Origin of the sequence: Agrobacterium rosae (assembly GCF_002915175.1) — a bacterium.
Taxonomy (GTDB): domain Bacteria; phylum Pseudomonadota; class Alphaproteobacteria; order Rhizobiales; family Rhizobiaceae; genus Agrobacterium; species Agrobacterium rosae.
The window spans coordinates 1-57,671 of the sequence record NZ_NXEJ01000010.1 but is presented as its reverse complement, the minus strand read 5'-3'; the positions used below and the strand labels follow the sequence as shown (position 1 = coordinate 57,671).

The following is a 57,671-nucleotide window of genomic DNA, read 5'->3' as shown; positions in this document are numbered from 1 at the left end:
ACTGTCGAAGCAAGCAGCGTCAAAAGATCGTTGTTCTGGCTGGAGGCCTCGGGCAAGGCAACATCCACATCATCCACATCGTCGCCACTCTCGACAGTACCGTCCGTTTCAGAAAGTGCAGAGGAAGCAGATGTCTTACTCAATGCAGTGACGAGCTTCGCCAAATCGCTCATCACCGGCAGCGGCACAGTTTCATCCGTGGCCTCAAGGAGCGGCGCGATAGCGACCGGGCCAGCCTGCACGGTTTTGGCATTCTGAAGCCCATCGAACGGAACAGGTATCGCCGGCTGTGTGGTTGGCGGAACGACTGTAGCGTTCGTTGCCTCGAGAAAGATTCCCGGCGTGGTGATGGTCTTGTTGACGGCCGCAGTCGGTGCAGCGACGACAGGCGTCTCTGCGGTATCGGGCTGGGTAGCCGTTGCCGGTTGTGCAGCGTCGACATTGCTATTTGCAGATTTGCTGGCCGGAGCCTGCTTGGAAGGAGCGGCCTTGTCGAGCGTATCGGAAAAGCCCGATCCTCCCCGCTTCGACGAGCTATCTCTGTCCTGACGGCTCGCCTGACTGACAATCTCAGCATTACCGGGAATAGTCTTTAAGACATTCATTCTATCTCTCCTCCTGCTCCAGCAAGGAATCGATCTCGTTCAAGCGAGCGCGGCTCTTGTCGAAGAATTCTCTCAAAGGTGCTCCAGCAACGGCCTGCCCTGACTGTTTCTGTGGGTCGGCATCATCATTGCTGGCCTGCAAGACAGGCTTGCCATCATCTGCCAGGCCTGCCCCAATGCCTTCCGGCGGGCTTGCAGAGGCCGGCGCTCTTACGATTTGTTCGGCAATCGATCTGGCTGCATCACGGAGCGCAAGATCGCGCGAAGACAGTTCGTCGTTGGGTATGCTCGCCAGCGTCTCGCTGGCACTATGGACGGCGCCGCTTGGAACGTCTGCCAGGCCGGAATACAGCGCCGACAGAGGTGCCCGCGAGGTATCGCCAGTCTGTGATGTCAGCGCCTTCGCCTCGTCCGTCGCAAAACGCGCCAGCTCGACCTGGCCTCGTAAAGAGGCCTGACGCGCGATGCGCAGATAGATTTCCTCGGCCCGTTCGGGATCCATCAAATCCGCGATTTCCGTGATGTTATCCTTGGAAACCGACCCGAAGCTTTCGACAACGAAACTTACGAAGAGATCGGCGAACTGTGATGCGTAGGGCGAATGCAGAAATCTCACTGCATATTTTCGAACGTATTCGAGGGTCTTTTCGTGCTGCTTGGTCTGTATCATCGCGATGATCGATCGCCGCAACGCAGCCTCTTCGATTATCGTACCGGGTGCCGTAAGACGCGCATCATCGAAGAAAACAAGCGACGCCGCGGGATCTCTGGTGACGGCAATGTTGCCAGCAATCAGCATCAGATACGGGCCGAGAACACCCTTGCGATATTCGGGAAGAATATCGGTGATGATCTTTTCGACTTGCACGCCGCGCCCGTTGAAATATTTCTGCAGAACGTTGATGACGCGGGAATCGAAATGTCCCTGAACGTCGCGCGCAACGAGATAATCAAGCGTTTGCGGGTTGCCGCCACTCATGATGTAGGCGAGCGCCGCATCCGCATTTCGTGAATCCTCGAAGATCGACGCGTCGGCCGTTCTTAAGGTCGAGTCGATGGTTTCCAGAAGATATTTCTGCATCTCCCGCGCGGAGTGATCGCCCATGACGACCGAGTCCTGAACGAACTGGAGGGATCGCAGGATTTTGGCCGGCGGCAGATCGCTCTGAGCGTATCCGTGACTGGCGCTGGCCAGCCACGGAATACCCAGAAACAAGACAGCAATGCGGGTCGATTTCATCATCCGCTGCCTCAACTATCCTCTAGCAATATTTCGATGCGACGGTTTGCACCATTCAGCGGATCGTCTGAGGTTTGCAGACGCCGGTCGGCAAAGCCGGACAATTGCTTGATGCGCGTCTCGTCTAAGCCTCCGCGAGACAACATGAAGTAAGCCGCGTGAGCGCGATCCATCGACAGCGTCCAGTTGTCTTTACCGTCACTGCTGTAGGGCCGCGCATCCGTGTGTCCGCGAATGACGATAGCACCTTTCTGCTTGCTCAGAACTTGGCCGATTTTTTCCATGGCCAGCACGAGATCTTTTTGCGGCACGGCAGAGCCGATACCGAACATGGCAGTATTGGCCTTTTCAGAAATCGTGATCAGAGTTCCGCCTTCTGCCGGTGTGACGACGATGCCTTCGGCCAGTTTGCCAGCAACACCGGAGACCTGCTGGGCAATCTCGTCGCGCAATTCCTCCGTCGTCTTTTCCTGCGCGGCATCTGCTGTCGATTTTGCAGAAGCGTCTGTTTTCCCAACCTTCGTCTTGCTTTGTTTCGAAGACGGTTCGCCTATCTCATCGACCGAGCCCGGATCGACCTTCTGCGCCTTGACATCCGTGGCCTTCAAAGGCGGAGACGGTTCGCTGTCATTGATCACACTGGCCATGTCCTGTGACGCGACCACCGCTTTTGGATCCGTTTTCTTTTGTGCCTTTTCAGGCAGAGCCGTATCCTGGATCGCTATGCCGCCCTGATCGGGGCGCACGTCAACCTGTTTGCTCCAGAAGTCCGGATCGAACGGGTCGCGATAGGCCTCACCGCCGGACGCGCCGGTCGATGGACCGGAATTGCTGGCACCGCCCTCGCCCTTGGCGCTGACATTGGCCTGCTGTCCGACTTCCTGCGCGATTTCAGCCAGAACCGCGTAAGGGTTTTCGAAAAACGCGGCTTCGGAATAGGCCGTTTTGTCGCCAGAAGACGATGTCATGTCATCGCCGCTGGCCGCTGCGGCAGCATCGTGAGACTTTTCGGCTTTGGTATCGGATTTTTGCTGCGAATCCTCGCCCTTTGCCGTCTTTGCCGGCTGCTTCATTCCCTTGTCGGCGGGCTTCTCGTCCGTCAGCTTGATCGGATTGAAATAGCTGGCGACTGAGGCCTTGGTTTCCTCGTTGGCGGCATTGACCAGCCACATCACAAGGAAAAAGGCCATCATAGCGGTCATGAAGTCCGCATAGGCGATTTTCCAGGCACCACCATGCGCACCGTCGTGGTCACCCTTGTGACGCTTGACGATGATGATTTCATTTTTGCCGTGATGGTGATTTTCGCCTTCACTCATCAGCCAAACCCCGTGCGTTCTGGAAGAACTCCGCCAGTCTCGTCATTAAGACTGAGCTATCCAGTTGAACTTTAATATCAATATCGTCTGACTCGTCGTAATCGACCTGATTGTCGACCGGGCCTAAATCGTCGCGGATTTTGGACAAGAGATGCTCTGGACCGGTGATCTTGATCGTCCCAGCATACCCGCCTTCAATCTCACGAGTGATCTCGGCTGAAATATCTGCGGCAGTCGTTTTCGCGAGCTCCCGCTCCATCACCAAGGCGAACAGGCGAAAACAGGCTGCCTCGACATTTCCGGCAATCGCCTGCTTCATGGATATGACAGACGTAGCCAGATGCGTTGCAATCTCATCCTCGTAGCGAGTCTGCATCGCCTCCAGCTCTTTGCTGTGAAGGGCGCGCAGTGCCTCCAGTTCAGCCTCTTGGCTGAGAAGCTGTTCCCGTTTGCCCGTTTCTTCGCCTTCGGCAAAAGCTTTGCGCTTTTCCTCATCGAGATCGATGGCGATTTCGGGTTCCGGCAGCCAGGCACTTTCAAAGGAAGATACGGATGTCTCGGGCTCGAATACGCTTGGTGCTTCAGGCGGCGGGACGAACTGGCTGAAGTCCTTGAGATATTTCGCTAGCGCTCCGCTCATAGCCGCACCTCGCCCAATATCGCGCTTGTCTTTTCTATGGAGAAGAGAGTCATGAAATAATCCAAGGCATTTAGATACAGCCAGCGGAGCGACGTCGCACTTTCCGTGAGAGCGCGAAAACCCGGCAGCAATTCAGTGTCCGAAAGTAGAGGTTCAAACTTGTGCGAGGATGAACCCCACCGCACATCATCCGAAGAGAGTCGCTATGCTCTTGCGATGGTTGTTCGCCATGGACACCACCTCCACTGCCAAATCACGCTGCGTCTTGTATGCCGTCAGCTTTGTCGACTCTTCTTCCATGTCGGCGTCGACCAAGCGGCTCACGCTTTTATCCATAGAATCTTTCAGCGAACTGACAAACGTGGTTTGCTGGTCCATCCGGTTCGACATCGTACCGAGAGAGCCTCCCAGCTCATTCAGCTTTTTCTGCAATTGGCCAACGACATAAACCATGTCATCCAGTTCATCATTCGTCGTCGTGTCCGAAACGGCGATTTCCGTACCGGTCACTCCGCTCGCTGATCCCGCATCCAGGAGATAGTATTCTCGCGCGGGAGAGGTGACGTCGGGATTACGCGCACTGGCGTCAATGCCTGCGGTGAGCAAACCCCTGCTTGCGTCGCTGGTATCCACCATTGTGGTCTGGGTGGTGTCAACGCTCAGATATTGCAGGGAAATCGCGCCGGACACATCCTTGTGAAACGAAAACGGCACGGACTTGGTGTCGGGAAGCTGTTCAGCGGTGTTGTACAGCCAATTGTCGCCCGAGAAACTGGCGGCCTGCGACACGGACTGAAGGTTGTTTTTCAGCGCACTGATCGCGCCGTCGATTTGTCCTCTGTCCGCACCCGGCTCATATGCCGTCGTCAATTGCGTCATGATCTGATCGACCACACCAATCAAAGACGTTACCGCTTCATAGGCCGTATCGGCCTTGGATGCGCCAAGATTGAGGGCATCGCCAACGCTTGTCAAAACACTTGAATCCGACTTGATGTTTGTGGCCGTCGACCAGTACCCGGAATTATCCGCCGCAGACGCTATCTTGTAACCGGACGTGACGCGTTCCTGCGTTTTCTGCAGGGTGTCATCGCTAAACAAAAGCGTCTGAAGTGCACTCTGCACGGTGCCGGAGGAGATGATCTTGGTCATGGTACCTACATTGGGCAGGGAGTAATAGGACATGCCAGATTATCTGGCGAAAGCCGCGCTCTCATCATGAAGAGGCATAGGTGCGAAGCGATATGATCGCTGCATGGCTTAGGGTTAACGAAATGTGAATCCCGTTACAAGCCATATACAAGCCCAAGCTATAGCGAAACTTGCGTGATGGGGCCGGTGACACGCTATTGCGTCTTGACGGACCACCGACATGAAAAAACCGCGCCTCCTTTTCAGAGGGCGCGGTTCTGATGTTGAAAAAATATATTTTACTGCTGGAAGAGCGACATGATGTTGGAGGCGCTGGAGTTTGCAATCGAGAGCGACTGGATCGCCAACTGCTGCTGCGTCTGGAGTGCCGACAGCTTGGCCGATTCCTCTTCCATATCGGCGTCGACCAGACGGCTCACACCGGCTTCGATCGCATCCGACAACTTGGCGGAATAAGAATCCTGCAAATCGATACGGGTCTGAAGCGCGCCGATGGCTGCAGCAGAGTCCGTCAGTCCGCTCATCGCGGTTTCGACGATGTCCATAAAGGCGTCAATGTCGCCCTGCGTCGAAGCACTGGTCAGCTGCACGCTCATGATGCTGCCGAGGATACCTGCTTCCCCCACACCGTCGGCATTGATGGTGCCAAACATGGCGTAGGAACCGATGTTAAATTTCGCCGTGGTGACGCTTACGCCGCCATCGGAGGTGCGGATAAAGCCATCGACAACGCTTGCCTGGGTCGTATCACCGGCCACCATCCAGTTTTCACCGGAGAACGAAGCACCCTGGGCGATAGCGGAAAGCTGTTCCTGAAGCTTGCCGATTTCCAGCTGAATCTGGTCTTTGTCTGTCGATTCTTCGGAGGCGGTGACCAGCTTTGCCTTGATATTGTCGACGGCGCTGATCGCGCTTTCCATGGCCGCATAGGCGGTATCGACCTTTGCAGCGCCAACACCCAGAGCGTCCGAAGCGGCATTCAGCGCTTTATTGTCGGAGTTCATCGTGGTCGAAATGGACCAATAAGCTACGTTGTCTTTCGCCTGGGCAACGCGGTAACCGGACGAAACGCGGTCCTGTGTGCCGGAAAGGTCTGAATTAATCGAGCGCAGCGTCTGAAGAGCAGACATTGCAGAGGTGTTTGTCAAAATACTGGTCATCTTCAGGGCGCCCCTTTGGCAATTCTTTAAGAAGAGACATTCCGGTCAGGCCGGGAAACGCGGCAGTCAGCTTCATGCTTACCGACCCAATTGTTCGGTGCGCTGTTTCGATGACCACAGAAAACAGGTTTATGGTTAACAAAGGTTTAATCGTAGGGCTTTTTTTACTTACATGAATGGAAGATTAAGGCGGAAAATCACTGTTAATATCTGATAACATACTGTTAATATTGGAAAATTCTCAATTCTCTCCTCGTTAATTTTCCAAAAAAAAAGCCGCGCAAAAGCGCGGCTTTTTCGTTCAATTTGAAAATCATTAACCTCTGAAGAGGGTCATGATGTTCTGCGAAGAAGAGTTGGCAATCGACAGCGACTGGACGGCCAGCTGCTGCTGGGTCTGAAGAGCCGAAAGACGTGCAGATTCTTCTTCCATGTCAGCGTCGACAAGACGGCTTACGCCAGCTTCAATCGCATCGCTCAGCTTGCTGGAATAGTCATCCTGCATGTCGATACGCGAAGAGAGAGCGCCGAGAGCAGCTGCACCGTCCGTCAGGCCATCCAGAGCGGTCTGAACAGTCGTGAGGAAGGCATCGATTTCGCCCTGTGTCGATACGCTTGTGAGAGCGATGGTCATGACGGCAGACAGAATGCCACCGCTGCCAACGCCACCGGCAATGGTCGAGAACATTGCGTAGGAGCCAGCGTTGAAGGTCGCAGTCGTAACCTTAACGGAGCCAACGGAGTCACGGATAAAGCCATCAACAACAGTCGTCTGGGAGGATGTGTCACCCTGAACAGCCCAGTTTTCACCGTTGAACGAAGCGGCCTGGCCGATAGCTGTCAGCTGTTCCTGCAACTTGGTGATTTCAAGCTGAACCTGCTCTTTGTCGACAGATGTTTCGCTGGCGGTTGTCAGCTTCGCTTTGATTTCGTTGACGACGTCGATCGAGCTGTCCATGGCGGCATAGGCAGTATCAACCTTGGCAGCACCAACGCCCAGAGCATCCGTCGCAGCGTTGAGCGCTTTGTTGTCGGAGTTCATCGTCGTGGAAATCGACCAGTAGGCGACGTTATCAGCAGCTTTGCCAACCTTTTGACCGGACGAAACGCGGTCCTGTGTCGTGGAAAGGTCAGAATTGATTGTGCGGAGAGTCTGCAAAGCAGACATGGCAGATGTGTTAGTCAAGATACTGGTCATAGTATTAATTGCCCCTTTGGCAAGTATAGTTGAAGGGACATCCCGGGTTCACCGGTGAACAACGATCAGCGTCATGCCTGCCGAATACTATAGTTAACTTCCGGCCGTCGTTTCGATAACCCGATCTAACATCATTAAGGTTAAGGACTTCCAAACATTGTATAAAAATTTAGTTAATTTCTAAATAAAATGAGTAATACTTTGTTAACGAACCAAAACGCAAAAGGCCGGACCTCGCGGTCCGGCCAGTTTTTTCAGTTGCCGTAATCGTCTTAACGGAACAGAGAAATAATGTTCGAAGACGAAGAGTTGGCGATGGACAGCGACTGGATAGCCAGCTGCTGCTGTGTCTGGAGAGCCGACAGCTTTGCCGATTCTTCTTCCATGTCAGCGTCAACCAGACGGCTGATACCGGCTTCCATGGCATCGCTCAGCTTGCTGGAATACTCGTCCTGAAGATCGATACGTGTCGAAAGAGCACCGAGGGCAGCTGCACCCTTCGTCAGCGAGCCAAGTGCAGTTTCAACCGTGGTCAGGAAAGCGTCAATCTGGCCCTGCGTCGATACGCTTGTGAGAGCGATGGTCATGACGGCAGACAGAATGCCACCGCTGCCAACGCCACCGGCAATGGTCGAGAACATTGCGTAGGAACCAGAGTCGAAGGTCGCTGTTGTGACCTTGACCGCGCCAGATGTGTTGCGAATGAAGCCGTCAACAACGGTTGTCGTCGAGCTGTCGGAAGACTGAACAGCCCAGTTCTCACCGTTGAACGAAGCTGCCTGACCGATAGCTGTCAGCTGCTCCTGAAGCTTAGTGATTTCGAGCTGAACCTGCTCTTTATCGACAGATGTTTCGCTGGCGGTTGTCAGCTTTGCCTTGATTTCGTTGACGACGTCAATCGAGCTGTCCATGGCCGCGTAGGCTGTGTCTACCTTGGCTGCGCCAACGCCGAGTGCGTCAGTTGCTGCGCCGAGTGCCTTGTTGTCGGACTTCATCGTGGTCGAGATGGACCAGTATGCAGCACCGTCGGAAGCGTCGCCGATTTTCAGGCCGGTGGAAACGCGATCCTGGGTCTTGCCGAGGTCGTTATTGATGCTACGCAAAGTCTGGAGAGCAGAGCTGGCGCTGGAATTGAAGTTGATGCTAGACATAAGTTGCCCCTTAAAACGCGGTACAAGAGAGGGACATGCCGGATTACGAGTACCGGCGCGAACGGTTCGGCATCATGCCACTCGGTTCCGTTTTCTACTGGACACCAAACCCGCCACGCAGGTTCAAAATGCGCGGCAAGCATTTCCAAGTTCTTAATTTCAGGGATATCCCCAGACCCGTCGATTTTGTTGGTTAATGTTGCGCAAATGGCCTGAGACAGGGGTTAACCACAATGAAGCAGGCAAGGCGCAAGCAGACCTGTTTCAAGCAAGGTTCGTGCAGTATCTATCAAAACTCTAAATCGCCAAGATCTGCGTCCGTCACGGGCTAGCGTCCCAAAACAAAGACGGCAAGAGGATAGAACGAGACAAATGTTAAACGAAATCAGCTATTCCGCCGCATCGAAACATTTCAAGACGGGCCAATACACGGAGGCTCTTTCGACGCTGAACCAGCTGATCGACACAAAACGCGATGCGCGCACCTATGCGCTGCTGGCGAAAACCTGTTTACGGATCGGAATGCCTGAGCAGGCCGCGACATCTTACGAACTCGCATATCAACAGGACGGTATGGACGCCGAGAGCTATCTCGTCGAAAGCATCAAACTCTACTTCGACTGCGGACAAAAAGACAAAGCGCTCGCGCTGTCCAACAAGCTGATCCACAAATTCCACAAATACCCCGATATCACCTATATCGTCGGAACAGTCCTGCTGGAGCGTGGCGAGCCGCGCATTGCCCGGGCTCTCAAAAATATCTTGATGAAAAGCGACACCATCGAGCACATCAAGCTTGGTGCGCGGATCGCTATCACGACCTGGGATTTGTTCGATCCGAAGGACATCGAGACCGCGCGCCTGCTTTTGGCGAAGTTGCCGCGCCAGCAGGCCGTTCGCCTGATGTATCTCGTGTTCTGCCGCGAACACAGCAAGTTCGATGCGATCGAAAAGCACCAACCCATAATCGATGCCGCCGTTGCCGCTGGAGATACGTCCTTCATCTCACTCGATGGCACGTTCTTCAATATCCATTGGAGCGATAACGAACACATCAACCAGCTGGCGCGCAGCAATACCCCTGCTTTCACGCCAGAGATGACCGCCAAACGGCATCAGATGCCGCATGAGTGGGGACAGAAGATCCGGATCGGCTATCTCTCTTCCGACTTGTTCGACAAACACGCCACCATGAAGCTTATTCGTCGGGTTCTTGAACTGCACGACCGCGACCGCTTTGAGGTCACCCTGTTTTGCCATTCAGATCCGGATCTGCTGAAGACAAACCAGGCCGATCGCGCCTTGTGGGGCAATGTCGTCACCATCAGAGACATGACCAACGAAGAGGCCCTCGCCGAAATCAAGGCGCGTAACATCGATATCCTCGTTGACCTGAAAGGTCACACGGCTGGCAACCGCACGGCCATCCTGAACATGGGTGCAGCTCCCGTGCAGGTGGCGTGGATTGGCTTTCCAGGCTCGACAGTCAATGTCGATCTGGACTACGTCATCGGCGACCATCATGTGCTGCCAGACAGCTCAAAGCCCCATTACTACGAAAAATTCGTCCGCCTGCCGGACAGCTACCAGCCCAACGATCCCATCAATCGACCCCTTGCGAAACAGATCAGTCGTGGCGATGTCGGTCTGCCGGAAGACGCCTTCGTTTTCGCGTCGTTCAACGCAAACCGTAAGATCACGCCACGCACGGTGGAGCTCTGGTGTGACATTCTGAAGCGCGCACCCAACAGCGTGATCTGGATTTTGCACAACAGCCAGGATAGCAAGACGAATATCCTCGCCAAGTTCATCGCCATGGGAATTTCCGCAAAGCGCGTCTTCTTCATGGGCAAGCTGGAGTTTGAACTTCACCTCAATCGTATCACCGTCGCTGATCTCGGGCTCGATACATTCCCGGTCAACGGACATACGACGACCTCGGAACAGCTTTGGTCCGGCCTGCCCGTTCTGACGATAAAGGGCACCAATTTCGCATCGCGCGTCAGTGAAAGCCTGCTACACGCGATCGGAACACCGGAATTGATTGCCGAAAACGAAGCGGCTTATGTGGATCAGGCCGTTGCCCATGCTCTGGACCCATCACAGCTGAAGGAAATCCGCGCCCGCATCAATGCGAACCGCTTCACAAGCCCGCTCTTCGACGCCGAACGCTACTGCCGTCATCTCGAGGCTGCCTATGAGACGATGAGCAAGCAGGCAAAAGCAGGCAAGGCACCCGATCACTTCGACGTGCCAGCCCTGCCCGCACGCACCGAGCCTTTCCTCGTCAGATAAACCGACGCAGTGACCTGAAAATCAAACACGGTTTTCAGGTCACGACCTGACTACGAAATGATCAGATAGTGCGCGCCAAACCGTGCAGTGACCTTCGCTTTAATGAATGTAGCCCATACGGATCGCCTTCGCGATCGCCTGGATTCGGTTGACCGAATCGAGCTTTATGGTAGCCGAGCCGAGATAGGCGTTGACGGTGTGAACCGATAAGCCGAGCTTGACAGCGATTTCCTCACTGATGCGCCCATCGCCCGCAAGTTGAAGGCAGGCGACCTCTCGTTCGCTCAGAGATTCCGCAGGCGTTACACGACGCTCATCAAGTGCAAGCAGATCGACCATGATTTCAGTGCATTTGATGTGCTGCTCAAGAACCATCTCATTATCCAGCAGCAGGTTCCCACCACAAAACACTACATACCCGTTGCCAATCGTCCCTAGACGCGCAGGAAGAGCCAGTCCCGCATAGGAAAGATCATCGTTGACGAGCCTGACCATCAGCGCGGGAACGTCAGGTATCTCTGCGAAGCCCGAACCGTTTTCGCTCTTCCAAGTTACTGGCAGCAGCGAGTGCTCCATGTGGTCGAGCAGTCGCTCCCCCATGGACTGGACGAGACGGGCGCTTTGCTCATTGGCGTTGATGCCCCAATTCTCTATCTCGCAGAACAGTTTCCGTTTGTTTGGAAAACCCGAGGCGACTGCACGCAGGACCACAAAGTTCTTCGCGCCGAGAATCCGCTGTATCGCGACCAGTTTGGGAAAAAGATCAGATCGGCTGGTGGAGACATTTGCACGGGTGGAACCGGCATATTCGCCGTTTGATGCCTCGGATTCCTTATAATAGCCCATCCCACGCGCCCTCATACAAGATTATTTCGAACCGCATAGGCAATGGCCTCGGAGCGGGTCTTTGTTGCTGTCTTACGCATGACGCTGGTAATGTAGTTATTGATGGTATTGCGGGAAATTCCAAGGATCGTTGCCATTTCGTCGCTGGTCTTGCCTTCCGCGATCCAGAAGAGGCATTCGAGTTCACGCTCGGTCAAATCGATGTCACGCTCGACCCGAGATTCGGCGATAATGCCAGAGCTTGCAAAATAACCCGCCAGCATGGCGGCCTCGCGCAGGCGGTCATCCACCGGTACGCCATCTTCCACAAACAGCAAAAGCAGCGAAAAACGAACGCGACCGACACAAAAGGTCAAGGCGCAGTATTTTCGGTCAACGCCATGGGGAATGACAGCATCGTCAGGCAGAAACAGCATGCGCGGCTTGAGAAGCGCCAGGCATTTTTCCATCTCGCTGACGCGGTTCTGGTTGTTGGTCAGCTCCGCACCCAGCCTTCGCACGAGATCGAATGGCCAATCGGATGTGATGATGAAATTGAGGCCAGCCTCCTGAAGAAGATCTTCACGCGCCAGAAGATAGTGCGACGCGCCAGCAAAGGTCGCAAGCATTTCCACCGCAGCTGTAACGTTACCGTCAGTAGCCGCAATCGAAATATTTCGAATGAGTTGATCGCGCGGCAATAGCTTCACCGACCTATCAAACGGCGCGGCTGACAGCCTGCGAACATCAACATCCACCTTCAATAGCCTACGCCCTCTTGCTCTCCTGATCGGAGATTATTTAACCGGGATGGAAATCATTTCCATTCAGAACACAATCACAGTCCGTGGCTTGCATATCTGGCGACCGAATCATTTCATTTTAGGAAAAGCTACAGGGAAAACCATTCACAGTCGAAGGCATCCCCGCATTTATCTCCTGATCATACCACGAAAGCATATTGATGTTATCGACCTCGCACAGAGTTGATTTCAACTATTCCAACGTAAATTGTCGATTTGATGAACAAATTGTAAATTTCGTTCCAAATCAGACCATGTGCGCCAATGTGATGCAAGAGATAAAACGGAAGAAGGCCGGTGCTGGACCGGCCGTCTTGTTCAAGCTGCTTTTTCGATTGCCCACTTGCGCAGGATTTTGGCGGCGCGCTCTTCGCTGATTTCCACCATGCGGGAAAGGCGACGTTCCGGCCCTTCGCGAACCCGGCGGTTGAAATCGCCGCTGTCGCCATCGCCCGAGAGAAGGTCGTCGGTGCTGTCGAAGCCGAAGTCCGCACCGAAGCCATCCATGAGGCCGCCACCCGCGCTTGTTCCGCCCATGCCGGGAGAGAAGTCCGGCAGTTCGAGACCAGCTGCATCCTGACCGAGTTCCGCTGTCGAAGAGGCGCTTCCGCCGGACATGGAGCGAACGATGGGGCGGACACCGAGCCAAACGACCAGGAATGCGACGACGACGAAGGCGAGAGAGTTGATGATGCCGGCAGAGTTGCGGCTCATAACTTCCATGAAGCCCGGGCCAGCCACTGCCTGATCAAGAAGCTGCGTTTCCAGGAAGTCCATGGCGGTGATGGTCACGACGTCACCACGATCGGTCGAGATACCGGCAGCGGACGCCACGATCTTCTGCATTTCGGCAAGATAGGCATCGACCTTGGCCTGATCGGACGGTTCACCGATCATTTTCGCAAGACGGCCCTTATTGACGACGACGGCAATCGAAATCTTGTCGACGGTGTAGCCATTGCGCACAGTGGCTGTTGTCTTCGAGTTGATTTCGTAGTTGGTCTGTTCTTCCTTCTTTGCCGTCTCATCCGAAGACTTCGGACCACCGCCACCACCCTGTGGGGCCGCCTGTGGAACGTTCTGCTCTACGGTCGCAGCCGAGTCCGGCGTGGTTTCCTGAGACTTCTGATCTTCCTTGGTGGTGCGGACGGACCGTTCGACGCGCGATTCGGGATCGAAAACAGTCTCCTGAATCTGCTGGCTATCGGTGTTCAGCTCTGCCGTGACAGTGGAGCGGAAGTTGTCCATGCCGAGAAATGGTGCGAGCGCTTTGTCGATCTTGGTTTCGAGTTCCTGCTGCACATTCTGTGCAAGCGTCAGGGAGCGGTTCAATGCGCCGTTCCCGACATCATCGCCGGATGCGAGCAGCTGACCGGTGGAGTCGAGCAGAGTGACGTCATCGACCTCAAGGCCGGGAACAGCCGAAGCGACGAGGTGGCGAATAGAGGATGCGGCCTTGCGGCCCGCCGAGGCACTGGCGCGGATCATGACAGAGGCGGTCGGCTTCTGCTCTCCACGGCGAAAATTGCCGACATCGGGCATGACGATGTGTACGCGTGCGGCGGCAACACCATCGATCTGCTGAATAGAACGGCCAATTTCGCCCTCAAGGGCGCGAACGCGTGTGACTTCCTGCATGAAGGATGTGAGACCCAGCGAGCCGACATTGTCGAAAAGCTCGTAACCGGCATTGGCGCTATCGGGCAGCCCGCGTTCCGCAAGCAGAAGACGAGCCTTGCTCGTCATGCCAACGGGCACCTGAAGGCTGGTACCATCGGCTCCCACCTGGAAATCAACATTCGACTCGGCAAGAGCGATGCTGATCTTGTTCAGATCCATGGTCTCAAGGCCGACATAAAGTGTCTCATAGGCAGGTTTGTTGACATAAAGCGCGGCTGCAAGAATGATCGCCATGGACAAAACGCCCACACCACCCAGCACCAAAAGCCGCGTCTGGCCAAGAGCCGCGATATTTTTTAAAACCTGAGGGAATTGATTTAACAGATTCATTCTGTCCCGCACCGTCGTTCAAAGAGTCCAGAAACCTTTTGGTCCCAATACCTCACTAGACGGCGAAGCTTGCGCGAGCGTTTCCCTCATGGCTTTAAGAGAAGTCGCTCGCGCCTCGGATCAGGCGGCGATGTAGACCGAAATGATCGACGATACCTGGGCTGGCGTCAGCGAACCCATATGGGTGTTCAACAGCGTATCGATCTGCTGGCTGGACAGGCTGACGAGCGTGTCCGTCGACAACCCGGCAACACCGGAAGAGCTGAAGGCCGCGATATCCGCCGTGGAGAATTTAGATATATTCTCCTTCGAGATGGCCGCAACCTGCGTTGAGGTCAACGCGCCGACCTGCTGAGGCGTCAGTGCCTCACTCTGGTCCGTCGTCAGAACCGCGATGACGCTCGTCGATAGCCCGGAAACAGCACTCGTGCTCAGAGCGATGATATCTTCCGTCGAAAACAGTGCGATGTCTTCCGTTCCCAGCGCGGCAGCCTGAATGGCGTTCAACGCGTTGAGCTGCTTCGTGGACAAGGTGTCCACCTGCACGGTGCTCAGCGCGACGATCTGGTTGTAACCCAGCCCGCCGACCTGTCCCGGCGTCAGCACGCTGATGTCGCTTGTCGTCAACGCGGCGATGATGGCCGTGGACAGCCCTCTGATGGAACCCGACGCGATGGCGGCGATATCTGCTGTCGAGAAAGTCGACATGCCCTCAGTGGTCAGACCCGACAGACCGTCCGCGCTCAACGCTGCGATCTGGGTGGTCGTGAAGCTGTCGAGTTGATCCTTCGTCAGAGCGGCAACCTGCTTGCTCGTCAAGCCGGAGAGGCCCGCAGTTCCCATCGCCGCAAGTTCCGTGGCGGACAGAGCAGCAATGAAATCCGTCGGCAAACCACTGACAGCCAAGGAGCTGATCGCAGCGATCTGTGCCGAGCTGAGTGTATCCAGCTCATCCGCCGTCAGTCCCGAAACCGCGGTGGAGGTCAACGCAGCGACCTGTGCGGTTGACAGGTTGTGCAGTTGCTCCAGGCTCATTGCTCCCACCTGGCTGCTTGAAAGCCCTGCAATGCCGGCTGTGCTGATGGCTGCAATCTGGCTTGTCGAGAGAGCAGCAATGTCGCCGGTTCCCAGAGCCGCGACTTGCTGTGACGTGAACGCTCCAACCTGCGTCGGAGACAAGACGCTGATCTGATCGACAGTCAGTGCGACAACCTGTGCGGTCGAGAGGCCCGAAATACCCAGCGAGCTCAACGACGAAATGGTCTCGGTGGGCAGTGAAGACAGCGTTGCCGTCGAGATGCCCGATATGGCTCCGGCGCTGATGGCGGCGAGGTCCGCTGTCGAGAACGTCTTGAGGTCATCCAGACCCAACGCTGCCAGCTGCTTGGAGCCGAGTGCCGCCACCTGATCACTGGTGAACGCTTCCACTTGGTCTGTACTCAAGGCAGCGATCTGACCGCTCGTCAGTCCCGAAACGCCGGAGGTGCTCAAAATGGCAATTCTGCTCGTAGACATGGCGGCGATGGCTGATGTCGACATTCCCTGAATGACGTGGGACGGCAGCGCCGCAAGATCATCGGTGGACAGGACATCGATATCGTCATTCCCGAGCGCAGACAGTTGCGTCGAGCTCAATGCCGCCACCTGTGTCGGGGTCAAGGCTTCTACCTGGTCGGTCGATAGAATATCGATCTGGGCTGTCGAAAGCCCAGCTATGGCTGCACTGCTCAGCGCCATGATCTGAGCAGTGGAGAGGATTTTAGCGCCTGCAGTTCCAAGCGCAGCAACCTGTTTGGAGCCGAGTGCGGCGACCTGCGCGGTGGTCAGAACTTCCAATTGTGCCGTCGTCAACGCCCCGATCTGCGCGGTAGAAAGACCGGAGATACTCGCCGTCCCCAAAACGGCGACCCTTTCTGTTGCGAGACCGGCGATCGTCGTGGTCGAAAGCCCTTGAATGGCGCTAGACGACAGTGCTGCAAGTTCCGCAGTTGAAAACGCGCCAAGATCATCGGCACCCAGCGCGCTCACCTGTGTGGATGTGAGAACTGCCACCTGCGTCGTGTTGAGGGCTTCGATCTGGGATACAGACAGTTTCGCAATTTGGTCCGTTGAAAGACCAGCGATACCTGCCGTGCTCAATGCCGCGATTTGCCCCGTCGAAAGCGCCCCTGCCCCCGTCGTCCCAAGCGCAGCAATCTGCTTCGAACTAAGCGAGGCGACTTGCGCCGTCGTCAAAGCTTGCACCTTGTCAGGCGTCAAAGATGCGATCTGGTCTGTTGACAGGCCAGACACGCTGGCGGTTCCAAGCACCGCTATGCGGTCTGCAGAAAGCCCGGCAAGGGTTGAGGATGAAAGGCCCTGAATTGCGCCCGAACTCAATACCGCGAGTTCCGCAGTCGAAAATACGCCAAGGTCAGCAGCATCCAGCCCCGCCACCTGCGTGGAGGTCAAGACGGCCACCTGCGCGCTGTTCAGTGCTTCAATCTGTGTGGTCGTCAGCGCTGCAACTTGAGCCGAAGACAGACCCGGTACCCCGACGGTGCTGAGAGCTGCAATCTGGGCCGTCGAAAGTGCTGCGACACCAACCGTGCCCAATGCTGCGACTTGTTTTGAGCCGAGGGCCGATATTTGAGTCGTGGTCAGCGCGCCGAGTTGGGCCGGATTCAAGGCGGCGACCTGGGCCGTCGAAAGACCACTGATGCCAGCGGTAGACAGAGCGGCAAGGATACCTAGATTCTTCGTTGATAGGAGAGACAGTGTTTCGGTCGACAGACCCGCGACAGCACCACTGGAAAGCGACATCATATCCCTGGTGGAAAACACCGCCAGATCGTCTACTCCCAAGGCACCAACCTGCGCAGAACTCAGTGCTGCCACCTGCGCGGTGGTCAGAGCTTCGGCCTGTAACGTGCTCAATGCGCCGATTTGACCGGTCGATAGTCCCGTAATGCCATCAGAGCTTAAAGCCGCGATCTGGCTTGTTGTCAGCGCTATGATCCCTACGTTGCCAAGAGCACCCACCTGCCTCGACGTCAAAGTTGCGACCTGCGCAGTTGAAAGCGAGTCGACTTGATCGACGGTCATCGCCGCCACTTGGCTCGTTGAGAGGCCGGAAATCCCCTTTGTGCTGATCGCGGTAACCTGCGATGGCAACAGCTTTGCAATCGTGTCGGCTGACAAGCCGGAAATAGCCGTTGAACTGATGGCCGCGATGGCTGTCGTGGACATGGTGTTCAGATCATCAGTTCCGAATGCCGAAAGCTGCTGGGAGCTCAGAGCCGCGACCTGTTTGGTCGACAAGGCAAATATCTGCCCAGTCTGCAACGCCGATATCTGGCTGGTGGTCAGGCTGGCAACAGCATCCGTGCTCCAGTAAGCAATTTGGCTGGTCGTCAAGCTGGCAATCGTGCTTGTCGACAATGAACTCAGCACTGCCGTGCTGATTGAGCCGATCTCTTCATCCGTGAATGTAGCAATTCCCTCTGTCTTGATCGCGGAAAACTGCGCATAGCTTAGAGCTTGAACCTGCACCTTCGTCAGAGCTTTGGCCTGGTTGGTGTCCAACAACGCGATCTGCGCTATCGTCAGACCAGAAATCCCGCTGGTGCTGAGTGCGGCGACCTGCTCCGTCTTGAAAGCCTTAACGTCGTCGGTGCGCAGTACAGAAACTTGCTCCGCGGTCAGTGCTGCAACCTGCTTGGTGGTCAAACCTGACACCTGAACCGACGTCAGTGACGCCACCTGCGCGGTCGTTAGACCGGTGATACTGGCCGCGCTCAACGCCGTAATGTTGCCTGCGGAAAGCATTGACAGCACGGAGGTGGAAAGACCTGATATCGCAGAAGAACCGATTGTCCCGATCTCTTTGTCGGTGAACTTCGCGATATCGTCGGCTCCAAACCCTTCGATCTGTTCGGCAGTCAGCTTGGCGATCTGCGTATACGTCAGAGCCTCGGACTGCACGACTGACAATGCCGCAATATGCTTGTTGGAAAGGCCCGTAATGCCGGATGTGCTGATTGCTGAGATTTGTTCCGCGGTCAGTGCTGCGATCTGCGAGGTACTCATCACAGATACTTGGGTAGACGTGAACGCAGCGATCTGCGCGGTGGACAAGCCAGCAAGCTGGCTCGGTGTCAGCGCGGCCAGTTGCGTATCCGTTAGGCTCGTCACGGCGCTCGCGCGCATGGCAGCGATCTTGTCTGCCGACATGGAGGCCAGAATGGTCGGGCTGAGCACCGCAATCTGGGACGACGTCAACGCTCCGACCTGCGATATTGAAAGAGCGTTGAGCTGCGTCGAACTCATAATATCGACCTGATCCGTCGTCAGGCCCGCGACGGCCGCCACGGACAGACCTTGTATTTGTAGCGTCGTCAACGCGGCAATGACTGTTGAACTGAGGCCCGCCACACCCTTACCGCTGAGTGCGGCCACATCTTCCGAAGTGAAGGTGGCAAGATCATCCGTTCCAAATGCAGCGGTTTGCGTCGACTTGAGAGCTGCGAGCTGACGTGTCGTCAAGGCATCGACCTGCGTGGTGGAAAGCGCCACGATCTGATCGGACGTCAAGGCACCAACCGCGCCTACGCTCAAAACCTTGATCTTGTCGGTCGTAAGGGCGGCAATAAAATCGGTCGACAACCCGGCGGCACCGCTGGCGCTGAGAGCCTGGATTTGGTCCACGGACATCGCCGCGACGTCTTCGGCTTTCATGCCTGCAAGCTGGGAAGATGTCAGCGCCGCAATTTGTGATGTTGTCAACGATTTGATCTGCAAGGTCGTGAGATCGGATATCTGATCTGCGCCAAAGCCAGCCAGAGCCTTGGCGGCAAGCGCCGGTACCTGGGCCGTCGTCAGGGCAGCAATAGATGCCGATGACAGGGCAGCAACCTGGGTAGAGGTGAGGACTTTGATCTGCGCGGTGGAGAGCGCAGTGACCTGTAATGACGTCAGGGCCGAAATCTGATCACTGGTGAGCTTTGCGATGGAGTTGGAATTCAAAGCCGCGACCTGCGCTGCCGTCAAAGCAGCGACGGCTGATGTCGACAGGCCGGAAATTGCTCTGGTGCTGAAACCACCCACAGCCGATTCCTTCAGTGCTGCGATATCGACAGCCTCCAGTGCTCCAAGTTGGACCGACGTCAGCATGGCCACCTGAGCGGAAGAAAGACTGCCAAACTGGAGAGTGGTGAAGGCATCGACCTGACTCGTCGTCAGCCCCGCAATCGCCACCGTGCTCAGCGCGGCGATCTGTTTGGCAGTCAACGCCGCAACAACGCCGGTGCTCAAACCCTGAATGGCTTTTGAGCCTATGGCTGCGATGTCGTCGGTGGAAAATTTGGCGATGTCGCCCGTTTCAAGAACTGCCAACTGTGCGGACGTGAGCGCCTTGACCTGCACAGAGGTCAACGCTTCTAGCTGAGTGGCCGTCAGAGCACCTATCTGTGCTGTCGAAAGACCAGATATGGCCGCTGTACCAAGCGAAGCTATCTGCTCATTTGTCAGCGAAACAAGATAGTCCGTCGTCAGGGATTTGATCTGCGCCGTCTTGATAGCACTCAACTGATTGGGCGTCAGGGCTTTAAGCTGGCCGCCTGTCAACGCGCTGAATTGGTCAGAGGAAAAAACCGCGATCGAGGCAGTGCTGAGCGCCTTGATCTGAGCGTCTGTCAATACGGCAACGGCCGCCGTGCTCAGGCCTACAATTCCCTTGGTGGTGATGGCCGCGATTTCGTCGGCAGTAAACGTCTTGATTTCATCGGCACTAAGAGCGCCGATCTGCGCCGAGCTCAGCACCTTGATCTGCGTCGAGGTCAACGCCGCAACCTGGCCTGTCGAGAGCGCTGCCACTTGATCCGTTGTGAGTTTGGCAATCGTACCCGTCGCCAACGCCGCAATCTGGTCAGACGTCAATGCGGCGATTACGTCCAGTTTCAGGCCAGAGATGGCTTTGCCTGACAATGATGCCAGCGCTGACGTCGAAAACGCCTCAATATCGTCCTTCGAAATCAACGCCGCCTGAGCCGATGTCAATGCGGCGAGTTGGGTCGACGTCAACGCGGCAGGTTGGCTGATGATCAGCGCCGATATCTGCTCGGTTGTCAGTTTAGAGAATGTGCTGGCACTGATCGACGCAACCTGAGCGCTGGAGAGAGACGCGACGACGCTGGTCGTCAACTCTGCTGCTGCACTGCTCGTTATCGCTGCTATATCAGCGGTCGAGAACGTGGCGATTTGGTCTTCGCTGAGGCTCCCGATCTGAGCCGCGTTCATAGCCTTCACCTGAGCCGATGTGAATGCCTCAACTTGTTCGGTCGACAAAGCCGCGACGCTTTCAGCCGACAGGCCTGGGATAGCTTTCGTGCCAAGAGCCGCGATTTGGTTTGTGGACAGAGCCTTGATATTGAGGGGGGACAGGGCTTCTATCTGTGATGACTTGAGGACGCTCACCTGCTTCGTGGTCAAACTCGCCAATTGTTCAGGTGATAGCGCCGATATCTGGTCCGTGGACAGGCTGGCAACCACGGTGGTGCTCAGTGCAGCGATTGCCGCCAAAGACAGTCGAGAAATATCTTCGACATCAAGCGCCGAGACCTGGTTCGCTTTCAGCGCGGCAGCTTGGCCAGACGTCAGCGCACTGAACTGTACGAAACTCAAGCTCGCAAGCTGGTCTGTCGTCAGCCTTGCAATCGCACTCGTGTTCACCGCGCCAAGCTGCGCATCCGAGAGCGCGTTGAATGCCGAGGTCGTCATACCCGGGATAGCGTTGGCGGTTATGGCTGCAATCTGGTCGGTAGAGAGAACGAGAATGGCCTCTGCCTTCAACCCCGGCATGGCTTTGCTGGAGATGGCTGCCATATCTGCCGTGGAGAACGTCGCAAGATCTTCCAGTTCAATCGCGGCCAACTGGTCGGAACTCATCGCGGCGATCTGCGATGGCGTCAGCGCTTCGGCCTGATCCGTCGTCAAGGACTGCAATTGAGTTGACGTCAACGCCGCAACCTGGCCTGCGCTCAAGCCTTCGATCGAAATTTTAGTTAGGACTGATATCTGATCCAGCGTCAGTCCCACGACCGCTTTTGCCGAAATGGCGCTGAGCTGTTTCGGCGACATCGCTTCCACATCTTCCGCTTCCATGGCCGATATCTGGTCCGACGTCAGGACGTTGATCTGTTTTGAAGAAAGGACCTTCACCTGATCGGTCGAAAGCGCCGCCATATCCTCGGCAGACCAGCTAGAAACCTCAGCCGTTGACAGCTTGGTGATTTGGCTTGGGGTGAGGGTAGGTATGATCGACGTCATTTGCAGGCCTTGATCGCGAGTTCAGTTATCGAAAACGAAGTCTCGGAGCCAACACGCCCCGAACGTACGTCGCGCGGCCACAGAGCGTAAGGCAGCATTCGACATCGACAATCCTAGGTTTCGTTGCTTGTGCGAGGCTTTCAGTTTTATCGATATGAGAGCCGGCATGGCTCTTGGGCCACAGCACAGCCACGCCCTCCCTCACCCGTTAGGGAGAGGAAAGAGCGGGTAGCGGTTTACAGGATTGGCTTCGATGTCAACGCGGCATTACAGCGGCGGATTGAGGAAAGAGGGCATCGCCTCTTTCTTTTCTGCGAGCGACAGGAAAAGACGCGCCGTATCGAGCGCTTCACGGATCGTCACATCCATATCCAGATAACGATAGGTACCAAGCCGCCCCACGAAGGTCACGGCTTTCTCGTCATTGGCCAGCGAGACATATTGAGCAAGCTGCTCTTTTTCCTCAACGAGCCGGATCGGGTAATAGGGCACATCATCAGGGCCGCATTCGCGCGAAAACTCTCGGTAACAGACGGAGCTGTCGTGCTTTTCCCAAGGTGAAAAGTGCTTGTGTTCGGTGATGCGCGTATAGGGAACGGAGACCTCACCGTAGTTCATCACCGCACAGCCCTGATAATCACCGTCATAGGTGAAACGTTCGAAATCGAGCGTGCGATACCCTAGGCGACCATTGGTATAATCGAAATAACCATCGAGCGAGCCGGAATAGAAGGTGTGATCGTAATTGCTCACATCCGCACGCCCGAAATTGCTGTTCAGATGGACACGAATGCCGGGTTGATCGAGAATGTTTTCCACCATCGGCGTGTATCCGGTCTCCGGCATGCCCTGGTATTTGTGGAAGAAATAATCGTCGTCATAGTTGAACCGCACCGGCAGGCGCTTGAGGATCGAAGCCGGCAAAGCCGTTGGAGAGCAACCCCATTGTTTCTGGGTGTAGCCCTGGAAAAAGGCCTCGTAGAGATCACGTCCAACGAAGCGCAGCGCCTGCTCTTCGAAGGTCTGCGGATCCGTGATGGTCTTGTCGGCCTGCTCATCGATGTAAGCCTTGGCTTCATCGGGCCGGAATGTCTTGTCGAAAAACTGATTGATGGTGTGCAGATTGACGGGAAGCGAAAACACCTGGCCCCGGCTCGTCGTCTTGACCCGGTTCTTGTAAGGCATGAACGTCTGGAAGGTATTGACGTACTCCCAGACTTCCGCATCGTCGGTGTGAAAAATATGCGGACCGTAAACATGGACCATCACGCCGGTTTCCGTGTCCCGTTCCGTATGGCAATTGCCCGCTATATGGTCACGTCTGTCGAAAATATCGACATGATGACCCGCTTTTGCCAGTTCGCGACCAATGACGGCACCGGAAAGCCCCGCTCCGACAATTGCAATCTTTTTGGATTGAGACACTCGACCTGCCCTCATGATGTTTCAGAGCGCCCCGCATTTTTAAGTGCGCAAGGCCGCTCTGCTTTATGGTGTGTGCACTGTGATCGACTGAAATCGATAGTGATTTTCAGACATCAAGCCTTAGCGGCGGCCTCGCTCGTCCACAACCTGTTGTCGGTCGGGATCGGCGAATAGTCGTGCCACTCACGTAGCTTCTGAAGATAGCGCTGACGATAGGTCTGCTCATCGACGAACTCAAGGTTTTCCAGAACGAGTTCTGCGCCGATTTCGTAATAGACGTCCATGTTTCTGAGATCTGGAACAGGCGTTTCTCCACGCTCGGCTTCGCCCTGCATCTGCCAGAACAGTTCTTCCAGACGGCGCGCCAATCCTGGAATGTCACGAAGCGCACTCGTCTCTCGATTGGCCTGAATCTTGTCTCTGACCGTCTTCAATGTCTCAGGTGCTTTCGCATAGGCAATTGCCTTTTCGACATAGTCCTGCGGACCTTCGCAGATCAGTTCAGGCACACCCGTTGCAGCCACCACGCTGCTGCAGAAACGGGCGGCGAAGCTCTTTCCGGGGAATGTCAGGACTGGAAGACCAACGGTCAGCGAATCCGCTGCCGTGGAGTGCGCGCCATAAGGGAATGTATCGAGGAAAAGATCAGCAACGGCGATGCGCGCCAGATGTTGGGCATTCTGCGCTTTGGGTGCGAAAATAATGCGCTCGGGCGCGATACCTGCCTCTTCGGCAAGCTGACGCAGGCGCTGATCGGCCTTTTCATTACCGCTCAGCAGCCACAGCACGCTGCCAGGCGTGGCCGTCAATATCTTCATCCATTGATCGAAAGTGCTGGCATTGATCTTCTGCATACCGTTGAAGCAGGCAAAGACGAAGGCGTCATCCGGAAGACCGGCCTGCTGACGGGTAGGCTTTTCGGCAATTGTCCGTTTGCGGTCGATCGGCTGGTTGCAGGCAATGCGCAGCACTTTTTCCGCATAATAGATTTCGCTGCCCGGCGGGACGATCTGCGCATCGGCGATCATGTACTGGTGGAAAGCACCGCCCATCGAACCCGGATAACCGCAGAAGTTGACGATGACGGGAGCCGGGCGATAGGCAAAAATCTTCGTTCTGGCATGTTTCGTGAAGCCGTTGACGTCGATGAGAATGTCGATTTCATCGCTGGCAATCTGCCGCGCGGCCGCTTCGTCAGACAGCGAACCGATATCGTGCCAGGCATCGACGGCGGCTTTCATACGGTCTTGTGTCACATCGTTGGCAACCGCATCGCCGCAATAATAGGCGTGAATTTCGACGCTCTTCTTGTCGTGCAACTCGAGAACTTCACGCAACGCAAAACCGACCGCGTGATCGCGCAGATCGGATGAGACATAGCCGACGCGCAGGCGTTGACCCGTGCCTGACTTTTGCTTGACCTTTGCACGTGGGAAATTCTTGATGTCGAGGCGACCAACGAAACCTTTGATATACTCATGCGCTTTTGCAAGCTGGAACATCGGGTCGTCGGAATAACAGCCCAAAGTCAAAGGCGAGATGCAATTGATCATCTGCCGTGTGGTGATATGGCTGGACGGCTGAATGATCGGCCATTTGCACTGGCGTTGGCGGATCGCGGTCCAGTGCTGGCCGGTCTCGGTCTTTTCGGGACGCAGTTCCATCGCCTGCCAAAGCACGGTCTCCGCTTCCTCGAGCAAGCCCGCATTTTCCATGACGCGACCGATGTGCTGTAGTGCCATCAGTCTGTAGGATAGGCGATCCGGTGTCGTTTCAGATGTGCTGTCGGCAAATTTCTGCCATTGCTGGATGGCTTGCGGAACAGCGCCACCGTCCTCAAAAGCTCGGCCCAGATTGATATGGGCAGGCCCGAAAAGCGGATCTATGTGCAACGCGGTGCGCATGGCATTCATCGATCCGGGAAGATCGTTGGCCTGACGCAAGGTGACGGAGTAATTGAAGTAGACCATCTGCAGGCCAGCATGGTTGTCGTTGAAGGCCAGCCATGTCTTGTAAAGCGCCACGGCCTCGTTCACGCGACCTTCGGCGGTGAAACTCTCCGCAAATTTGAAGAGATCCATCAACGCCAGGCGTTGCGTCTTTGCCAGCTCCAGCAAATTCGGGAAAAGCGAGCTGGAAAAACCACTATTCGTTACACTATTCATCAATCATGACCCCGGAACTGGCCAGCCAAACGGCAAAAACCATTATCTCTTGTAAACCGGGGTGCAGATAATACTTTGAAGCTTGCGCGGCGCTTTACTTGCACAAAAACAGTGCTCTGCCGCTCATTATTTAATAAATTTTGGGTTTATAAGGCCTTCTGGCGCAACGATGACAGTGGGCCAACTCAATATGCGAGCAGGATCGGGCCTCACGGCCCGCCCGTCATCAGCGTCGACTGGCTAGAATAAATCAAAGTCGCCGGAGACCTTGTCCAGCGGTTGCGAATGTCCGTGACGCAAACCAGCACCCAGCGCTTTTTGCATTTCAGCGAGTTTCACGAGGCTGAGCGCCGTCGAAACGTCGACCGCCCAATCCAGGGGAATTGAGCCGGTGATCGTGTCGATAAATTCTGCAAGACCGCGCGTCTTCTGAACGGCGAGATCGATACCCTGCAACAGCCTCATGCCTTCGGTCGTTACTGCGCCATCGGTCGCCTCGAGCAATTGCGGCTCGATCCGCTCGATGAGGTAGGCCACGTCGTGTAATTCGGACACGACCCGCATCAACACGTCGGGAAGCGCTTCTTCGAACGCTTGAAGTTCAGCGTGCTCGGCGATCTGCATAAAATACTCCGTGACCAGAGCGCCGGACCAGAAACGTAATGAGTTTCCGGTTCGAAGCTGAAACAAAATGACTAAACGGCAAAGCAAACATGCTTGCGCGCGCCGCTTTAGAAAAACTCGATATCGTTGGCCACTGGCTTCGGAGCTGGCGCTGGACGCTTTTCCAGAGCAACCGTCGACTGCGTTTCGGCACCGCTGAGCGGATGCTGACGCGCCCGACCGGATACCGGCCAGAACTCCACCTTACGACCTGAATCTCCCCCGGTTGATTGCCCGAGAAGACGAATGCCTTCATCCCTTAGAAACTGCACCGCGAATGCGGCGTTCTGCTCGCCGACATTCGAGAAGCTGGCAATGGTTTTCGCCCCGCCGAAAATCTTTGCCTCGAGACGATCACGGCGTGCCCCCTGCTTCAGCAAGCCGTTGATCAGCAATTCCATGAGATGCACCCCGTAACGGGTTGCATCTCCACCCCCCGTACCCCCTGTCCCCGGCAGCAAGAAATGGTTCATGCCACCGACGCCCGCAACAGGGTCTCTGAGACACGCAGCCACGCACGAGCCGAGAATGGTCGTCAGGACCACATCGGGATCGTTGGCGATTTTATACTCGCCTTGGATAATATGTACGCGCTTGGCTGCGGTTTCGATCATTTCAAGGATCCAAATACGGCTTCGATCGCCGCCTTCATCTTGTCGATGGAGAATGGCTTTGCCAGAACATTGTTGGCACCCAGCTGGGCTGCCTTCTGAACCAGCGCGCGGTCGCCCTGCGCGGTCAGAATGATGAAGGCAGCTTTCTTGGTGGTCGGGTTCGTGCGAACCGCCTGCAAGAAACCAAGACCGTCCATCTTCGGCATGTTGAAGTCGGAGATCACGAGATGATGGGGCTGTTGCTCCATGATCTTCATGCCCTGTTCGCCATCGCCAGCGGAGGTGATCTGCTTGAAGCCGAGCTGCGTCAGCGCATCGCTGAGCAGCAGGCGACTGGTAACCTGATCGTCAACGATCAGAACTTTGATTTTTTCTGCAAGAGACATTAGTCGGAACCTTCTTTTCGGGCAGCAGTAAGTTTCAGAATTTCTTCGCCGATGGCGTTGAGCGGGTATTGTTGTTCAACCGCACCGAGCTCATGAGCAACGCGCGGCATGCCATAAACGACGCAGGTTTTTTCGTTTTGACCGATCGTGCGCGCACCGGCATGGCGCATCTTCAGCAATCCGGCAGCACCATCACGCCCCATCCCTGTCAGGATGACGCCAACGGCATTGCGTCCGGCAAGTTCGGCCACGGAATCGAACAGAACATCCACGGATGGACGATGGCCATTAACAGGTTCTTTTTCCAAAAGCCTGCAACTTGGTGCGGAATGATTAACGACCTGCAAATGGCGCTCTCCGCCGGGTGCGAGGTATATTTTACCGGTCTGGAGTCGTGCTCCATCCGTTGCCTCCTCGACCACGGGCGCACAGAGCCGGTTGAGGCGTTCGGCAAAGCTTTTCGTGAACGTCGAGGGCATGTGTTGTGTGATGACGGTCGGCGGGCAATTGGCCGGAAACTTCTGCAACACCGAAATCAATGCCTCCACACCACCGGTGGAGGAGCCGATAGCCACGATCTTGCGCCCGACGCGGTAATCGCTCACTGCCATTGGTACAGAAACAACGGGCTTTTCTGCCACGATGTTGCGGTAGCTCTGGTGCTGAGAACGTGCCGCAGCCTTGACCTTTTCGGCCAGATCGCCGAACGGCCTGCTGTCACCCGGCGCTGGTTTGCCAACGCAATCGAACGCACCGATTTCAAGGGCTGCCAGCGACGCACCCGCACCGCGATGCGTGAGCGTCGAGACCATGATGACGGGCATGGGCCGAAGCCGCATGATTTTTTCCAGAAACTCGAGGCCGTTCATCTCCGGCATCTCGATGTCGAGCGTTACCACATCCGGGTTGAGTTCCTTGATCGCGGCGCGCGCTTCCATAGCGTTGCCCGCCTGGCCAACCACCTGAACGTCGGGGTCAGCCTTCAGGACAGCCGAAATCAGGCCGCGCATCGTCGGCGAGTCGTCGACCACGAGAACTCTGGCGGGTGCAGTCATGCTTTTCTCCCGCTGGGTTTGCCGATGAAGCGATAGGTGGTGATGCCGGTGTTGTCGAACAGCGCCTTCGGATCACCCGAGACACGCTCGGAGTGGCCGATGTAAAGATGTCCACCTTCCGGCAGAAGACCTGCGAAACGCGACCAGATTTTCACCTGTGTCGGCTCATCGAAATAGATCACGACGTTGCGGCAGAAAATGACGTCGAAACCGCCCTTGAAGGGCCATTGCGTCATCAGGTTCAACTCGTTGAACGTGATAAGCTTTTTGACCTTGTCGCTGATCTGGTGCTTGCGGCGTCCACCGACATCTACGTCTTGGAACCATTGCTTGCGCATGGCGGGAGAAACGGTTTCCAGCGCGTTCTCGTCATAGACCCCTGCCCTTGCCTGGGCGAGAATCTTGGGATCGATATCCGTGGCCAGGATCCTGAAATCGTAATCGGCGGCATTGGGGAACATGCCCAGAACCGTCAATGCGATCGAATATGGCTCCTGCCCGTCGGAACAGGCGGCGGACCAGATACGGACACGACCACCGGCTTTTGCCCGGTTGATAAGCCCCGGCAGAACCTCATCGCGCAGATGCTCGAAGTGGTGGTTTTCGCGGAAGAAGCGCGTGAAGTTCGTCGTCAGATGCGACAGCATCTCACGGCGGGCATGCGCGCCTTCCTGTGACGAAACCAGGGTGCAATATTCCCGGAAACCGGCAATACCCAGGTTGCGGATGTGTTTGGACAGTCGCGAATAAACGAGCGACGCCTTTGTGTCGTTCAGATAGATGCCGGCATCGGCATAGATCATCGCGGCGATTTCGGACAGATCGCGGCGTGTCAGCGGATATTCTCCGCTGGCAAGCACTTCGTCCGGGGATAGGCGTGTATCGTTAAACTTGAGCGCTGTCATTCATCACTACTTTCAACCGGCTGCCGCAAGAGACATCTCTTGCTTGAGCGACTGGCCACGAGACGCACCGACAACGGCATCCACATCGAGAATAAGCGCGACGCGGCCATCACCCAGGATGGTTGCGGCGGCAATGCCCGGGACGTGGGTGTAGTTGGCTTCCAGCGATTTGATAACGACCTGACGCTGACCCTGGATGGCATCGACCATCAGAGCGCGCTGGCCGCCACCTTCCGACTCCACCAGCAGAGCAACACCGTCGACCGGGTTTGCCTGGGTGTTGCGGAAGTTGAGAATGCGACCGACGTCCACCAGCGGGCAGAACGAGTTGCGGATGGAGATCAGGCGTTGGTTGGAGCCGAAGGAGTGAATGTTCACGGCTTCCGGCTGCAAGGTTTCGACAATCGCCGTCAAAGGAACGACCAGCGTCTGGCCAGCAACGGTGACGACCATGCCGTCGAGAACGGCCAGCGTCAGTGGCAGGCTCATGGTGAAGGTCGAGCCGAGGCCTGGACGCGATGTGATGCTGATGCGACCGCCGAGTGCCTGGATCGAGCGCTTGACCACGTCCATGCCCACGCCACGACCCGAAATGTCGGAAATCTTGTCGGCAGTCGAGAAGCCCGGTGCGAAGATCAGGTTGTCGATTTCCTCGTCCGTCAGGTTGGCATCGGCAGCGATCAGATCGTTGTCGATGGCCTTCTGGCGAACACGTTCGCGGTTGATACCCGCGCCGTCGTCGGCCAGTTCGATCAGGATACGGCCCGAACGGTGCTTCGCCGTCAGCTTGACGGTGCCTTCAGGGTTCTTGCCTGCGGCTTCGCGCTTTTCAGGTGTTTCGATGCCGTGGTCGACGGCATTGCGGATCATGTGCGTCAGCGGCTCGGCCAGCTTGTCGATAACAGTCTTGTCGACTTCGGTGTTTTCACCCTCGGTGATCAGACGGATCTGCTTGCCGATCATGTCGGCAACTTCGCGGACGATACGCGACATGCGCTGGAAGACTGGCTTCACGGGCTGTGCGCGGATAGCCATGACGCTATCTTGAATCTCACGCGTCAGCTGCTGAAGTTCTTCAAGACCCATATTGACGGCAGAGGTACCGGTCGCGTCGTTTTCGATCACGCTCTGCGACAGCATCGCCTGATTGATGACGAGCTCGCCCACCAGGTTGATGAGGCGGTCGACGCGGTCGAGATCGACGCGGATCGTCTGACCAGCGCTTGCGTTGGCAGCGGCAGCAGCTGCGGCCGGTGCTTCCTTTTTCTCTGCGGCAGCAGAGACAGAGCGCGAAACTTCGGTGGCGGCAACGGCAGTGGCAACCGTCTTGGCAGCAATCGTCTCTTCCGCGGCAGCAGATAGAATAGCAGGCTCTTCTTCTACCTCATCCAGAACAGAAAGATCGAACGGGACCGGTATCATCGGCAGTTCTTCTTCCGCCGGCGTGTCGGACACGACTTCGGAAATTTCCAGATCGCAATCCCATTCGGCAAATTCGAACACGGTACGGATGCCAGCGGCACCCTTGTCCGTCTTGATTGAAATCTTCCACTGGAAATAAGCGGTTTCCGGCTCGAGGTTTTCAAGCAATGGCAACGCGGTCATGTCGCAGTTGATGCTCATCTCGCCGATGCGGGATAGATCGCGCAGCAACAGAGCCGATTCATTGCCCTTGGTGTAGAGCGATGTCTGCGGTTTGAAAACGACGTCGAAGGATGGCGTCTCCATCATTGGAACGGTGTCGTCCTCGAAATCGCCGAAGGAGAAGGCGACTGGCTGGAAGCCGCTATCGTCGGTCGGCGCGGGTGCGGCAACGGCGGCCGGTGCTACTGCTTTTGGTGCAGAAGCAGGCTCGGACGCAGACGAACCGGGAGCCAGCTTTTCGCCGTTAGCCAGCGCTTCCAGCTCCTTGACCAGACCGCGTGTGCGACCTTCTTCGACGCTGCCGCCATCACGGGCAGCATTGGTCAGATCGGCCAGAACATCGGCCGATTTCAGCATGACCTTCAAGACGTCCTGATCGGGTTCGAGCTTGTTCGATCGGACGCAGTCCAGCGTCGTTTCGAAAACGTGCGCAAAGGCCACGAGATCGTCGAGCCCGAATGCGCCAGCTCCACCCTTGATGGAATGAACGGCACGAAACACAGCATTTACGGTTTCCGGATCACGGTCACCGTCATTCAATTTCAGAAGACCCGATTCCAGTTCGGCGAGTTGCTCTTCGCACTCCTGGAAGAAGATTTCTTTGATTTCGTTCATATCCATCGTGAGTAGTCCCGTATCAAGCAGTTACGCGTTCAATGGCATCGATCAGCTTCACAGGATCGAACGGCTTGACGATCCAGCCGGTAGCGCCTGCCTGACGGGCACGATTCTTCTTCTCGGCATCGCTTTCGGTGGTCAGCACGAGGATGGGGATCGCACGGTATTTCTCGTTGCGACGAACGCCTTCGATAAAGCCGAAGCCATCGAGGCGGGGCATGTTGATGTCGGTGACGATCACGTCAGGCTCGCAGCCCTCGAGGACTTCAAGTCCTTCGATGCCGTCTTCCGCCTGGATCGTTTCGAAACCAGCATTGTTGAGCGTGACGAGCAGCATATTTCGGATCGTTCTGGAATCGTCGACGGTCAGAACCTTCTTCTTCATTTCGATGTCTCCTTCGGGAGCATATGATCGATATCCACGCCGATCAGTTTAAGGGTTTTGTCAAAGGCATCGGACGCCTTGGAAAAAGTGAATGACTTGCCATCGGCTTCCCAAGCCTTGATACCAGCCATCAAGACCTGGGCGCATTGCACGCCCACGCGCTCGACCTCGGAGGCATCCACCGCAAGCGGGGCACCCCTCATTTCCATCAGTTTTCCGTGCAAGACGGATGCCTGATTGAGGTCCAGCACGGGTGACAATTTCAATGCCGACTGCGCTGCTTTCCTGCCTGCCATCAAATCACTCCTTGGCGTCTGAATTGTTGCTGCACGTAGCCATACTCCACGTGTTCATCACGCGTGGTCGCCACATTGCCTTGATACGGTCTCGCCACCTGCTCTGAAGCGGTGTGCTGCTGGCGCGCGATGCGGAATTCCCGCACCGTCCGGCCCAGTTCGAGAATAACGGTATGCAGATCGTCGGCCTCTTCCGCCGCCGATGTCATCTGTGCTGCGGATCTGTCTGTCTCCGCGCCGATGGAACCAAGCTCCACTGCAACGGTCTGCAGACTGACGACGTTTTCGCCGGTGCGGCGCGCCACATCGCCGATCATGTCGCTGACGCCGGAGACCTGCCGGACGACACCGCCGATGGCTTCCTGTGTGCGATTGACCATGCGAACGCCCGCATCCACCTGTGTCTTGGTGCCGTTGACGAGGTTCTTGATTTCGCGCGCGGCATCCGCCGACCGCTGGGCAAGCGCCCGGACTTCCTGGGCGACGACGGCAAAACCGCGGCCACTTTCACCTGCACGTGCAGCCTCAATGCCGGCGTTCAGTGCCAGCAAATTGGTCTGGAACGCGATCTCGTCGATTGAGCCGATGATGCGGCCGATCTGTTCGGCGGATTGTTCGATACCGGCCATGGCGCTGATCGCCTCACCCACAGCCGTACCGCTTTCGGTCGCCGCGCTACGTGCCTGTGAGACTGCGCTTTCGGCGGCCGATATACGCTCACTGCTGGTGCGCACGACATCGATGACAGACCCAAGCGTATCCGATGCACTGCTCAGCCGCTGTGCCTGCGTGGATGAAGCCGCCGCGAGTGCTCGACCCTCACCCGCCAACCGTTCGGTTGCCGTATGTGCATCGCGAATACCCGCTTGCGCGGTGGCCATGGAAGCACCGATCTTTTCCAGCGCGCCGTTGAAGGCTTCGGCCAGATCGCGGTAGGCTTCGGGAATGTCGCCAGTGATGCGTGCTGTCAGGTCGCCCGCCGCAAAAGCATTCAACGCATCGCCCAGAAGACGCTTGGCATCAGCCTGATTATCTTCGCGCTGCTTGGCCAGTTCCTGCGTGTGTCGAATGCGCAATTCATTGAAACGAAGCGACACAGCGATTTCCGTATCGACCATGACCAACCGCACGACCGCCTTGACGGCATCAGCCAGTTCTTGCTGGCGTTTGCGGGTACCCGGCAAAAGGGCACGTGGGGAATGGTCGGCAATCAAACCGCCGAGAAGATTTTCCAGAACGACCGCATGACCGGCGACATGCCAGCGTGGGTCGAGACCAATGCGGCTTTCGGTGTCCGACAGAACCTTGATCCGCTCCGCATAGACGGCGTCGAAACGGGCGTCGGTCAGAACGCTCCAATGCGCGGTCTGGAGATCGTGCAGCCTGTCGAGCTGGTTTTCGCTTTCGAAAGATGGGGAACAGTCCGGCATGGACTGGAAGCGGACCATTAGGTCCCGCAGGCCAGCTTTGACATGGGGTTCCAGCATTGTCCGATAACGACGCAGCAGATCGCACTGGTCTTGATCAAGACCAGCGAAACGCAAACGACCACCCAGGCTGCTGCCCGTGGCCTTTCGCGTATGATCTGTTGGCAATTCCTGCCCCAAGCGACGTCCCCAAATGCTGCACCGGCGGTCACCGGCAGTTAACCGATTGAGAATGTCAGAATCCGGGGGGATATGTCACGAATATGCACACCAAAGATTGATGCCGCACCGACGCTGCTGAGCCTTCTGCAATCTAACGATAATACCGGATCAACCCGGTACGGCAGGGCGGCGTCATGCCTGGAAGAAGTTTGTTGAAACTCCATTCCGCCGTGAAATACGTCCAATCTTTATGGTTAATTCCTTGCTCGAAGGTTAAGAAACCACAGCTTCACCTATAAATGCTAAAATTTGTTATATAGCCTATCTAATCTGATGGTTTATTGCATCGACACGGGGTGCGACAAATTCGATTTTTGGAAAAGATTTCTGATTTTTAGCCGTGCTGCGCTGGACAAGCGCAACACCGTTCCCCTAAAACAAAATCACACAATATCCGCTTCCATGGTGATGTTTCAACGGAACACTGACGACGACTAAGGAGACAAGATTTTGCCATGGACCGGGAAAAGCCACTGGACCCCGCGCCATTCCAAAAGACTGATCAATGTCTTGGTCGCAGGCATGCTCGTTTTCGTGGGGCTTCAGACGGCAGCAAGCGCTGCTCCGGTGTTGAAAGCACATCGCCTCGAGCGTTCTCATCTGCCTCAGCAGCAATCGACGACGAGCACCCAAGTTTCGACGGTGCGGCCGGACCACGGCTTTGCAGCGCTCTATCAGCAATCCGATGATCACGACTTTGTTTATGCGTGTTTATCAGTCTGTGCACTGGTAACGGACGATACGAAAGCCCAAATCACGCTCGAAACCACGCCGCACGTCGTGCATGGCTTTCGCCTCACCGGAACGGCGTCGCCTCGCGGCCCACCTCGAACGACCTCATAGCCGTCGCGGCCAAATTCTCCGTCTTTTTCGACGGAACTGGCGAAGCTGACGGGCACAAGAACCGCCAAATCTTAACGCCAGAGAAAACTGCCGCCCCGTATGAGTCTTGACGTTCTCCTTCCCATTCTGATCGCCCTCCCCTTCATCGGCAGTGTTGCCACCGCCATGATGCCGAGAGATGGCGCTGCCCGTGCTCCCGCCGCTGTTGCGGGTGGCATCGCCCTGTTCAGCTTCATGGCGACCATCTTTCTTTACAGCAGCGTCGCTGGCGGAGCGGTCATCAAGTACGACGTGGAATGGTTGCCTCAGTTGGGCTTGAATTTCACGCTGCGGCTGGACGCATTCGCGTGGATGTTCCTGGTGTTGATCACCGGCATCGGTTTCCTGGTGGTGCTTTACGCGCGCTATTACATGTCGGCCGACGATCCTATTCCGCGGTTTTTCGCATTCTTTCTGTCCTTCATGGGTTCGATGCTCGGCATCGTGATGTCGGGCAACGTCATTCTGCTGTCGATCTTCTGGGAATTGACCAGCATCTTCTCGTTTCTTCTGATCGGTTACTGGCACCACAACGCCACGGCCCGTGATGGCGCACGCATGGCGTTGACTGTTACCGGCATCGGCGGCTTTTGCCTGCTGGCCGGCCTGCTGATCCTCGGCCACATGGCTGGCAGTTATGATCTGGATGACATTCTGGCAAAGGGTGCCGATATCCGGGCGCATGCGCTTTACGTTCCGGCACTCGTCCTCATTCTCATCGGCGCGCTGACAAAGAGCGCGCAGTTTCCATTCCATTTCTGGCTACCCAATGCCATGGCCGCACCAACACCGGTATCGGCCTATCTGCATTCCGCGACCATGGTGAAGGCCGGTGTATTTCTGCTGGTGCGCCTGTGGCCAGTGCTTGCGGGAACGCAGGAGTGGTTCTGGCTGCTCGGATTTTGCGGCATTACCACCCTGCTGCTCGGTGCCTACTTCGCCATGTTCCAGCAGGATCTGAAGGGGCTTCTGGCCTATTCGACAATCAGCCATCTCGGCCTCATCACCACGCTTTTGAGCCTTGGCAGCCCACTGGCAGCGGTCGCGGCCATCTTCCACATGATGAACCATGCCACTTTCAAGGCATCGCTGTTCATGGCGGCTGGCATCATCGACCATGAAACCGGCACCCGCGATATGCGGCGCTTGAGTGGGCTATACCGGTTCCTACCTGCAACGGCCACGTTGGCCATGGCGGCGAGTGCGGCCATGGCCGGCGTCCCACTGTTCAACGGCTTTCTGTCCAAGGAAATGTTCTTTGCCGAGTCCGTCGAAACCCATGCGGATTCTCTGCTGGATCAGGCGCTTCCCTATGTGGCGACGCTATCGGGTGCATTTGCCGTCGCCTATTCGCTGCGCTTCATCCACACCGTGTTCTTTGGCCCGCCGCCGCATGACATTCCCAACCCCACGCCGCATGAACCACCGCGCTGGATGCGCTTCCCCATCGAGTTTCTGGTTCTCGCCTGCCTGATCGTCGGCGTCGTGCCGAGCCTGTCCATTGGTCCGTTCCTGCATTCGGCCGTGATTTCGGTACTTGGGCCGCAAACGCCTGTTTACAGCCTTTCCATCTGGCATGGGTTCAATCTGCCGCTGATGATGAGCCTTGTCGCGCTGATCGGCGGTATCGTGATCTATGCGGCACTGGGCGGATATTTCTCGCGTTGCGATGATGGGCCGCCCCTGTTTCGCCACCTGCGCGGACAACGCATCTTCGAGCGTATTCTCGTCACCGTTTCGTGGAAATGGGCGCGTTGGCTGGAAAGCACGCTTGGCACCCGGCGTCTGCAGCCGCAGTTGCGCATGCTGATCATGATCGCGCTGATTGCCGGTTTCTCGCCACTCGCATCGTCCCAGTTCTCGTTGACGCTTCCCGGTGTGACGACTTTCGATCCCATTTTTGCAATCCTGTGGGGGATCGGCATGATCTCGGCCATGGGTGCTGCATGGCAGGCGAAATATCATCGTCTGGCGGCGCTGATCATGCTTGGCGTGTCCGGTCTCGTCACCTGCCTCACCTTCGTCTGGCTATCGGCACCGGATCTGGCCATCACGCAATTGCTGGTCGAAATCGTCACGCTCGTTCTCATTCTGCTCGGTTTGCGCTGGCTGCCGAAGCGCATGGTCAAGGTCGACAACAACAACGAGCTCCCATCACAGTTGCGTCGTGGACGGGACTTCCTGCTGGCGGTCGCCTGCGGCATTGGCATGACTGTGATCGCCTATGCCGTCATGACGCTTCCCGTTCCTAACACCATCGCCAATTATTTCCTCGATAAGGCCTATTCGGAAGGCGGCGGAACCAACGTCGTGAACGTCATTCTGGTGGACTTCCGCGGTTTCGACACGATGGGGGAAATCGCAGTGCTTGCCATCGTCGGCCTCACTGTCTTTGCCCTTCTGCGCCGTTTCCGCCCGGCGCAGGAAAGCATTGGTCTGCCGGAACAACAGTTGATCCAGAACGCATTCGATGCCGACAGCCCGGAGCGGAGCAAAGGCGAGACGGTGCGCGACTACCTCCTGGTGCCATCCGTCATCATGCAGTGGATGTTCCCGGTTATCGTCACGTTCTCGATCTTCCTGTTCATGCGTGGACATGATCTTCCCGGTGGCGGTTTCTCTGCCGGTATCACCATGGCGGTGGCTTTCCTGCTGCAATATCTGGCCGGTGGCACCCGCTGGGCGGAAGACCGCATCCGCATTCTACCGCTTCGCTGGATGGGTTTCGGACTGTTGATGGCAGCGGCGACTGGCATGGGGTCTTGGGCCTTCGGCTACCCGTTCCTCACATCCTATTTCCAATATACCGACATCCCCTATATCGGGAAAATGCCAACGGCGACGGCCTTGCTGTTCGACCTCGGCGTCTTCTCGCTGGTTGTCGGCGCAACTGTTCTTATTCTGATAGCATTGGCGCACCAATCGCTGCGTAATTACAAGGTACGTACGCCCGACGCCGCAAAAGCGGAGGAGGTGTAATGGAGCTTATTCTTGCCATCGGTATCGGCGTCATGACGGGATCTGGCGTTTGGTTGATCCTTCGCCCGCGTACCTATCAGGTCATCATCGGTCTTTCGCTTCTGTCGTACGCCGTCAATCTCTTCATCTTCGGTGTCGGCGGTATCAAGACAAATGCACCACCCTTGCTGCTGGATGGGGTCATTACCTCGACCCTGACGGACCCGGTGCCGCAAGCGCTGGTGTTGACGGCCATCGTCATCGGCTTTGCAACGACAGCGCTCTTTCTCGTCGTTCTGCTGGCGGCGCGCGGCCTGACGGGCACTGACCACGTAGACGGGAGGGAGAGAAATTGAACTTCTTCCCTGCTCACATCGTGGTCGCACCCATTCTGGTGCCACTGATTGCCGGTGCCATTCTGCTGTTTATCGACGAGCGCAAGCGCAATACCAAGGCTGTGGTCAGCGTCATCGCGACCTTTGTTTCGCTTGCCGTGGCAATCGCTCTGTTCCTGGAAGTGAATTCCACGGTCAATACGGAAGTCGCAGCCGTCATTTCGACCGGCGTCTATCTGCTCGGCAATTGGCCTGCTCCCTTCGGCATCGTACTGGTCGCAGACCGGCTGTCGGGGTTGATGGTCCTGCTCGTGGCATTGCTCGCCGTCCCGTCGCTCATCTACTCGCTAGCGAAATGGCACAAGGCCGGGGCGCATTTCCATTCGCTGTTCCACCTGATGCTGATGGGCGTCAATGGTGCGTTTCTGACGGGCGACCTGTTCAATCTCTTCGTGTTCTTCGAGGTGATGCTGGCCGCATCGTATGGCCTGCTGTTGCACGGTTCGGGGCAATTGCGCGTCAAGGCCGGGCTCCATTATATCGCGATCAACCTCGTCGCTGCGCTGTTCTTCCTCATCGGCGTCAGCCTGATCTACGGTGTTACTGGTACGCTCAATATGGGAGATCTGGCACAGCGCATTGCCGGGCTCAACCCGGATCAGCGCATGCTGCTGGAAACCGGCGCTGCGGTGCTGGGTGTCGCGTTCCTCGTCAAGGCGGGTATGTGGCCTCTGAACTTCTGGCTGCCATCCGCTTACAGCGCTGCATCGGCACCCGTTGCTGCCATCTTCGCCATCATGAGCAAGGTCGGAATCTACGTCATCGCCCGCCTGTCCTTCCTCCTCTTCGGCGAGACGGCGGGGGCATCTGCTGGCTTTGGTCATGACGCGCTTCTGGTGGGCGGTATCGCCACCATCGTGTTCGGTACCATCGGCGTTCTCGCCTCGCAGGCGCTGGGGCGTCTGGCCGGATTTTCCGTTCTCGTTTCATCCGGTACGCTTCTGGCAGCCATGGGCACCGGGAACGCGACCGTCGCTGCGGGCGCACTCTACTATCTGGTCTCCTCCACACTGACGATCAGCGCTTTCTTCCTGCTGATCGAGCTTGTTGAACGCGGCCAGGATGCCGGTGCCAACGTTCTCGCTGTCACCATGGAAGCCTATGGCGATGGCGAGGAGGATGAAGCCGAAGACGAGGTTGGCGTCACCATGCCCGGCACGATGGCCGTCCTCGGCGTATGTTTCGCCGCCTGCGGCATACTGCTTGCCGGGTTGCCTCCACTGTCCGGTTTTATTGCCAAGTTCTCCATGCTCTCGGCCATTCTCAACCCATCCGGGCTCGGGGCCAATGACAGCATTTCCACGCTGTCCTGGTGGCTCGTCTTCCTGATCGTGTTCTCTGGTCTCGCTTCGTTGATTTCCATGACACGCGCCGGAATTCGAACGTTCTGGGGTTCGCTCGAAGGAACCGTGCCACGCGTGCTGGTGATAGAAATCGCTCCGATCCTCCTGCTATTGGCGATGACGCTTGGCATGACCATCGCCGCAGACCCGATCATGCGTTACATGCAGGAGACAGCCCGCATCGGCGGCCTGCCGGAAAGCTATATTCAGGGCGTGATGACAGCACCTCGCGCCGACAACGGTTCGGAGGCAGCACCATGATTGGCCGCATTCTCCCCTATCCGTTGCTGACGATATCGCTGGCAATTTTCTGGATGACGATCAACAGTTTCTCGCCTGGACATTTGTTGCTGGGAACGGTGGTGGCGATGATCGCGTCCTGGGCAATGGCCTCCCTACGTCCGCCGAAACCACGGATCCGCAACTGGCATCTCGTATTCAAGCTGATCGCCATCGTCATCTACGACATCGTGCGTTCGAACATCGCTGTTGCCTCGATCATCCTGTTTCAGCGCAGTCGCAGAACCAAATCGGGTTTCGTGACGGTTCCGCTCGACATTCGCGATCCCATGGGGCTTGCCTTTCTGGCGATTGTGCTAACCGCGACGCCTGGTAGCGCGTGGCTGGAATATAATTCATCCCAGGGCACGCTGCTCATCCACGTTCTGGATGAGATGGAAGAACAGCATTGGCAAAGTCTCATCAAAGGCCGCTATGAAAAAATACTGATGGAGATCTTCGAATGAGTTCGGTCATCCTTTTCTGGTCGTTTTCAATCGCCCAGCTTTTCCTCGCAATTGCCATGGCGATTTCGGTTTATCGCATTGCCATCGGCCCACGCGCACAGGACCGTGTGCTGGGTGCCGACACGCTTTACGTCAATGCGATGCTGCTGGTTCTGACATTTGGGCTTCGCACCGGTAATGACGTCTATTTCGTCGCATCGCTGTTGATTTCCATCTTGGGCTTCGTCTCGACCGTTGCCCTTTCAAAATTCATGATGCGTGGGGAGGTTATCGAATGAGCAATGCCGCCGAATTTCCTTTGTGGGCTGCCATCCTCGTGGCATTTTTCGTTCTGTTGGGCTCATCACTGGCGCTGATCGGCACCATAGGCTTTGCAAGGCTGCAAAGTTTCTATGAACGTCTTCACGCCCCGACGCTCGGCACGAGCTGGGGAACGGGCGGCATCGTTATGGCCTCCATCATCTATTTCTCGGTGTCGGGCGAGCGGCCGGTCTTCCACGAAATCTTCATCGGCATCTTCATGACAGTCACCACCCCGGTCTCCCTCATGCTGCTGGGTCGGGCAGCGCTTTACCGCGACCGTGCCGAACAGAACCCCAACAGCCGCCAGAGCCTCTGATCTGTCGTAGGAGAATGCGTGCATAGGCCCACGCACGCACCTAAAGGTGTGAAAATGTGACAGGCTGTAAAACAACTTTTTCAGCCGTAGAAAATATATATGTCTAATACGATAATGATTTCCAATACTTGACGTCCATTAAACCAATAGAAAAGCCCAATAGTATCGGGTACTTACCTCGTGAAATATTCCCTGAATTTTAACAGTTTTCCTGCATTGTGGCAAAATTCAGTAGTTCTCGGGGTATGTGATGACGAGTTTCTTTAAGAGATCGATAGTCGTCCAGATGGTTTGTCTGACGATCGCGCTAATTTTTCTAGGTATCTTTGCCGTTGGTACAACAACCTATCTTCGGTTGAAGAACGATGTGATGGAAAGTGCTATCCTCGATACACATCGCGCTGTTCGAAGCATGGCTATTCTGTACGAGATGAAGGTCGGCGGTGCGACGGTTGCTATGGAAAATGGCGATCTCAAATCCGTTAGCAGACCAAGCATCGGGACATTGCTTGACTTTGATCTGGTCGACCGCACGGGTCTGGCAAATGGTGGCGTCGCGACTGTGTTCCAAACACAGGGTACTGATTACCTGCGCATCTCGACCAATGTTAAGAACGAAAAAGGCGAACGCGCCGTCGGCACCAAGCTTGCACTCGATCATCCCGCCTATGCGAAAATACAAAAAGGCGAGTCCTATTTCGGCGAGGCAAAGCTTTTCGGTACGGATTATATGACAGGTTACGTTCCTGTGCTGTCCAAGACCGGCGCGGCTGTCGGCATTCTCTTCGTCGGCGTCCCGATGACAGTCTATCAGTCGCACATCGATGGCTTGGGCAACATCGTTCTGTGGTGCGGCCTCGGCGTCATGCTGGTGTTCGGTTTCCTCGGATATTTTCTCATCAACCGCGCGCTACGCCCCCTCGGTCTGCTGACGACGGCAGTGAAGTCCCTGTCTGAAGGCAAGCTGGAAACAGAAATCCCCTACACAGAGCGCAAGAACGAATTCGGCAACATTGCCCGTGCTCTCGAAGTCTTCCGCGAAAATGCACACGAGAAACTCGTCATCGAAGGACGTAGCGTCGAAGAACGTGCAGAAGCGGAAGCAGAGCGCGGTCGCAACGATGCCGAGAAGCGCGAAACGGATCGTCAGATCGATTTTGCCGTCAACCAGCTTGCTGGTGGCCTGGCGCGTCTTTCGCAGGGTGACCTGACACAGACCATCGATACACCGTTCTCCGGTCGCCTCGAACAGTTGCGTTCTGATTTCAACAACTCGCTTGCCAACCTGAAGGACGTATTGGCGCAAATTCGCGAGAGAACGCTGGTCATTCAGCACAACGGCATGGAAATGCGCGAGTCCTCAAACGACCTGTCGCGCCGTACGGAGTCGCAGGCCGCTTCGCTCGAGCAGACCGCCGCTGCCGTCGAGGAAATCACCGTGACGGTGAAATCCTCCGCCGACCGCGCCCGTGAAGCCAATCAGGCCGTTCGCATCACCCAGAAGAGCGCTGACAGCTCCGGCACCGTCGTCAAGAACGCCATCGACGCGATGGGCCGCATCGAAGATGCGTCGAAGAAGATCGAACAGATCATCGAGACCATCGACGATATCGCTTTCCAGACCAATCTTTTGGCACTGAACGCCGGTATCGAGGCTGCGCGCGCCGGTGAAGCGGGCAAGGGCTTTGCGGTTGTTGCGCAGGAAGTACGTGAGCTTGCCCAGCGCTCGGCAGATGCCGCGCGCGAAATCAAGACGCTGATCAACCAGTCCACCAACGAGGTCGGCACGGGTGCGCTGCTAGTGCAGGAAGCCGGACAGGTTCTCTCCGACATCAGCACGCAGATCGTTGTCGTCAGCCAGCATGTCGAGACTATTGCGACGGCAACGGCTGACCAGGCGTCTGCGCTGCAAGAAGTCAACGGCTCCGTCAACCAGATGGACCAGATGACCCAGCAGAATGCGGCCATGGCCGAAGAATCCAGTGCTGCGACCCAAATGCTGTCAGAAGAAGTCGAGGCCTTGCTTGGCCTGGTGCAACGCTTCCAGATCGGCCAGAACGGTCAGCAGCAGGAGCGCTACAGCCGCGCTGCTTAAGACAAACCGCCTATCCCGAACCAAACAGAATGGCCGCTCGATCGACATCGAGCGGCCATTTTTCGTTTAGTCAAAAACACTTTGCGCTGCGCCACCTACTCCGCAGCCGCGCGTGTGATGCTGAAAATCTGATTGATATAAGCGCGCAACGCCGCTGGCCGCACAGGCTTGTGTTGAACGGCAATGCCTTCCTTTTCCGCCTGCGCCCGAACCTCCGGCGTCCGGTCCGCCGTGATGAGAAGCGCCGGGATTTCCCGTTGGTAAAAGCGCCTCAGGCGCAGAACGGCATCAATGCCGTCGCCATCATCGAGATGATAATCGGCAACGATCATATCCGGCGCGCTGCCATGCGTCTGCTGTATGTGGTCGATAGCGGCAAGGGATGCTGCCTGACTGACCTCGCAGCCCCAGCCCGACATCAGCAGAGCCATGCCTTCCAATATCCTGGGCTCGTTATCGATACAGAGAATATGGAAGCCGTGCATTTGATTGGCGATGGGCTGCGGCGTGCTGCGTTCCACCGCCTTGGCTGCGCGGCCATGCGCCACCTCGCGGGGCAGATGCACACGAAACGTCGTTCCCCTGCCTTGAGTGGATGACAGATGGACGGGGTGGTGCAGAATTCGAGAGAGCCTGTCCACGATAGACAAGCCCAGCCCCAACCCTGCAGCCGTCTTCGCTCCCTCGTCAAGCCGCGCGAACTCCTTGAAGATCGTGCGGAACTTCGAGGATGGGATGCCGATGCCGGAATCGGTGACCTGAATGACCGCTTCCTTACCGCGACGCCTGACGCCGACGATCACCTTGCCGGAGATAGTATATTTAATGGCATTCGAAACGAGGTTCTGAACCAGCCGTCGCAGCAGATTGATGTCCGACTTTACCGTCAGTGATGTCGGCATGACGATGAGTTCCAGATTCCTCTCCCGCGCCATCGGGGCAAAATCCGTCTCAATTCGCTTGAACAGATCGTTGAGCGGCACCGACGCCATACGTGGCTTCATGGAGCCTGTATCGAGCCGGGAAATATCGAGCACCGCGCCTAGAATTGTCTCGACAGATTCCAGTGCGGAATCGATGTTCTGCACCAGAGAGCCGTTATCAGACGCCCCCATTCTTTCCACAAGGGCTGAGGAGTACAGCCGGGCGGCATTCAAGGGCTGAAGAATATCATGGCCTGCGGCGGCAAAGAAGCGGGTCTTTCCGATGTTGGCTTCGTCGGCTGCGGCACGCGCTTCGGCCAGTTCGTGGTTGACGCGGGTCAACTCGCCGGTGCGTTCTTCCACGCGCTGCTCCAGCGTTTCATTGGCCTGTTTCAGCGCCTGGTCACTGGCAACGCGCTGGGTGATATCGGTGAAGGTCGCAACGATGCCCTTGTCCGGCATGGCGTTGGAACGCACTTCGATGATGCGCGCACCACCCGCCAGCACCAGCGAAAACGGCATATCCATCGTCAAAAACAAGTCGATGGTTTGCGCCCGCTGACCCGGAGGAATGTCACCGCGCTCCTCCAGCATAGCCACGATCTCGTTGAGCGGCAGCCCGACCCTGCCGAACTGTTCGGGCAGATCGAGCAGAGTGCGGAAGCGGCGGTTCCAGATGGTCAGTTGCTGGGAACTGTCGAAAACCGCGATGCCCTGATCCATCTGTGCCAAGGCCGTTTGCAGCATGTCCTGGTTATATTGCAGCGCTTCGCTTGCCTGGTCCAGCAGCCAGACCGTATCGGCGCTGGTGTCCTCCGCCTTCTGCAGGATCAGCGACAGAACCAGCCGTGCCGATGAGGAGCCGATGGCGCTGCCCAGCAATTGCTCCGAGAAATGGATCAGCGCCATGTCCGCAGGCTGATCGTCCTCCAGCTTACGTCCTGCGGTTTTTTCGTAGGCCGCCAGAGACCGCAACATCCGCTCTTCGCCGAGATATCGCGCCACCGCCGTTTTCAGATCTCCGACGCTGACGCGCGTTTTCCAGCCACGGGTGGCGAATTGCGATTTCGAGTGGCGCTTGACGAAGATGCCGGACTGGATGCGCTCCACCGGTCGTGGATTGCGCGACAGCGAGCCCAGTACGAAGGCCGCGCAGTTGACCAGAAGGCTGAGCGTGACCGCATTGACCAGCGGGTCGGCTCCCGGGCCGCTGAACAGCGTCGTGCCAGGCAACAGGAAACTCAGGACCGTCGCAGCGATATGGGAATTGTCCGGCCCGCCGAGGCTCGGCAGAAACAGCAGATAGCCCCAGATGATGAAGCCGGAACTCAGCCCCGCTATCGCACCCCGCGCATTGGCCCGCCGCCAGATCAGCCCGCCCAAAAGCGATGGTGCCATTTGTGCGATCGCCGCGAAGGCCAGCAGCCCGATGGAGGCGAGGCCAGATGCGCTATCCGCCGCCCGGTAATAGGCATATCCCAAAAGCAGAACCGCAAAAATGGCAATGCGCCGGATGTTGAGCAGCGTCTTGGCGAAATCATCGCGGTGCGAGGAGCGGTTCAACAGTTTCTGCCGCAGAAAAATCGGCATCAGAATGTCGTTGGACACCATAATGGACAGCGCGACAGAGGCGACGATGACCATGGCCGTTGCGGCCGAAAAGCCGCCGATGAAGGTGATGAGTGACACCACCGGCATCTGGTTGACCAGTGGCAATTGCAGCACATAAAGGTCCGCATCGCCGGTACCGCCCAGCGTCAGCAGACCTGCAATGGCAATGGGCAAAACGAAGATGTTGATGGCGATGAGATAGAGCGGAAACAGCAGTCCCGCCATACGCAGTTCATTCGGCGTGCGGTTCTCAACCACAGTTACATGAAACTGGCGCGGCAGCAGGATGATCGCAAAGGCCGATAGCAGCGTCAGCACGATCCAGCGGCTGATCGGGGTCTGGTAGGACATGGCCTGCATGACCTGGTTGTTCTCGGAGGCCAGCCGCCAGAGCTGCGACGGGCCATCGAACAGGAAGAACACGACATAAACACCTGCCGTACAGATGGCGACCAGCTTCACCACCGATTCCATGGAGATGGCGAGGATCAACCCGTCCTGATGCTCGGTCGCGTCCGTGTGGCGGGTTCCGAATATGACGGCAAAGCCCGCCATGACCACCGTCACCAGCAGAGGCAGATCAAGGAAATAGAGGTTGCCGCTGCCGATCCCGTAGTCGCTCGGGTCCACCATGGCCGCAACGGAATTGGAAACGGCTTTCAGTTGAAGCGCGATGTAGGGGATCGCACCGACAAGGGCGATAATCGACACCAGCGTCGCAACCGTCGGGTTCTTGCCATAACGCGCGGCGATGAAATCGGCGACCGATGTCAGCTTTTCGGCCTTTGCCAATTCCACAATCCGCCGCAGGATCGGCATTCCCAGCGTGAAGGCGAGAATGGGGCCGGTATAGATGCCGAGGAATTCCAACCCGCGTTCGGATGCCAAACCGACACCCCCAAAATAGGTCCATGACGTGCAGTAGATCGCAAGGCTCAGCGCATAGACGATGGGCCTGCCTCTGTTGGATGGCGTTTTGCGGCGGCTCTTGCGGTCACCATAACTCGCCACTGCGAAGAGCAGCAGAATATAGGCGAATGCCGATCCGAATATGATCCACCCAGGAAGCACTTGGCTCTTCTCTCCCACCATCCTCTTGACCAAGCATAGGATAGTTCGAAGAGAATGAGAATTGGCCGGGACTTGGCATAAAGTTTAAGATAGTGGAACCAATCGACTTTTTGCTTCGTATATCTGCACATTCGAAAATTGAATGTTATTGTGTGTATGCCGTGCGCTACGCATCGGCTGTGAGAGGGCTTCAAAGAGGGACGTCTGGAATGCTCAACGAGTTTAAAACCTTTATCGCCCGCGGCAATGTCATGGACCTCGCCGTAGGTGTCATCATTGGCGCGGCCTTCAGCAAGATCGTCGATTCCGTGGTCAACGATCTGATCATGCCGATTGTCGGTGCCGTCTTCGGTGGCTTCGATTTCGCAAACTACTTCCTGCCTTTGTCCTCAAAGGTCACGGCAACGTCGCTTGCGGCGGCACGAGAACAAGGCGCGGTTTTCGCCTATGGTAACTTCCTCACCGTCGTCATCAACTTCGTTATCCTCGCCTGGATCATCTTCCTGATGGTCAAGGGCGTGAACAAGCTGCGCTCCTCGGTCGAGCGTCAGAAGGTCGAGGAAAAGAAAGAGCCTGCACCACCGCCGGAAGATGTGCGACTGCTCATGGAAATCCGCGACCTGTTGAAGACCGCTGATACCAATCGCGCCTGATCCATCAGAAAAATCCGTGGTTTCTTCACGGAATATCATGCACAGCGGGCTTTTCATGCGCTAAGAAGGCACTCACACTGGAGTGCCTTTTTTCATGTCGGTTCTGCAAAGTCTAAGTGCCCGCTCTTTGGCAACGCCTGAAAGCGGTATTGTCGAAGTCAAGAAATACGCCCATGCGCGCGAAAATCTCCTGCCGCTGTGGGTCGGCGAAGGCGATCTGCCCACGCCAGCCTTTATCGCGCAAGCAGCAGCCGATGCGCTGACGGGCGGGGAAACCTTCTACACATGGCAGCGGGGCATTCCGGAACTGCGCGAGGCGATGAGCCGCTATTACCAGCGTCATTTCGCGGCCAATCTGTCGTCAGACCATTTTTATGTCACGGGCTCGGGCATGCAGGCCATCGTCCTTGCCGTGCAGGCACTCACCTCCCCCGGTGATGAACTGGTTTACCTCACCCCGACATGGCCGAACATCGTCGCAGCCATCGGTGTCGCAGGTGCCAAAGCCGTGCCAGTCGGCATCGATTTCACCAATGGCAAATGGGACATCGACATCGCCAAACTGGAACAGGCGATTACGCCCAAGACCAAGGCGCTGTTCATCAACACACCTTCCAACCCCACGGGCTGGACGGCAACGCATGACAATCTGCGTGACATTCTGGCACTGGCCCGCCGTCATGGTCTGTGGATCATCGCGGATGAGATTTATGCGCTCTATCACTACGCTGGAACGCGCGCGCCATCCTTCCTCGACATCATGGAAGAAGGTGACCGCATCATCTTCGCAAACTCCTTCTCCAAGAACTGGTCCATGACCGGTTGGCGGGTGGGTTGGCTGGTGGCACCGCCGGAAATCGGTCAGATCATCGAAAACCTCATCCAGTATTCCACGTCAGGTGTTGCGCAGTTCATGCAGCGCGGAGCCATCGCCGCGCTCGATCATGGCGACGATTTCATCAAGCAGAACTTCGCCCGTGCCGCCAAATCGCGAGACATTCTCTGCGATGCGCTGATTGCCACCAATCGCGTCGAAACGTTGAAGCCGGATGGCGCGCTCTACGCCTTCCTGAAGATAGACGGCGTCACGGATAGCCGTGCGGCGGCCTTCGACATCGTCGACAAGGTCGGCGTCGGTCTTGCACCCGGCAAAGCTTTCGGTGCTGGCGGAGAGCTTTTCCTGCGCGCCTGCTTCCTGCGCAATCCGGCACAGATCGAAGACGCGGCGGACAGATTGTCGAGCTATATTCTAGGTAAAAACCTCTGATAAAAACACTTTGCCACCGACGATCAACCAGGATCATCGGTGGCAAGATTACATGTTCGAGAAGTAGAGCGTGGCGCTCTAATGTGTCGCGTTGCTCGTCGCCGCATCCCTGTTCAGATAGAACGAGGCATGGCGCAAGCTGTCTGCCAGAAATGCCGTGTTCTCGTTCGGATCACTCGAAGGGTTCTGGAAGTTGATGTAGTTGATGTTGATGCCGGCACGGTCTTTTTCCAGCATCAACTGCGCATAGATGGTCACGCCTTTCGGCTTGATTTCCAGATCCAACGTGATGGAGGGATAGGTATCCCAGTCCAGCTTGTAATCGCCGCCGATTCCAAAATAGACCGTTCCTGGATGGAAGTAGAGTTCAGCCGCCGAATCCACCAGATCCGCCAGGCTGCTATAATATTCGAACTTTAGAAGAGAGATCAGATCTCCCGCATCGATCAAACGAAGCTCGGCAGCCACAGGGCCGATTGCACGAGCCAAAATTTCTTCTCTTTCAGCCGAATATGAGCACTTTTTCATATTGATCAGTTTACCCGTCTTTTGTTTTGGCGCGCCGCGTAAACTTTATGAATCAGTTCCGCAACGGCCTTATAAAATACTGACGGGATGACACTATCCACCGAGACTTGCGCAAACATGGAGCGGGCAAGCGGTGGGTCTTCAAAAATCGGGATTCCGTTTTCCTTGGCGATCTCTCTGATTCTCAGAGCGATCAAATCCTGTCCCTTGGCGACGATGATCGGCGCGTCGCTTTCCTCTTTGACGTATCGCAATGCGATCGCATAGTGGGTCGGGTTGGTGATGACGAGGGTCGCTCTTGGCACACCGTCCATCATTCTGCGGCGCGCGCGATCGCGTGCGATGGAACGCTGGCGCGCTTTCACCACAGGGTCGCCCTGTGATTGCTTGTACTCGTCTTTCACTTCCTGCTTGGTCATCTTTTGCTGGCTGTGCCAGCGGTGATTGGCCCAGAAGTAATCGGCTACGGCCAGAATCCCCGTCGAGAAAAGAACGACGGTCACCATCTTCTTCAATATCTCATATCCCGTCGACATGATGCTGTGCGGATCGGTGATCAGAGAATTCAGGAGGCGGTAGTAGTCATTCTTCAGGACTATGACCATGATGATCGCGACGATGACGACCTTGAAAAGCGATTTTCCGAAGTTGACGAGGCCATCCACGCTGTAAATGCGGGTGAAGCCGCCGACGGGCGATATTCTGGACGCCTTCGGCATGATCCTGTCGAGAACGAATTGCGGCAGGTTCTGCGCAAAGGACTGCCCTAAGCCAAAAACGATGAACAGGATCGCAGCGGGCAAAAGAAACGCACCCATTTCCTTGGCAAGATGAAGCCCCAGCGACACCATATCCGCTGCAGTGTTCATCCTCCACTGCTCCGGACGTTCAATGATATCTTCGAGTGTTTCACCCAGTCTTTTGACGCCATCGGGGACGAAGAAAACGAGATACAGATAGAACGCAAGCATGGAGGTAAACAAGGACGCTTCATGGGATGAAGGAACGTTTCCCTTCTCCTCCGCGTCGCGAAGTTTTTTCTCTGTGGGTTCTTCTGTTTTACTGTCTTTGTCTTCACCGTCTGACAAGACACGTCCCCTGAACAAAAAAGGCCCGCCGGAATCGGCAGGCCGTTAGTGTGAGGGTATAGGCGTCAGCCGTGGCCCGCAAGTCACCGGGGCTTGCCACACACAGGCTTTATCATGCGCCGCGGCGTCAGGCGGCGGCGGACTGACCGTCCGTCACAGCTTCCTTCAACAATATCTGGCCGGAATTGGCCAGACGAATGGCTTCCTGTGCAACGGCGCGGCGAGCAATCGCCACTTCGCGGGTGTTGAGCGATGCCATTGGCACGGCAAGATCGGACTCGATCATGCGGCGCTGGCGCGGACTGATGCTGGACAGCACACATTCCTTGATCTCGTTCGTGGCACCGCGAAGCGCCATGGTGAGAATGTCTGCCGAGACGTCGTTGAGCAACGAAACGCGGCTGCGCTGTGGCATGGCCATGAGATCTTCGAACAGGAAGATCTTCGGCTTGACCTTGTTTGCAGATTCCTTGCTGAGCGTTTCGAGAGAGCTGAGCAGGGTATCGACCTGCGGCTTTTCGAGTTCGTTCATCAGGTCGGCAACCTTCGCCGAGCCTGCAGCATTGCGTTCGGCCTCGAGTTCGGCAATCAGCGCCAGAACGCGCTTTTCGATGATCTGCGCGGCAGCCGGGCTGACTTCCTTCATGTTGACCGTGCGGTTCATGATGTCAGCGCGTTGCTCATCTGGAATGGTCAGAAGCACCTTGGCACCAAAGGAGGATGGCAACATGGAGAGGATGTAGGCGATAGTCTGGGGATGCTCGCGCACCAGGAACTTGCCGATGATCTGTGGGTCGGCATCCTGAAGCTGATCCCAGATCGAGGTTTCGTAAGCCTGGAATGCAGCTCGGCGACCGAGGAGACCGTCGACCTCTTCAGGTGTCAGGCCTTCTTCGAGAATGCTTTCGATGGCCTTGGCGTTGTCCATCAAGCCCGTACCTTCGGTAAACAGGTCTTCGAATTCCGCTACGATCACTGCGAGTTCATCGGGAGGAATAACCCGCAGCGTCTGAGCCGAATTGATGATGGTCTGCAATTCAGCCTGAGTGAAAAACTTGAGCAGTTTTCCAGCCACACCTTTGCCCATCGCCAGCAGTACGGCGGCGGCCTTATCAGCCTGAGACAACGGTTTCCCTGCTAAAGGGTTACCGAAATCCTCAAAGTCCATCATGGTCTTTCCTCTCCGTCCCCACAGGGATTAGGCTTTCTTGGTGCTCATTACTTCAATCAGCTTCACGCCGAAGCGCGTATCATCTTCTTCCAATACGGTGATTTCACCGCGCGCGATGCAGCGGCCATTCACCATGATTTCCACAGGCTCGCCAATCTTACGCTCAAGAGCGATCGTCGCACCTTCCTCAAGTCCCATCAATCCAGATACCAGCATGCGGCTGGTTCCCAGAACGATCTGGACATCGATCGGGATTTCCATGATCAGATCAAGGTTATCCGACAGACCACTGCCCAGTGGTGAAGGCGAAGCGGAGAGCGGAGCGGCGCTGGAGCCGAAATCCGACATGCCGAAGCTGTCCATTCCACCACCGAACGCAGCAAGATCGTCACCCGCCGGTTCAACGGCCGCCGAACCGAAGTCGCCAAAATCGCCAAAGTCTGAGAGCGATCCTTCCGAATCACTTTTCAGTACACCGCGCAGATCACCGATTGCCTGATCCAGATCGCCTGTATCATCAAGCGAAGCCATCAAATCATCTTCGGGTTTTGGTGTCTTTTTCGTAGCCATGCGCTAATTATTCCCTTTGAAACTTGCGTCAAGCTGCCCATGCCTTGCGAAGAGGCATGCCCGGCATTCAACCCATCAAATGTCTAAGAATTTCGTCGTCCGTACTGACGTTGTTCTTCACGCGAACCGTGTATCTATCGCCTGCGCGACCAAACTCGCAGTTGTACATGTTTGCGCCATTGGCGCTGACCTCGACGCAGATGTCGTCCTGGCGAATATCGCGGAAAGGGATCACATCCCCCGCCACAAGCCGCGAGATCGTTTTCAGCGTCAGGCTCTGCAACCGTATCTTGGCTTCCAGCGTCACCTGTGAACGCTTTACCTGTTCGGAGATCATCTCCATCCATTCTTCCTGCTTCTTCAGCGCCTGTGCCGAGGGCTTGGGCGCAACAATGGTCGTTTTAAGCAGCGTGCGCTGCGGAATGACCATTGCAATTTCGGAAGCAACCTTGCCGATTTCGATCTTGAGACGGATCAGCATGCCGAACTGTGCGGAAATCGCCTCTTCGAAAATGGTCTTGCCATTGCCGTTGAACGGTGGATCGATGGTCGGCTCGAAACCGCCGGGCGCATTGACCGAGGAGCGAAGCACTTCGCCGATACGCCCCATGACCAGAGCCGCCAGATCGAGCTCGATCTGGGACAAGGCCCGCATTTCAGGTTCCATGATCGTGTCGGGTGCGGCACCCAGCATGCGCTCCATCAATGCCATGATGAAGGCCGTGCCGGTTGCCAGCAGAAAATGGGGAGCCCAGTTGCGCAACGAGCAGTCGGCAACGGCAAAGTCCTTGCCCAACTTCTGAACGAGGTCCGTCATCAGGCCGGATTCACAGCCGATATAGTCCACCTCGATGGCGATGCCCGTTTCGCTGTGGAAGATATCCGGCAGAAAATTGCTGTAGATCTGCCCGATTTCGGCACCGATCTTGGCGACTTTCTTGCCATCACCCAGGCCACCCGTCAGCTTTGCCAGCAATGCGGGGTCCATCGGCGTGACATTCGATTGTGCAGCATTCGCCATCATCAAGCCGCCTTCTGGTCGCCACCCGGGTTCATCATTTCCTGTTCCACGGCATCGATGGACGGACGCTCGTAGTTGGAAATGGTCTTGCGTCCATATTCGAGAGCGACCTGCGGCACCGAGCCGTTCATATAGGCCAGCAAGGTCTGCTTCACGATGATGTAGAGGCGGTGCTGCTTGGTGCGGACGATCTTGATCTGCGCCGACAGCGGGTTACAGATGGAGTAGGACAGGATGATACCGAGCATGGTGCCGACGAGCGCCGCGCCAATCAGGCCGCCGAGAACGGCAGGCGATTCGTTGATCTTGCCCATGGCTTTGATAACGCCGAGAACCGCAGCCACGATACCGATGGCGGGGAAGGAGTCACCCATTGCGGTAATGGCGTGGTACGGCTTCATCTTGTCGTGCAGGATGGTGTCGATTTCCTCGTCCATCAGCGCTTCAATCTCATGGCTGCGAGCATTGCCGATGATGATGAGGCGCACATAATCACAGATGAAGGACGTCAGTTCCTTGTTCTTCAAAACCGATGGTGCGGTTTGAAAGATCGAAGATTCTTCCGGGTTATCGATGTGAGCTTCAATCTCGTTGCGCGACTTGGTGCGCAGATCGCGCATCAGCGAATAAAGAACGCCCAGAACATCCAGATAGTGACGCTCTTTCGGCACGGCGAACTTGAATGCTTCGCCAAGCGCCTTGCCGCTGTCTTTCACGACTTTCATCGGGTTGGCCATGATAAAGCCGCCGATACCCGCGCCGCCAATGATGACAAGCTCGAATGGCTGAAACAGCACGTCCAGATGGCCGCCCATGGCCATGTAGCCGCCGATAATACAGCCGAAAGTAATCACTAATCCGATAATAATGTTCATCTGAAGCTCGCGTCTGATGCCAATTTCGCATGTCAGGGATAGGCGACATGCCTTGTGCGAGGCTGGCTTGCAAACCGGTGCGGCCGACTTTGTCTGGAAATGGCGGCGTATCGTAGGCCAGCCAATACGCGCCGCGTTTCCGGCTTCTCATGGTGCAGCCATTCAAAAGCTTCGCACAAGCAAGCATCCGTAGTTTCGGCGAAAATAAGAGGGTTATGCGCCGTCGGTGCGCGCCTTCGCTCTAAAATTCCGCATAGGAGACACACATGCAATCTGGCATTTACGTCGGCATTTCCTCCCAGATCGCCTTGGAACGTCGCCTTACGACCATTGCGGATAATATTGCCAACATGAACACGGTCGGCTTTCGCGGCACGGAAGTGAAGTTCGATCAGATCATGAGCCAGACGCGAAACGATCTTAAGGCCGACATCTCTTTCGTAACACAAGGCAGCGACTATCTTTCCACCCGCAACGGCGAAATGATCCGGACGGGCAACTCATTCGACTTTGCCGTGAAGGGCGACGGCTGGTTTGCGATCAACACGCCCGCTGGCCAAGTCATGACGCGGGATGGCCGTTTCTCCATGTCTGTGACGGGTGAACTGGTCTCGACGCAGGGCTATCCTGTTCTGGATGCAGGTGGCGCACCTATTCAACTCAATCCGGCGGCAGGTGAGCCGACGGTCGGTTCCGATGGACGCATTCTCCAGAATGGCGCAACGGTCGCGCAGCTTGGTCTTTACACCGCAAACGCCAATAAAGGCTTTGTCCGCTACGAAAACAGCGGCGTAATCTTTTCGGAAGCACCGCAACCCGTTGTGGACAACTCCAACGTCGGCGTCGTTCAGGGTTATGTCGAGCAGTCCAACGTCAACGCCATCAGTCAGATGACGCAGCTCATCCAGGTCAACCGCGCTTTCGAAGGCATTTCTTCGCTGATGAAATCCACCGAGGATTCCTTTTCACAGGCCATCCGCACCCTTGGCGGCGGGCAGTAAAAGGCGTTTGATGTAAATGGAAACCCAGATCGAGACCCCTCCCCAACTTCCGGTCCAGCCGCCAAACATCTTTTCCAAGCTGGAAGCGCTGGCCCAGATGATGGAGACGCAGATTGCGTCCGGCATGCCGCTGTCCCGCGGCGGTCGGGTCAGAACCATCGCGGCAGGTCATTACACGGTCAGCGGTCTTTCCGAACATGTCCGTCTTGGCGAATTCGTGGTCCACAAGAGCTCCACGGGATTGCACCTGGGCGAAGTCGTCCGCGTCGAGCCCGATCTGGTTTATGTCTGCGCCATCGAGCCGGGCGATCCAATCGGCGTAAACGACATCGTGCTACGCGAAGGCGAGTTTCGCGTTCAGCCCGACGACAGTTGGTGCGGGCGCACGATCAACTCTCTGTGCAAGCCGATCGACAATAAGGGCCCTCTGTTGAAGGGGCCGAAAGACCGCTCCATCACCACGCTGCCGCCACCCTCCATGACGCGTAGCCGCGTCGTCACCGGTTTTCGCACGGGCGTGAAGGCCATCGATATTTTTACACCGCTGTGCCTGGGTCAGCGCCTGGGCATTTTTGCCGGTTCCGGCGTGGGTAAATCGACACTGCTTTCGATGCTGGCCCGGGCCGATGCCTTCGACAAAGTCGTCATCGCCTTGGTTGGCGAACGTGGCCGTGAAGTGCGCGAGTTCATCGAGGACACGCTCGGTGACAATATGCAGAAATCCATCGCCATTGTTGCCACCAGCGACGAAAGCCCCATGCTGCGTAAGATGGCCCCGATGGTCGCGATGACGATTGCGGAACATTTTCGCGACAAGGGCGAAAATGTCCTTTTCATCGCCGACAGTATCACGCGCTTTGCCCATGCCATTCGCGAGGTGGCGATTGCCGCCGGTGAGCCGCCGATTGCGCGTGGCTATCCCGCCTCTGTCTTTACCGAACTGCCCAAATTGCTGGAACGCGCAGGTCCTGGCGCGGAGGGAACGGGAACGGTCACTGCGATCATCTCCATTCTTGTCGATGGTGACAACCACAACGACCCGATCGCCGACTCGACCCGCGGTATTCTCGACGGCCATATCGTTCTCGACCGCTCACTCGCGGACGAGGGCCGATATCCGCCCATCAACCCGCTCGCCTCCATTTCGCGTCTGTCTCACAAGGCATGGACGCCGGACCAGCAGAAGCTGGTCTCACGGCTCAAGTCATTAATCCACAACTATGAAGAAACCAAGGATCTGCGCCTGATCGGCGGCTACCGCCCAGGCGTGGATGCCGAGCTCGACATGGCCGTCAAACAGGTGCCGTTCGTCTACGACGTGCTCAAGCAATCACCCGGCGACCGAACCGTCATCGACGCCTATGCCGAACTGGCAAACGCATTGAGAAACGCACCGGGCAACAACCAGCCAGCACCGATCCAGCGGCGGGGGGCATGATAATGAAATTCATGAAACAAAAGACAAATTCAACAGCGGATAACAATGCGCGACACAAGCGTTCGATAAGAGATTTCGACCGTCTGTTGACCGGCGGCCTTATCTTCGTTGCCGCAACAGCTGCCGCACTGCCATGGTACGTTTTCTTCAACCCTGAAAAATTCGGGATCAGTGGTGCCGGTTGGGAAGCGTTGAAAAACATGCCGCAAAAAGACGGCGGCGGCGTGACCGCTGTGGTGCCTCACATCAACGAGGGCCTGACCTCGGATGGCCGCAACGACGTGGCCAAGCCGGATATCGATGCCCTGACAACCGCGACCGTCCAAACTGCGGGAGAAGGCCACAACGCAAACGGCGACGGAAAGTCCCAACCCTTCCCCGGCGGAACACGCTTCAAACTTCTCCACGTCTCAAACGGCCGTGCGCTGATAGAAGACAAATCCGGCATGTTCCTCGTCCAGATCGGCTCAGTCCTCCCCGACGAAAGCCGCCTTCTTTCGATGAGCAACGTCGAAGGAAAATGGCAGATCATCACGTCCGCTGGTGAACTCTACGAAGAATAAGCGCCCGGCGCGCTTGGGTGCCCAGACAGCCAACGGCGCATGTGCCGCGATATCAGCGCAGGCGACCCATTTGCCTCGTGACGCTGTTTTGCCTCCGGAAGGCATTTAGCTGGTCACAGAGCACCAAATCCAAAGGGCTGAAACATATGAAATATATGGTTGCCTGCTGTCAGATTTTGTAAGCCGCGGGTCTTTACGCAAAAAAGCTCTGCGTAAGCCGATCACGCAGGGCTCTAAAGCAATTCCGCCACTGATGCGAAGCGGTTTGCGTTTTACGCCCGTGCGACGCTACCGTAGCAGTCTTACCGCAAACGGCAAAGTTTTGCGCGATATGCGTTAAAACCTCTCTCACACCGCGAGCAGCAACCGTACTTCCTAGCGATCTTGGTGATCGCACGATTTGTCGGCCGTAACCTCTCTACGGGCTCATCGGTCGCATAGATTTATCGAGAATTTCTCGGCTCATTCGAACACCACCTTGCGCTAACGGCGCGTCGAATAAAATCCTGTTCGGTAGTGGCAGGTGGGTGGCCCACGGGTGGTGGTCGCGTATTTTTTTACGGACAAATGGCTCAAAAGCAAGCGTCAGTGAACGGCAGTATCTTCGCCATCGAGGAAGCTGCGAATTCCATCTTTCTCGCAGGTAGCAAGGAATTCTTCCCACGCGTCTTTGTCTGTAGCAAAGGGCTCTTCCCAAGTCGTGACATCGTCTTCCTCGCTGACGACCTCCATTTGCCAATCATTGTTGGTGCCGGCTGGACGAAATATATCAACAAGCACAGTGATCCCGTCATCTTCAAACTCGCCTGAAAATTCCGAATGCTCTAGTTTCTGCTTCTTTGTCATATTAGCCTCCCGCACCCGTCGGCGCGTCCGGTTCAAGATGTTCTGGATATTGGACTGTCTGCGACTGGTCCGTATCGAACTCGCCGGGAGACTTCAAGAGACGTACTCCGGGACCACCGGCCGCAGATGTCTGACCGTCGTCAACAAACCTGATCCCGGCTTGTTCAAGGGCTGACACAACAGCTGCAACGTTGTTCTTCATACCCTCGGCGCGCGAAACGCTCGCTTCCATCCGGCGCAATGTTGGGGCTGATATCTTGGCCAGTTCCGCAAGCTCCACCTGCCCTATGCCAACCAGGGCACGGGCCGCTGCTATCTGTCGACCTGTTACGTGAGAATTTTCGCTCATCTTGGTAAATATCACCGGACACCAGAGTACTTTTAAATTTATTATCACCATGAGCGAAATCAATCAACAAATAGACTATGAGCACTAGGCCGCGTCCCCATAAACGGGGTTCATCTTGTTGATGTTGTGTGATTCAATCTCTTTGGAAGG

General features: G+C 56.4%; 47 protein-coding genes (1 of these 47 running past the window's edge). 15 read left to right on the top strand and 32 right to left on the bottom strand.

Translation table 11 applies throughout. From position 1 onward, the window contains the following. The 8 genes from fliK to CPJ18_RS21625 form a co-directional block, all read right to left on the bottom strand. Positions 1 to 605 carry the start of a flagellar hook-length control protein FliK gene (fliK, locus tag CPJ18_RS21660; RefSeq protein WP_103659990.1) on the bottom strand. 835 nt of this gene lie to the left of the window's left edge, so only the first 605 of its 1,440 coding nucleotides appear in the window; its start codon is at positions 603 to 605; its stop codon lies off the left edge, out of view. 1 nt (position 606) lies between these two features. After that, a complete protein-coding gene (locus tag CPJ18_RS21655) occupies positions 607 to 1,848 on the bottom strand; it encodes a chemotaxis protein (protein WP_103659989.1) in 1,242 nt (413 codons plus the stop codon). Between the two features lie 8 nt (positions 1,849 to 1,856). Continuing rightward, on the bottom strand, positions 1,857 to 3,164 hold the full coding sequence (locus CPJ18_RS21650) for a MotB family protein (protein WP_077118720.1): 1,308 nt from the start codon (positions 3,162 to 3,164) through the stop codon (positions 1,857 to 1,859). Further along, the gene (locus CPJ18_RS21645; RefSeq protein ID WP_103659988.1) at positions 3,157 to 3,804 is read right to left on the bottom strand and encodes a hypothetical protein; all 648 of its coding nucleotides are present in this window, start codon (positions 3,802 to 3,804) and stop codon (positions 3,157 to 3,159) included. Before CPJ18_RS21645 ends, CPJ18_RS21650 begins: the two co-directional genes overlap by 8 nt. A 186-nt stretch (positions 3,805 to 3,990) precedes the next feature. Beyond that, the gene (locus CPJ18_RS21640) at positions 3,991 to 4,956 is read right to left on the bottom strand and encodes a flagellin N-terminal helical domain-containing protein (RefSeq protein ID WP_167397955.1); all 966 of its coding nucleotides are present in this window, start codon (positions 4,954 to 4,956) and stop codon (positions 3,991 to 3,993) included. A 278-nt stretch (positions 4,957 to 5,234) separates the two neighbouring features. Beyond that, positions 5,235 to 6,116: a flagellin N-terminal helical domain-containing protein gene (locus CPJ18_RS21635; protein WP_077118716.1), complete on the bottom strand. Its 882-nt coding sequence runs from the start codon at positions 6,114 to 6,116 to the stop codon at positions 5,235 to 5,237. A 316-nt stretch (positions 6,117 to 6,432) separates the two neighbouring features. After that, entirely contained in the window at positions 6,433 to 7,314 is an 882-nt protein-coding gene (locus CPJ18_RS21630) for a flagellin N-terminal helical domain-containing protein (RefSeq protein WP_103659986.1), read from the bottom strand. A 272-nt stretch (positions 7,315 to 7,586) separates the two neighbouring features. Then, positions 7,587 to 8,465 (bottom strand): flagellin N-terminal helical domain-containing protein, encoded by an 879-nt coding sequence (locus CPJ18_RS21625; protein WP_103659985.1) that lies wholly within the window; start codon positions 8,463 to 8,465, stop codon positions 7,587 to 7,589. Between the two features lie 35 nt (positions 8,466 to 8,500). Between CPJ18_RS21625 and CPJ18_RS26875 the strand changes: the two genes are divergently transcribed. Next, positions 8,501 to 8,662 (top strand): hypothetical protein, encoded by a 162-nt coding sequence (locus tag CPJ18_RS26875; RefSeq protein ID WP_153366614.1) that lies wholly within the window; start codon positions 8,501 to 8,503, stop codon positions 8,660 to 8,662. 175 nt (positions 8,663 to 8,837) lie between these two features. Next, complete coding sequence (locus CPJ18_RS21620; protein ID WP_103659984.1) at positions 8,838 to 10,760, top strand: O-linked N-acetylglucosamine transferase, SPINDLY family protein; 1,923 nt, start codon at positions 8,838 to 8,840, stop codon at positions 10,758 to 10,760. Between the two features lie 99 nt (positions 10,761 to 10,859). On the opposite strand, the gene visR is transcribed toward CPJ18_RS21620, so the two are convergent. From visR to CPJ18_RS21545, 15 genes are all read right to left on the bottom strand, one after another. Next, a complete protein-coding gene (visR, locus tag CPJ18_RS21615) occupies positions 10,860 to 11,606 on the bottom strand; it encodes a transcriptional regulator VisR (protein ID WP_103659983.1) in 747 nt (248 codons plus the stop codon). A gap of 11 nt (positions 11,607 to 11,617) precedes the next feature. Further along, on the bottom strand, positions 11,618 to 12,349 hold the full coding sequence (gene visN / locus CPJ18_RS21610) for a transcriptional regulator VisN (RefSeq protein WP_077101561.1): 732 nt from the start codon (positions 12,347 to 12,349) through the stop codon (positions 11,618 to 11,620). Between the two features lie 357 nt (positions 12,350 to 12,706). Then, positions 12,707 to 14,398, bottom strand: a complete 1,692-nt coding sequence (fliF, locus tag CPJ18_RS21605; protein ID WP_103659982.1) for a flagellar basal-body MS-ring/collar protein FliF — start codon at positions 14,396 to 14,398, stop codon at positions 12,707 to 12,709. A gap of 120 nt (positions 14,399 to 14,518) precedes the next feature. Then, positions 14,519 to 21,703 carry a hypothetical protein gene (locus CPJ18_RS21600; protein ID WP_103659981.1) on the bottom strand — a complete coding sequence of 2,395 codons (7,185 nt, stop codon included), beginning with the start codon at positions 21,701 to 21,703 and terminating at the stop codon, positions 14,519 to 14,521. A 267-nt stretch (positions 21,704 to 21,970) separates the two neighbouring features. Then, positions 21,971 to 23,143, bottom strand: a complete 1,173-nt coding sequence (glf, locus tag CPJ18_RS21595; RefSeq protein ID WP_153366612.1) for a UDP-galactopyranose mutase — start codon at positions 23,141 to 23,143, stop codon at positions 21,971 to 21,973. 98 nt (positions 23,144 to 23,241) lie between these two features. Then, entirely contained in the window at positions 23,242 to 25,293 is a 2,052-nt protein-coding gene (locus CPJ18_RS21590; RefSeq protein WP_103659979.1) for an O-linked N-acetylglucosamine transferase, SPINDLY family protein, read from the bottom strand. 240 nt (positions 25,294 to 25,533) lie between these two features. After that, positions 25,534 to 25,917, bottom strand: a complete 384-nt coding sequence (cheT, locus tag CPJ18_RS21585; protein ID WP_077101553.1) for a chemotaxis protein CheT — start codon at positions 25,915 to 25,917, stop codon at positions 25,534 to 25,536. 107 nt (positions 25,918 to 26,024) lie between these two features. Further along, complete coding sequence (cheD, locus tag CPJ18_RS21580; protein ID WP_077101551.1) at positions 26,025 to 26,570, bottom strand: chemoreceptor glutamine deamidase CheD; 546 nt, start codon at positions 26,568 to 26,570, stop codon at positions 26,025 to 26,027. Continuing rightward, positions 26,567 to 26,956 carry a chemotaxis response regulator CheY2 gene (cheY2, locus tag CPJ18_RS21575; protein ID WP_042618009.1) on the bottom strand — a complete coding sequence of 130 codons (390 nt, stop codon included), beginning with the start codon at positions 26,954 to 26,956 and terminating at the stop codon, positions 26,567 to 26,569. The genes cheD and cheY2 overlap by 4 nt, the downstream gene beginning before the upstream one ends. Beyond that, a complete protein-coding gene (cheB, locus tag CPJ18_RS21570; RefSeq protein ID WP_103659978.1) occupies positions 26,956 to 28,011 on the bottom strand; it encodes a protein-glutamate O-methylesterase CheB in 1,056 nt (351 codons plus the stop codon). The genes cheY2 and cheB overlap by 1 nt, the downstream gene beginning before the upstream one ends. After that, complete coding sequence (cheR, locus tag CPJ18_RS21565; protein ID WP_077118698.1) at positions 28,008 to 28,916, bottom strand: protein-glutamate O-methyltransferase CheR; 909 nt, start codon at positions 28,914 to 28,916, stop codon at positions 28,008 to 28,010. The genes cheB and cheR overlap by 4 nt, the downstream gene beginning before the upstream one ends. 12 nt (positions 28,917 to 28,928) lie before the next feature. Next, a complete protein-coding gene (locus tag CPJ18_RS21560; protein ID WP_103659977.1) occupies positions 28,929 to 31,181 on the bottom strand; it encodes a chemotaxis protein CheA in 2,253 nt (750 codons plus the stop codon). 16 nt (positions 31,182 to 31,197) lie between these two features. Beyond that, positions 31,198 to 31,563, bottom strand: coding sequence for a chemotaxis response regulator CheY1 (cheY1, locus tag CPJ18_RS21555; RefSeq protein WP_045229833.1), 366 nt, complete (start codon positions 31,561 to 31,563; stop codon positions 31,198 to 31,200). Further along, positions 31,560 to 31,859: an STAS domain-containing protein gene (locus tag CPJ18_RS21550; RefSeq protein WP_077101544.1), complete on the bottom strand. Its 300-nt coding sequence runs from the start codon at positions 31,857 to 31,859 to the stop codon at positions 31,560 to 31,562. Before CPJ18_RS21550 ends, cheY1 begins: the two co-directional genes overlap by 4 nt. Beyond that, positions 31,859 to 33,454, bottom strand: a complete 1,596-nt coding sequence (locus CPJ18_RS21545) for a methyl-accepting chemotaxis protein (protein ID WP_245445454.1) — start codon at positions 33,452 to 33,454, stop codon at positions 31,859 to 31,861. Before CPJ18_RS21545 ends, CPJ18_RS21550 begins: the two co-directional genes overlap by 1 nt. Before the next feature lie 504 nt (positions 33,455 to 33,958). Between CPJ18_RS21545 and CPJ18_RS21540 the strand changes: the two genes are divergently transcribed. The 8 genes from CPJ18_RS21540 (at position 33,959) to CPJ18_RS21505 (ending at position 42,546) form a co-directional block, all read left to right on the top strand. Continuing rightward, complete coding sequence (locus CPJ18_RS21540) at positions 33,959 to 34,351, top strand: hypothetical protein (RefSeq protein ID WP_146258703.1); 393 nt, start codon at positions 33,959 to 33,961, stop codon at positions 34,349 to 34,351. 99 nt (positions 34,352 to 34,450) lie between these two features. Beyond that, entirely contained in the window at positions 34,451 to 37,369 is a 2,919-nt protein-coding gene (locus CPJ18_RS21535; RefSeq protein ID WP_103659974.1) for a monovalent cation/H+ antiporter subunit A, read from the top strand. Next, positions 37,369 to 37,704 carry a Na+/H+ antiporter subunit C gene (locus CPJ18_RS21530; RefSeq protein ID WP_067648772.1) on the top strand — a complete coding sequence of 112 codons (336 nt, stop codon included), beginning with the start codon at positions 37,369 to 37,371 and terminating at the stop codon, positions 37,702 to 37,704. The genes CPJ18_RS21535 and CPJ18_RS21530 overlap by 1 nt, the downstream gene beginning before the upstream one ends. Next, the gene (locus CPJ18_RS21525; protein ID WP_103659973.1) at positions 37,701 to 39,347 is read left to right on the top strand and encodes a monovalent cation/H+ antiporter subunit D; all 1,647 of its coding nucleotides are present in this window, start codon (positions 37,701 to 37,703) and stop codon (positions 39,345 to 39,347) included. The genes CPJ18_RS21530 and CPJ18_RS21525 overlap by 4 nt, the downstream gene beginning before the upstream one ends. After that, positions 39,344 to 39,832: a Na+/H+ antiporter subunit E gene (locus CPJ18_RS21520; RefSeq protein ID WP_153366610.1), complete on the top strand. Its 489-nt coding sequence runs from the start codon at positions 39,344 to 39,346 to the stop codon at positions 39,830 to 39,832. Before CPJ18_RS21525 ends, CPJ18_RS21520 begins: the two co-directional genes overlap by 4 nt. Then, the gene (locus tag CPJ18_RS21515; RefSeq protein ID WP_077101532.1) at positions 39,829 to 40,110 is read left to right on the top strand and encodes a K+/H+ antiporter subunit F; all 282 of its coding nucleotides are present in this window, start codon (positions 39,829 to 39,831) and stop codon (positions 40,108 to 40,110) included. The genes CPJ18_RS21520 and CPJ18_RS21515 overlap by 4 nt, the downstream gene beginning before the upstream one ends. After that, the gene (gene mnhG / locus CPJ18_RS21510) at positions 40,107 to 40,451 is read left to right on the top strand and encodes a monovalent cation/H(+) antiporter subunit G (RefSeq protein WP_077101530.1); all 345 of its coding nucleotides are present in this window, start codon (positions 40,107 to 40,109) and stop codon (positions 40,449 to 40,451) included. The genes CPJ18_RS21515 and mnhG overlap by 4 nt, the downstream gene beginning before the upstream one ends. Positions 40,452 to 40,701: 250 nt before the next feature. Further along, positions 40,702 to 42,546: a methyl-accepting chemotaxis protein gene (locus CPJ18_RS21505; RefSeq protein WP_103659972.1), complete on the top strand. Its 1,845-nt coding sequence runs from the start codon at positions 40,702 to 40,704 to the stop codon at positions 42,544 to 42,546. 95 nt (positions 42,547 to 42,641) lie between these two features. Here CPJ18_RS21505 and CPJ18_RS21500 read toward each other — a convergent pair whose 3' ends face one another. Beyond that, positions 42,642 to 46,151, bottom strand: coding sequence for a PAS domain-containing hybrid sensor histidine kinase/response regulator (locus CPJ18_RS21500; RefSeq protein WP_103660034.1), 3,510 nt, complete (start codon positions 46,149 to 46,151; stop codon positions 42,642 to 42,644). Positions 46,152 to 46,360: 209 nt separating this feature from the next. Here CPJ18_RS21500 and mscL point away from each other — a divergent pair, with 209 nt between their 5' ends. Next, positions 46,361 to 46,804: a large conductance mechanosensitive channel protein MscL gene (mscL, locus tag CPJ18_RS21495; protein WP_077118686.1), complete on the top strand. Its 444-nt coding sequence runs from the start codon at positions 46,361 to 46,363 to the stop codon at positions 46,802 to 46,804. Between the two features lie 94 nt (positions 46,805 to 46,898). Continuing rightward, positions 46,899 to 48,071 carry a pyridoxal phosphate-dependent aminotransferase gene (locus CPJ18_RS21490; protein WP_103659971.1) on the top strand — a complete coding sequence of 391 codons (1,173 nt, stop codon included), beginning with the start codon at positions 46,899 to 46,901 and terminating at the stop codon, positions 48,069 to 48,071. A 78-nt stretch (positions 48,072 to 48,149) separates the two neighbouring features. On the opposite strand, the gene CPJ18_RS21485 is transcribed toward CPJ18_RS21490, so the two are convergent. The 6 genes from CPJ18_RS21485 to motA form a co-directional block, all read right to left on the bottom strand. Then, on the bottom strand, positions 48,150 to 48,599 hold the full coding sequence (locus CPJ18_RS21485) for a hypothetical protein (RefSeq protein ID WP_103659970.1): 450 nt from the start codon (positions 48,597 to 48,599) through the stop codon (positions 48,150 to 48,152). Between the two features lie 5 nt (positions 48,600 to 48,604). After that, on the bottom strand, positions 48,605 to 49,687 hold the full coding sequence (gene flhB / locus CPJ18_RS21480; protein ID WP_103659969.1) for a flagellar biosynthesis protein FlhB: 1,083 nt from the start codon (positions 49,685 to 49,687) through the stop codon (positions 48,605 to 48,607). 127 nt (positions 49,688 to 49,814) lie between these two features. Continuing rightward, a complete protein-coding gene (fliG, locus tag CPJ18_RS21475) occupies positions 49,815 to 50,858 on the bottom strand; it encodes a flagellar motor switch protein FliG (RefSeq protein ID WP_077101517.1) in 1,044 nt (347 codons plus the stop codon). 27 nt (positions 50,859 to 50,885) lie between these two features. Then, on the bottom strand, positions 50,886 to 51,428 hold the full coding sequence (gene fliN, locus CPJ18_RS21470) for a flagellar motor switch protein FliN (RefSeq protein ID WP_077118681.1): 543 nt from the start codon (positions 51,426 to 51,428) through the stop codon (positions 50,886 to 50,888). Between the two features lie 67 nt (positions 51,429 to 51,495). Further along, entirely contained in the window at positions 51,496 to 52,452 is a 957-nt protein-coding gene (locus CPJ18_RS21465; protein ID WP_188348513.1) for a FliM/FliN family flagellar motor switch protein, read from the bottom strand. Further along, positions 52,452 to 53,324, bottom strand: coding sequence for a flagellar motor stator protein MotA (gene motA / locus CPJ18_RS21460; protein WP_077118679.1), 873 nt, complete (start codon positions 53,322 to 53,324; stop codon positions 52,452 to 52,454). The genes CPJ18_RS21465 and motA overlap by 1 nt, the downstream gene beginning before the upstream one ends. Positions 53,325 to 53,590: 266 nt before the next feature. Here motA and flgF point away from each other — a divergent pair, with 266 nt between their 5' ends. From flgF to CPJ18_RS21445, 3 genes are read left to right on the top strand one after another with little or no spacing between them, the layout of a single operon-like run. Further along, positions 53,591 to 54,325, top strand: coding sequence for a flagellar basal-body rod protein FlgF (flgF, locus tag CPJ18_RS21455; protein WP_077118677.1), 735 nt, complete (start codon positions 53,591 to 53,593; stop codon positions 54,323 to 54,325). 16 nt (positions 54,326 to 54,341) lie between these two features. Further along, the gene (gene fliI, locus CPJ18_RS21450) at positions 54,342 to 55,763 is read left to right on the top strand and encodes a flagellar protein export ATPase FliI (RefSeq protein ID WP_103659967.1); all 1,422 of its coding nucleotides are present in this window, start codon (positions 54,342 to 54,344) and stop codon (positions 55,761 to 55,763) included. Positions 55,764 to 55,774: 11 nt separating this feature from the next. Continuing rightward, positions 55,775 to 56,326: a flagellar protein gene (locus CPJ18_RS21445; protein WP_146258702.1), complete on the top strand. Its 552-nt coding sequence runs from the start codon at positions 55,775 to 55,777 to the stop codon at positions 56,324 to 56,326. 585 nt (positions 56,327 to 56,911) lie between these two features. On the opposite strand, the gene CPJ18_RS21440 is transcribed toward CPJ18_RS21445, so the two are convergent. Both CPJ18_RS21440 and CPJ18_RS21435 read right to left on the bottom strand, forming a co-directional pair. Next, the gene (locus CPJ18_RS21440) at positions 56,912 to 57,172 is read right to left on the bottom strand and encodes a hypothetical protein (RefSeq protein WP_103659965.1); all 261 of its coding nucleotides are present in this window, start codon (positions 57,170 to 57,172) and stop codon (positions 56,912 to 56,914) included. Position 57,173: 1 nt separating this feature from the next. Further along, positions 57,174 to 57,521 carry a helix-turn-helix domain-containing protein gene (locus tag CPJ18_RS21435; protein ID WP_245445453.1) on the bottom strand — a complete coding sequence of 116 codons (348 nt, stop codon included), beginning with the start codon at positions 57,519 to 57,521 and terminating at the stop codon, positions 57,174 to 57,176. Positions 57,522 to 57,671 lie beyond the last annotated feature (150 nt).

Bases quoted from the DNA above. Each gene is read 5' to 3' on its own strand.
- CPJ18_RS21655 (WP_103659989.1), bottom strand. From the start codon at position 1,848: ATGATGAAATCGACCCGCATTGCTGTCTTGTTTCTGGGTATTCCGTGG.
- CPJ18_RS21650 (WP_077118720.1), bottom strand. From the start codon at position 3,164: ATGAGTGAAGGCGAAAATCACCATCACGGCAAAAATGAAATCATCATC.
- CPJ18_RS21645 (WP_103659988.1), bottom strand. From the start codon at position 3,804: ATGAGCGGAGCGCTAGCGAAATATCTCAAGGACTTCAGCCAGTTCGTC.
- CPJ18_RS21640 (WP_167397955.1), bottom strand. From the start codon at position 4,956: ATGACCAAGATCATCTCCTCCGGCACCGTGCAGAGTGCACTTCAGACG.
- CPJ18_RS21635 (WP_077118716.1), bottom strand. From the start codon at position 6,116: ATGACCAGTATTTTGACAAACACCTCTGCAATGTCTGCTCTTCAGACG.
- CPJ18_RS21630 (WP_103659986.1), bottom strand. From the start codon at position 7,314: ATGACCAGTATCTTGACTAACACATCTGCCATGTCTGCTTTGCAGACT.
- CPJ18_RS21625 (WP_103659985.1), bottom strand. From the start codon at position 8,465: ATGTCTAGCATCAACTTCAATTCCAGCGCCAGCTCTGCTCTCCAGACT.
- CPJ18_RS26875 (WP_153366614.1), top strand. From the start codon at position 8,501: ATGCCGGATTACGAGTACCGGCGCGAACGGTTCGGCATCATGCCACTC.
- CPJ18_RS21620 (WP_103659984.1), top strand. From the start codon at position 8,838: ATGTTAAACGAAATCAGCTATTCCGCCGCATCGAAACATTTCAAGACG.
- visR (WP_103659983.1), bottom strand. From the start codon at position 11,606: ATGGGCTATTATAAGGAATCCGAGGCATCAAACGGCGAATATGCCGGT.
- fliF (WP_103659982.1), bottom strand. From the start codon at position 14,398: ATGAATCTGTTAAATCAATTCCCTCAGGTTTTAAAAAATATCGCGGCT.
- CPJ18_RS21600 (WP_103659981.1), bottom strand. From the start codon at position 21,703: ATGACGTCGATCATACCTACCCTCACCCCAAGCCAAATCACCAAGCTG.
- glf (WP_153366612.1), bottom strand. From the start codon at position 23,143: ATGAGGGCAGGTCGAGTGTCTCAATCCAAAAAGATTGCAATTGTCGGA.
- CPJ18_RS21590 (WP_103659979.1), bottom strand. From the start codon at position 25,293: ATGAATAGTGTAACGAATAGTGGTTTTTCCAGCTCGCTTTTCCCGAAT.
- cheT (WP_077101553.1), bottom strand. From the start codon at position 25,917: ATGCAGATCGCCGAGCACGCTGAACTTCAAGCGTTCGAAGAAGCGCTT.
- cheD (WP_077101551.1), bottom strand. From the start codon at position 26,570: ATGATCGAAACCGCAGCCAAGCGCGTACATATTATCCAAGGCGAGTAT.
- cheY2 (WP_042618009.1), bottom strand. From the start codon at position 26,956: ATGTCTCTTGCAGAAAAAATCAAAGTTCTGATCGTTGACGATCAGGTT.
- cheB (WP_103659978.1), bottom strand. From the start codon at position 28,011: ATGACTGCACCCGCCAGAGTTCTCGTGGTCGACGACTCGCCGACGATG.
- cheR (WP_077118698.1), bottom strand. From the start codon at position 28,916: ATGACAGCGCTCAAGTTTAACGATACACGCCTATCCCCGGACGAAGTG.
- CPJ18_RS21560 (WP_103659977.1), bottom strand. From the start codon at position 31,181: ATGGATATGAACGAAATCAAAGAAATCTTCTTCCAGGAGTGCGAAGAG.
- cheY1 (WP_045229833.1), bottom strand. From the start codon at position 31,563: ATGAAGAAGAAGGTTCTGACCGTCGACGATTCCAGAACGATCCGAAAT.
- CPJ18_RS21550 (WP_077101544.1), bottom strand. From the start codon at position 31,859: ATGGCAGGCAGGAAAGCAGCGCAGTCGGCATTGAAATTGTCACCCGTG.
- CPJ18_RS21535 (WP_103659974.1), top strand. From the start codon at position 34,451: ATGAGTCTTGACGTTCTCCTTCCCATTCTGATCGCCCTCCCCTTCATC.
- CPJ18_RS21530 (WP_067648772.1), top strand. From the start codon at position 37,369: ATGGAGCTTATTCTTGCCATCGGTATCGGCGTCATGACGGGATCTGGC.
- CPJ18_RS21520 (WP_153366610.1), top strand. From the start codon at position 39,344: ATGATTGGCCGCATTCTCCCCTATCCGTTGCTGACGATATCGCTGGCA.
- CPJ18_RS21515 (WP_077101532.1), top strand. From the start codon at position 39,829: ATGAGTTCGGTCATCCTTTTCTGGTCGTTTTCAATCGCCCAGCTTTTC.
- mnhG (WP_077101530.1), top strand. From the start codon at position 40,107: ATGAGCAATGCCGCCGAATTTCCTTTGTGGGCTGCCATCCTCGTGGCA.
- CPJ18_RS21505 (WP_103659972.1), top strand. From the start codon at position 40,702: ATGACGAGTTTCTTTAAGAGATCGATAGTCGTCCAGATGGTTTGTCTG.
- mscL (WP_077118686.1), top strand. From the start codon at position 46,361: ATGCTCAACGAGTTTAAAACCTTTATCGCCCGCGGCAATGTCATGGAC.
- CPJ18_RS21490 (WP_103659971.1), top strand. From the start codon at position 46,899: ATGTCGGTTCTGCAAAGTCTAAGTGCCCGCTCTTTGGCAACGCCTGAA.
- CPJ18_RS21485 (WP_103659970.1), bottom strand. From the start codon at position 48,599: ATGAAAAAGTGCTCATATTCGGCTGAAAGAGAAGAAATTTTGGCTCGT.
- fliG (WP_077101517.1), bottom strand. From the start codon at position 50,858: ATGATGGACTTTGAGGATTTCGGTAACCCTTTAGCAGGGAAACCGTTG.
- fliN (WP_077118681.1), bottom strand. From the start codon at position 51,428: ATGGCTACGAAAAAGACACCAAAACCCGAAGATGATTTGATGGCTTCG.
- CPJ18_RS21465 (WP_188348513.1), bottom strand. From the start codon at position 52,452: ATGATGGCGAATGCTGCACAATCGAATGTCACGCCGATGGACCCCGCA.
- motA (WP_077118679.1), bottom strand. From the start codon at position 53,324: ATGAACATTATTATCGGATTAGTGATTACTTTCGGCTGTATTATCGGC.
- flgF (WP_077118677.1), top strand. From the start codon at position 53,591: ATGCAATCTGGCATTTACGTCGGCATTTCCTCCCAGATCGCCTTGGAA.
- fliI (WP_103659967.1), top strand. From the start codon at position 54,342: ATGGAAACCCAGATCGAGACCCCTCCCCAACTTCCGGTCCAGCCGCCA.
- CPJ18_RS21445 (WP_146258702.1), top strand. From the start codon at position 55,775: ATGAAACAAAAGACAAATTCAACAGCGGATAACAATGCGCGACACAAG.
- CPJ18_RS21440 (WP_103659965.1), bottom strand. From the start codon at position 57,172: ATGACAAAGAAGCAGAAACTAGAGCATTCGGAATTTTCAGGCGAGTTT.
- CPJ18_RS21435 (WP_245445453.1), bottom strand. From the start codon at position 57,521: ATGAGCGAAAATTCTCACGTAACAGGTCGACAGATAGCAGCGGCCCGT.